Origin of the sequence: Faecalibacterium sp. Marseille-Q0746 (assembly GCF_017377595.1) — a bacterium.
In the GTDB taxonomy this organism is placed as follows: domain Bacteria; phylum Bacillota; class Clostridia; order Oscillospirales; family Ruminococcaceae; genus Faecalibacterium; species Faecalibacterium duncaniae.
In genome coordinates this window covers 227,926-275,368 of sequence record NZ_JAFREI010000001.1, presented here as the reverse complement: position 1 = coordinate 275,368, position 47,443 = coordinate 227,926, and the positions used below count along the sequence as shown (strand labels likewise).

Sequence of the window (47,443 nt, the reverse complement as noted above, 5' to 3'; positions counted from 1 at the left end):
GGCCCGTTGAAGGGAGTCAAGGGGGAACGCCTTGCCCAGTGATATGATGCTGTGCGTCATATCCTACTGGGTATTATCTGGCGCAAAACGGCGGCAGATCCAGCAGCTCCGCTGCTGCGTTCTCCCCACCAAGCTGTTGAAACGGAGGGATGTCTAGCTGAAACTGACACGACACAACGGACGAGCCGGAAGCCACGGCACCTATAACCCAAAACACAATGACCGGAGTTTCAACCTTTCCAACAGTGAGCACATTGACCCGGAACGAGCTAAAGGTAACATCTACTGGGACTGCTATCATGGCATCCGTTCGGCATCCGACAAGGATAAACAGACTGCCGCATTCAGCGATGTGGAGAAGATGTTCTATGAAATCCATTACGCTCACTTTGTGGAGAACCAGAACGCTCGCAATGCAAAGATTCGTCATACCGAGCGCAACCGAACCATAGAGGACTTGCTTGCCGGAAAGAAAACCTGCCCGGAAGGAACCATCTACCAGTTCGGAACGTTGGACGGCCTCGCTCTGGTGGAAGGCAAAGTAAACGAGAGCAAGAAGGCGAAGATCGCCCGGCCAGAGCAGGCCCCCACAGACTATACGGCCTACTGGGTCGTCCGCCCGGGGGACAAAGCGGAGCCGTCGATGCAGATCCCCGGTGCGATCTTCGGCAGCGAGGAGGAAGAACGCCTCTTTGAGGGCTGGTTCCTTGAGGACGGCACCCGCTTGGAGGATAGCCCCTACTACATGGGCCCGGGCGTGAACCATGTGGGCAACCTCGACCGGGACGTGACCTTCTATGGCCATTGGCGCACCGCCGAGAGCGACGAGGGCAGCCCAGACGGCGGAGACGGCTTCGGCACCCTTCTGGCGGTCGGCGCAGTCGTGGGCGTGGCGGGCGTCGTGGCCTATCAGGTGGGCACGGAGCTCATCCTTGACCAGCTCCTGCCTGCAGGGGTGGCCGTGCCCCATACCCGCGCCGAGCTGGCAATGCTCCTCTGGAACACCGCGGGTCGCCCGGCCCCGGCCACTCTGCCCGCCTTTGCGGACGTAGCCGACCCGGAGCTGACCCAAGCCGCCCAGTGGGCCATCGAGCAGGGCTACCTGAAAGCCCGCGCCGACGGCAGCTTTAAGCCGGACAAGGGCGTTGCCAAGTGGCGCGTCATCCGCGGCTACCGGGCAGTGACCGAACCATGACCGTGCAGGTAAAATAGCCCCACAGCACAAGGCCCCGCAGACTTTGAAAAAGGTCTGCGGGGCCGCTGTTTGTTTATTGCAGCGTCTCCTTGGTGCGCAGGCGGCGGCAGGCGTCTTCCTTCACCAGCTCCAGCACCACCGCCGTCAGCGGGATGAAGAAGAGGATGCCGAGGATGCCGAAGAGCTTGCCGCCGATCATGGCTGCCACAAGGGTGTACAGGGGCGAAAGCCCCACCGATTTGCCCACCACCCGGGGGTAGATGAACTGGTTCTCGATGAACTGCACCGCAAGGTAGACCAGCAAAGCGCGCACCGCCAGCAGGGGGTCCACCAGCAGCACCAGAAACACGCTGATGACGCAGGAGAGCAGCGCCCCCACATAGGGGATGATGGCGCAGATGGCGGTGAGCATCCCCACCAGGCTGCCGTAGGGAATGCGGAAGAGGGAGAATGCGAGGCTCATAAGCATGCCGAGGATCACAGCCTCGCTGCACTGGCCCGTGAGGAAGTTGGCGAAGGACTGGCGGAACAGGCGGCAGAACTTCAGCACCCAGGCGGCGTGGCCGGGCTTGAGGTAGGCGCGCACCAGGGTGCGGGCCTGGTGGCCCAGGCTCTGTGCCCCCAGCGAGAGGTAGACGGAGATGATCAGCGCAAAGGAGGCCGTCACCACAAGATTCACCGTGGCGGAAACGGCCCCCGCCGCGTTCACCAGCACCGTGTCGAGGCCGGAGGTCACCTTGTGCAGCAGCTGCTCCCAGTCGATGCCCTCCAACCGGCTCATCAGCCAGCCCATGTCGGGGTCCTGGGCGTGGAGGTAGGCCGTCCAGCGGGGGATGTTGGCTTCAATTTGCAGATACAGGCTGTGGAAGGACTGCACCAGCTCCGGGATCAGCAGCGTCAGGGCCAGCACCAGCACCAGCACCACCCCCAGCAGGGTGAGCAGAAAGCTCAGCAGGTGGAGCGCCTTGCCCGAGGGCTGCTTTCTCGCTTTGGCAAACAGCCGCCCCAGCCGCTTTTCCAGCCCGGCCATGGGCACGCTGAGGAACAACGCCAGAATGCCGCCCGCCAAAATGGGCAGCACCAGATCCACCAGCTGCGCGGCAAAGGCCAAAACGTCCGAAAGCCGCAGCAGCGCCACAAAAAGCGTCACGCCCACCACCGTCACCAGCAGGGCCTGTTTCGTGTTCGATCTCATCCAAATGTTCCTTTCCCGGAGCGTCTCCGAGGTTTTTTCTTTGTATTGTATCCAGAAAAAATCAGCTTGTCAAGCAGCCGGGGCGCGGCGCAGCACGCGCTTTACAGCCGCCCCCGGAGCTTCCGGCTTAAATCGGCCAGACACCATGCGATGGCCATGCCGCCCGCAATGCCCAGCGCCGCCAGAAAGGTCTGCTCCCCAAAATGCTCGGCGGCGGGCAGGTCGTTGGAGACGACGGCGTTCATGCAGTAATACAGGGTGCTGCCGGGGATGAGGGGGATGGCCGCGGTGATGAAAAACGGGGTAGAGGGGGCGTTGCGGCAACGGGCAAGCACCTCGGCGTAGAGGGCCGCGCAAAACCCGGCCAGCAGGTTGGCCAGAACCGAGAGAAGATTTCAAGACACGGTCTTGAAATGCGAGACCCGTTGCTTAGAAGAATTGTATCACTTCTGTGATTTGATCGCACGAGTGGCCGTACACAAAAAATACAGGAAAAGAGGGATGTCTATCTGAAATTAACGCGACACAACGGACGAGCCGGAACCCACGGCACCTATAACCCCAAGCACAATGACCGCAGTTTCAACCTTTCCAACAGCGAGCACATTGACCCGGAACGAGCTAAAGGCAACATCTACTGGGACTGCTTTCACGGTTTCCGTTCGGCTCTCGCTCCACAAGACCCGGACAATCTGGCGGCAACCTTCTCAGATGACGTATTCTATTTGAGAACTGTGCAACGTCTTTTCTGTACGATATCGGTGGAAATCGCATGGTCGGTATGGTATACTAAAATTAACCCCTATATGCGCTTTTCACAGAAAGGAGCTTCTAAATGCCTGAAAAGCGCAAGGATAGCAAGGGCCGTGTTCTGAAGGATGGCGAAAGCCAGAGAGCAAACGGTACCTACGACTATCGTTATACCGATATCCACAAGAAACGGCGTTGTATTTACGCTAAATCCCTGTCAGAGCTGCGGAAAAAAGAGGAAGATCTGTGGCGCGATCTGGCAGACGGCATCGACTACGCCGCCGGAGAGATGACGGTGGCTGATCTGGTTGACCGCTATATGAACCTGAAACGTGGGTTGAAACCCAATTCACTTCGGTCGTACAACACAGCGGTCAAGCGGATTCATGCTGACCCTTTCGGGCAAAAAGCCATCAAAACGGTAAAATTGTCCGATGCGAAAGGCTGGTTCGTGTTTCTGCATGACAGCGGTTTCAAGCAAAACACCATAGGAATCCTGCAAAGCGTTGTCAGACCGGCGTTTGAGATGGCGGTAGAGGATGACATTATCCGCAAGAATCCATTTAAGTTCAAGCTGTCGGACGTTGTGCCGAAGGACGCTTATGTGCGCAATGCCCTGACCAGAGAACAGCAGGAGAAATATCTGCAATTCGTTCAAGACTATGGCGGCAACTATTATGATGATATCGTCATTCTTATGGGAACCGGCTTGCGTGTGAGTGAGTTGTATGGCCTGACACGAGCAGATATCGACTTTGAACGGCACTGTATCCATGTCCGGCGGCAGCTTTGCCGGACGGCTGAAAAGCCCTACTTTGTCACACCGCCGAAAACAAAAAGCGGTATCCGCAATGTTCCCATGACAGATACCGTTTGTGCAGCGTTGCGGCGTGTAGTAAAAGCCAGAGCGTCCACGAAAGTGGAAGCGCTGGTGGATGGTTGCAGCGGATTCCTCTTTCTGGACAAGTCCGGAATGCCGAAGGTGGCAATGCACTTGGAAAACTATATGCGTGGCGTGCAGGGAAAGTTTGAGAAGGCGTACGGCAAACCTGTTCCGCGCATTACACCTCATGTGCTGCGACACACCTTCTGCACCAATGTTCAGCAGGCCGGGCTGGATGTAAAAAGCCTGCAATACCTGATGGGACACTCCAATGCCAGTGTGACGTTGGATATCTACACGCACAGCAGCTTTGAATCGGTTGAAAGAGCCTTTGAACAGATCGCCGGCAACCTGTGATTTTCGACGTATGAAGCGGAATTGCTTACGCCGAAACTTACGCCAAAACTTACGCCAATCACCCGGTAAGTGGCGTAGATTTGCGTAGAAAAGCGTGGATCGTGCAAAAACGGAGAATCTGGAAAAATCGGCTTGTGGCCTTGATAATTCTACAAAAGTCTACGTTTCCCGATATTCGTGATTCGGCTCCAAAAGTGTGGTTTGGAAGGGCGGCATGTACTAAGCCGCACCGGCTCCCCGTACCAATTCAATACGCCGCAGAAGGCAGAACTTCCCACCCGGGAGGCTCTGCCTTCTTTTTTGTTGACACCCTTTCCAAACAAGAGTACACTTAGAAAAATTGTTTTTGGGAAAGGAAACACCAATGAACACTGCCGCTTTTACCGCCTACCGCGAAAAAGTTGTGTCCAATTGTGCCCGTGTCATTGTGGGCAAGGAGGATGCTACCGAGAAAATTCTGGTCAGCTTCCTCTGCGGAGGCCATGTATTGCTGGAGGATAAGCCCGGCACCGGCAAAACCATGCTCCTGCGTGCATTTGCGCGCACGGTGGGCGGAGGCTTCAAACGGGTGCAGTTCACGCCCGACCTGCTGCCCTCCGATCTGACCGGCATCAATTTCTACAACCAGAAGTCCGGTGAGTTCGAGTTCCGGCCTGGCCCGCTCTTCACCAACTTTGTGTTGGCGGACGAGATCAACCGTGCCACGCCCCGTACCCAGTCGGCCCTGCTGGAAGCCATGGAGGAAAGGCAGATTACCGTGGACGGCGTGACCAGCCGCCTGGCTGAGCCCTTTATGGTGCTGGCCACCCAGAATCCGCTGGAATCCTTTGGCACCTTCCCGTTGCCAGATGCCCAGATGGACCGTTTTTTCATGCGGCTGTCGCTGGGCTATATGACCCGGGAGCAGGAGCTGGAGGTGCTCTCCCGCCCCTCGGCCCAGACCGTGCTGAACGAGCTGCAGCCCGTCGTCACTCCCGAGGAGACCGCATACGTCCGCACGGCTTACCGGGAGGTCAAGGTCTCCGAGGAGGTCAAGCACTACCTTATGGACATCGTGGAAGCCACCCGCACACAGAGCGGCTTTGTCAGCGGCGTATCTACCCGCGGTGCGCTGGCGCTCTATCAGGCTGCGCAGGCGTATGCCTCCTTGCAGGGCAGGGAATACGTCATCCCCGAGGACATCAAAGGGCTGGCCCCGGCGGTGCTTTCTCACCGCATTTCTCTGGGCAGCAGCATGAACGCCGAAGCCGCCGCTCTGCGGATGCGCAAGCTGTTGGCCGAGATCACTGTGCCGCTGGAGAGTGCGGAATGAGCGCCGTCATCTTCGCGCTGCTACTGGTGGCCACAGCCCTTGGGCTGGAGCGTTACAGCACAGTCCACAGCCTTGACGATGTGCAGGGGCGGCTGGAAGTGGAGGATCATCTTGTGGAAGCCGGGGAGCCCGCCGTGATCCACCTTGTTGTCCGGAACAGCGGCCCCCGTTGGAAGATGTTCCTGGCGGCAAAGCTCCACCTGAACAAGGAGTTTCTTCCCTGCACGGAGCACCACATTACGCAGGATCAGACAGGTTGGGGCCACACGGTGCGGTTCACCACCTGGCTGCGCCCGGGGCAGGAGGCGGATTTCTCCACCGCCCTCAGGCTGGAACGCCGGGGCCGCTATGTGCTGGAACCGATGCAGGTCATCGGCGGCGATTTTCTGGGTCTTGTGGAACAGTCCCGCACCGAGCGGGGCTTCCACGAGCTCATTGTTCCGCCCAGGGAGTGCGCTCTGCCGGAACTGGAAGAGATGCTGGGCGGTTTTCTGGGTGAGCTTTCGGTGAACCGCTATCTCTACGAGGATCCTATTCTCACGGCGGGTTACCGCCCCTACACCAGCGGTGACCCCATGCGCTCCATCGCCTGGAAGCAGAGCGTCCGGGGGCAGGGACTTATGGTCAAAAAGTGGGATTACACCACTGAGCCCCGGGCGGTGGTGCTAGTCCATGCGGATACCAAGGATTACGACCACCCGGAACCGGCGGAGCTCTGCTACTCCATGGCCCGCACAATCTGCCGGAGGCTGGAAGAAAAGGCGGTGTCCTACCGCTTTGCGGCAAACGCTGCCTTTGACCTGCTGCTCAATGCGGCCCTCTCCGGTGAGGAGTGGAGAAAGCCGCTGGAAACCCCGCAGGGCTACGGCCCCGAACACTACCGCAGGGTGTTGGAAATTCTGGGCCGCGCCACCGGGCAGACCGCCCTTTCGTGTGCGCGGTTCTGCGCCGAATACTACCACCCGCAGGAGCAGGTCAGCTGCATCGTGGTGACAACGGAGCCGGAAGAAGCTGTGCGTGCTGCCGTGCAGCCCCTGCCTGGCATTCCGCTGCTGGTGCTCACTCCGGAAATGGCCGCAGAGACGGCCCAGACAGGGGAGGCGGGCGCATGATGTTCTTACATACCCTGCGCCTGGCAGGTGATCTGAGCTTTTACTATGCCTTTGCGGGCTTTTTTGCTGCCAGCTTCGGTGGGACACCCATGCCGCTGGTGCTGGTCTGGCCTGCCCTCTGCTTTGGTCTGGCCTCCTGCTTTGAGGGCAGCCGTCCCCTCCGCACCACTCTTGCGGCCCTGAGCGCGGCGGCGCTGCTTTTCCTGCCTACAGGGGCGGACAAGCTCTGCTACTTCCCGGCGGCAGTCTACCCGGTGCTGCTGGCCTACACCGGCGATTTTGCCCTTTCGCCGATGCGGCAGGCCGAGCGCCTGCGCTGGCTCTGCCGGGTATGGCCCTTCTTTGCAGTGGCAATGCTGCTGTGGAACGCCAACGCGGTGCTTTCGGCGGCCCTGCCCTTTGCAACGGCGGCAGCGGTGCTTCTGGTGGGGTTCAACCGCACCACCCGGCAGGACCCGGAGATCTCCACCCGGCCGGGCTATCTGCTGCTTTCCGGCGGCGTGCTGGCGGCGGTGTGCGCAGGGCCGTTCCTGCTCAGCCGCAGTGTTGTGGTTGCCGGTGCAAAGGCGGCTGCGTCTGCCGTTTACTTTGGCGGGATCGTGCCGGTGCTGCAGCTGTTTTTGAACAACATTGTGGTGCAGGGTGTGACTTGGCTGTTCCACGGCATCCTGCAGTTCATCCACTGGCTCTTCACCCTCTTTCCGCCCAAACCGTTGGAGCGCACTGAGATCGTATCTACCGATGAGGTCATCGCCAACGCCCAAAAGGCCGCCGAGAACGCAGAACCGCTCATCGACGGGATGTTGATGCTGACCGTGCTCGGTATCCTGCTGGCGGTCCTCTGTGCGGTGCTGGCGGTGCGGCATTTCCTGCGCCAGAAGTTCCGGCACACGAACACTGCCTGCATGGACACCACTGTGCGGCGTAGCACCCACAAGCGTACCCGCCGCTGGCCCGGGCTCTTCCTCAGCCCGGTGGACAAGGTGCGGCGGGAGTATGCCATCTATCTGGACCACTGCCAGCGCCACGGCGTGACCATCCTGCGGGGCGATACCAGCCTTGACCTGACCGGCCGCGCTTTCGGTATGGACTTTGCCGCCGAGGCCGAGCTGCGCCAAATCTACCTCAAAGCCCGCTACAACGGCACCGCCACGGCCGAGGATGCCGCCCGTGCCGCTGAGCTCGTCCGAAAAATCTGCTCCTGAACGCATCAACGCCCCCTTTTCTGCCCATCCTAAGCGGGAGAGGGGGCGTTTTCATGTCCGGCAAACGGGTGCTGGCCCTGTATGGGGCCTTGCTGTTCTGCTTTGCGGCGGTTGTCTGCCGCCTGTACTGGCTCTGCTCCGACACGGACTACGGGGCCCGGGCGGCGGCGCAGAGCGTGGTCACTCTCCACCTGCCCGCCCGGCGGGGCAATTTTTATGATCACAGGGGCCAGCTCCTCACGGGGCAGACCACCCGCTGGATGGCCCTCTGCGTGCCCGGGGAGGGCAGCTATGCCCGCCTGTTCGCCTACACCGATGCCGCCGGGCAGGCGGCGCTCTACCAGAAGCGGAACGCCGCGTCCCCGTTCTTGCTGGAGGTGGACCGGGATGTTTCCGCGCTGGGCGTTTCCTGCTGGCCGGCGGCGCGGCGAAGCTCTGCCGCCCCGCTGGCAGTGCAGCTGCTGGGGTATCTCGATGGCGAGGGCCATGGTGCTGCCGGGCTGGAAGCCGCCTTTGATGATCTGCTCACCGGAAGCGGGGCGGGGGATACCCTGCTCTGCACCGTCAACGCCCAGGGAAAGCTGCGGGCCGAGCCCGTCCTCACCCCCGCCGACAGCGGGGCCGTGGGGGTGCAGCTGACCCTTTCCCGGGAGATCCAGCAGACCGCCGAAGCCGTGGCCAACGAGACGATGCAGAGCGGCTGCATCCTGGTGCTGGACACCGCCAACGCCAAGGTGCGGGCCTGTGTCAGCCGCCCCGGCTATGATCCGGAAAACATTTCGGCCAGTCTGAACGCCCCGGACAGCCCCCTGCTGGAACGGGCGTTCCAGTGCTATGCCGTGGGCTCGGTGTTCAAGCCGGTGGTGGCGGCAGCGGCGCTGGAGGCAGGGGAAAGCGGCTTTGTCTACACCTGTCCCGGCTGGTGCGCGGTGGATGGCCGGATCTTCCGCTGTGCGGGCGGCATCCCCCATGGTGAGGTGGATCTGGCCGGCGCGCTGGAAAAGAGCTGCAACGGCTACTTCATCCGGCTGGGGCAGGCGCTGGGGGCCGATGCTGTCCGCGCCATGGCAGAGCAACTGGGCTTCGGGCAGGCGATCCCGCTCACCGATGCCCTGCACACGGCGGCTGGGGTCCTGCCGGAGCGGGAGGCTCTTGCGTCCAGCGGGGCCTACGCCAATTTCTGCTTTGGGCAGGGGGAGCTGCTGGCATCCCCCCTGCAGGTCGCCGCCATGATGAACACCATTGCCTGCGGGGGAATCTGCCGCACCCCGCTGCTGCTGGAGACCACTCTGGACGAGACCACCGGCACACCCCTCACGGCGCTTTCCCATGTCCGGAGCAGGCGGGTGCTCACAAAGCGCACCGCCGCCGCCCTGCAGGCTCTGTTGGCGGGTGTAGTGGCCGGGGGCACCGGCCATGAGGCCGCCCTGCCCGGCCAGACCGCGGCAGGCAAGACCGGCACGGCCCAGACCGGCCAGTTTTCCGGCGGTACAGAGCTGAAAAATTACTGGTTTGCGGGCTTTGTCCCGGCAGAGCAGCCCCGCTATACCATCGTGGTGCTGCAGGACACGCAGGCCGAGCCTGCCTTTTCCAGCGCGGCCATCTTTGCCCGGGTGGCGGCAGGGCTGGAAATTCTGGCCCCGTAGCTCACGGTTTTTCTTGCATTTCCCGGGCTTTTGTGCTATCATACACTTGTATTTGTATGCAGTCTCTATGAAACTAAAGATAAAAGGAGCGTTCCATCCATGTCTGTCATTGAAATCGTCGGCGGTGCCATCCTGCTGGTCGTCTCGGCCGTCATCATCCTCCTCACCCTGATGCAGCACACCCACGGTCAGGGTCTGGCCGGTGCCATCAACGGTGGTGTGGGCGGTGCCAACAATGCACGCCTGACCCCTGCGGATCAGATGCTGGCCAAGGTGACCCGCATTGCAGGCATCGTGTTCTTTGTGGTGGCTATCCTGGCCTGTGTGTTCGCCAGCCGTCTGGCCTGAGCACTCGTGTACAGCCCCGTGTAAGGCGGGGCTGTTTTTCTGTCTAAACCTCTCGTGGGAAAGAAGTTGTCCGGGTTCCATTGGAGAATGCCGGAAAAGTGTTAAGGAGAAAAATATGTCATTACGCGATAAAATTGAACATGCCATCCAGAACCAGCCCTGCATGGTCAAGGACCTCAAGGCAAAGTTCGGCGGCGACCGTGCCGCAGACCGCAAGGTGATGGAGGCTCTGGACGAGCTGGTGCACGACGCTGTGGTCTGCCAGAAGTCCGGCGTGTTCTTCACTGCCCGCTCCGGCCGTGCCGAAAAGGCCCTGCCCTGCAAGGTGGTCAAGCTGGGCAAGAACTTTGCCTTTGTGATGCTGGAGGATGAATCCGGCGATATCTTCATCCCGGGCCGCTTCACCCGCGGTGCCATGCCCGGCGATTCCGTTCTGGTAGAGAAGTTTGCCCACCCCCGGGTGGAGGGCAGCGATGAGGGCGAGATCCTTGCCGTGCTCGAGCAGAAGAACGACATGGTGGGCACTGTCCGCCGCATCGAGGGCCGCCTGAAGTTCGTGCCCGATGACTGCCCGGCCATCTCCATGACCATCCAGCGCGACTGCGAGGGCGGCGCGAAGGACGGCGACAAGGTGGCTGTGGAGATCCTGCAGCGCGGGACCCGGCAGGAGGATCACCGCGTGGGCGTTTCCATGCGCTTTGGCAGCTGCGAGGAGGCCAAGCGCTGCGCCAAGGCCCTGCTCTATGCCAAGGACATCCACACCCGTTTCCCCGAGAAGGTGCGGGACGAGGCCAAGAAGTTCGAGGACATGACCGTGTCTGAGGAGGACTGCAAGGGCCGCATGGACCTGCGCGCTCTGCCCATCTTCACCATCGACAGCGCCGAGACCAAGGATATCGACGATGCCGTCAGCCTGACCCGGCTCTCCGGTGGCGGCTATGAGCTGGGCGTTCATATCGCCGATGTCTCCCACTACGTCAAGCCCGGCAGTGAGCTGAACGAGGAAGCCTTCAACCGCGCCACCTCGGTCTACTATGCGGATCAGGTCGTGCCCATGCTGCCCAAGAGCCTTTCCAACGGCATCTGCTCCCTGAACGAGAAGGAGCTGCGCCTGGCGTTCTCCTGCCTGATGCGTCTGGATCAGGACGGCAATCTGACCGACTACAAGTTCGTCAAGTCCATCGTCTGCAGCCGGGTCAAGGGCGTGTATTCTGAGATCAACGCCCTGCTGGCCGGCACTGCCGATGCCGAGACCCAGGCCAAGTACGCCGAGGTGCTGGATCAGCTGCCCGCCATGAAGGAGCTGTACGCCCACCGCGCCCGCCTGCGCAAGGAGCGCGGCTGCATCGATTTCGAGAGCGGGGAAGTCAAGCTCATCCTGGATGAGAACGGCCACTGCATCGATGTGAAAAAGCGCACCTCCGGCGAGAGCGAGGCCATGATCGAGGAATTCATGCTGCTGGCCAACCAGTGCGCCGCCCACTTTGCCCGGGTCAAGCAGATCCCCTTTGTCTACCGTGTCCACGAGGAGCCCAACGGCGAGAAGCTGGAGCGCCTGCACAGCCTGCTGCAGGCCTGCGGCATCAACGACCACTTTGCCAAGGAAGTGCCCACCCCCAAGGAGCTGAGCGCCATTCTGGAAGGTGTGCGCGGCACCCCGTTTGAGCAGATCGTCAACACCGGAATGCTCCGCTGCATGTCCAAGGCCTGCTATGAGGAAAAGCCCAAGGGCCACTATGGTCTGGTGCTCAAGGATTACGCCCACTTCACCAGCCCCATCCGCCGCTACCCGGATCTGGCCATCCACCGCATGATGACCGACCTGCTCAGCGGCACCGACAAGGAGACCATGATCGTCCGCTACACCGATTTCGCGGAGAAGGCCTCCAAGCAGTCCAGCGAGCGGGAAGTGCTGGCCGTTCAGATCGAGCGCAAGGCCGAGGATTACTACAAGGCCGAGTACGCCCGCCGCCATCTGGGTGAGTGCTACGAGGGCATCATCTCCGGCGTGACCCAGCGCGGCATCTTCGTGGAGCTGGAGAACGGCGTGGAGGGCTTTGTGCCTGCTTCCAGCCTGACCGCCACCGGCACCACCCTCACCGAGGGCATCCGCCTTTCTGACCCCGCCTCCGGCAAGACCTGGAGCCTGGGCGACAGCATGATGATCACCATCGTCCGCGCCGATATCAACCTTGGCAAGGTCGATTTTGAGGTGGCACCTGAAACAAAATAATCAATGAACGTTCAAAAGCGCCTGCTTCTTCGGAAGCGGGCGCTTTTTCGTGCGGGGTTATACACACTTTCTCCATATTTCCGACAATGGTTGTGTTTTGTATAAATTTTATACACTGTTCAGGATTTGTTTGTTGTTCTGGAAAAACCACTGGGGTATACTAAGCACAACGAAAGGGAAGACGACACAGAACCATGAACGCAGTCTTCCCAATACGATCTACAGGAGGTTCCCAGTATGTATTATTCCAGTGGCAACTACGAAGCATTTGCACACCCCAAAAAGCCTGAGGGCGTTGACAATAAATCTGCTTACCTCATCGGCTCCGGTCTGGCGGCCCTGACTGCCGCCTGCTACCTGGTCCGTGACGGCCAGATGCAGGGCGACCACATCCATGTATTTGAAAAGGACCCGCTGCCCGGCGGTGCCTGCGACGGCTACAAGTACGATATCGGCTATGTCATGCGCGGCGGCCGTGAGATGGACAACCATTTCGAGGTCATGTGGGATCTGCTCCGCTCCATCCCGTCTCTGGAGACCGAGGGAGCCAGCGTGCTGGACGAGTATTACTGGCTGAACAAGGAGGATCCCAACAAGTCCCTCTGCCGTGCCACCGTCAACCGCGGCCAGGATGCCCACACCGACGGCAAGTTCGCCATCTCCGATCAGGGTGCCATGGAGATCATGAAGCTCTTCTTCACCCCGGACGAGCAGCTGCAGGACAAAAAGATCACCGATATCTTTGATGATGAGGTGTTCTCCTCCAACTTCTGGATGTACTGGCGCACCATGTTCGCCTTTGAGAACTGGCACAGCGCGCTGGAGATGAAGCTCTACCTCAAGCGCTATATCCACCACATCGGCGGTCTGCCCGATTTCACCGCCCTGCGCTTTACCCGCTACAACCAGTACGAATCCATTATCCTGCCCATGGTCACCTATCTGAAGGACCATGGCGTGGACTTCCAGTACGAGACCAAGGTCACCGATGTCCAGTTCCGGATCGAGGGCGGCAAAAAGCAGGCCAGCAGCGTGACCGTGGACCACAAGGGTGAGAGCAGGACCATCGACCTCACCGAGAACGACCTGCTCTTCATCACCAACGGCGGCTGCGTGGAGAGCTGCACCATCGGCGCTCAGGACAAGGCCGCAGGCTTTGATCCCACCATCAAGCCGGGCAACGGCTGGGATCTGTGGAAGAAGATCGCTGCACAGGATCCCTCCTTCGGCCATCCCGAAAAGTTCTGCTCTCAGCCGGAGCTGTCCAACTGGGAAAGCGCCACCATCACCACCCTGGACGACAAGATCCCCCAGTATATCAAGAAGATCTGCAAGCGTGACCCCTTCAGCGGCCACACCGTCACCGGCGGCATCGTCACGGTCAAGGATTCCAGCTGGCTGCTCAGCTGGACCCTGAACCGCCAGCAGCAGTTCCGTGATCAGCCCAAGAACCAGCTCTGCGTCTGGGTCTACGGCCTGTTCAGCGACAAGCCCGGCGATTACGTCAAGAAGCCCATGCGCGACTGCACCGGCCGCGAGATCTGCATGGAGTGGCTGTATCACATCGGCGTGCCCGAGGAGGACATTGCTGAGCTGGCTGAGCACAGCGCCAACACCGTGCCTGTGATGATGCCCTATATCGATGCCTTCTTCATGCCCCGTGCCTTCGGCGACCGCCCCGACATCGTGCCCCAGGGCGCTGTCAACTTCGCCTTCCTGGGCCAGTTTGCCGAGACCGGCCGTGACACCATCTTTACCACCGAGTACTCCATGCGCACCGGTATGGAAGCGGTTTACACCCTGCTCAACATCGACCGCGGCGTGCCCGAGGTCTGGGGCAGCACCTATGATGTCCGCAGCCTGATCGATGCAACGGTCAAACTGCGTGACGGCAAGAAGATCACCGATATGGATCTGCCCTTCATCCAGCGGGTGGCCCTCAAGGAAGTGCTCAAGAAGATCGAGGGCACCGACCTTGAGAAGTTCCTCAAGGAATACCATGCCATTTGATGCTGTCTGAGAATCGTCCCCCGATCCTCTGACCCTCTTTTCTGAATGCGGCAAAGCCCTGCACCCTTTCCATGGGATGCGGGGCTTTGCCCTTTTTCTCGGAATTTTCAAACGTTTTACCAAAACAGTATGACTATGGTGGGATTTCTTGACACGAATTTTACAAAAATCCCTTGCGGAAACTGGGGTTCTATGTTAAGATTTAGGTAACAAACAGCCCTCTCGGTCTTGCTGAAGCCCGCCAGTTCCCCAAAAGGGAAAACGACGCTGCACAGCATTGACGAAGAGGGCTGAAAGAGCGTGTTGAATCAAAGGAGGTCTTTCCCTGTGAAACAGTTCATTACCCGCCGCAGCTTTATCAAGGCTGCCGGTGCTGCCACGGCACTGACCGCAGTTTCTGTCGGTGCACCCGCCGCCTTTGCGGAGGAGACCAATTGCTTCTTTGGTGACAAAGCGGATGTGACCATCCTCTACACCAACGATGTCCACACCTATATCGACAACAAGTCCCCCAAGCCCACCTATGCTGCCATTGCTGCCCTGAAAAAGAGCATCGAGGACACCGGCCGGGATGTGCTGCTGGTGGATGCAGGCGACCATATCCAGGGCACCGCTTACGGCTCCATGGATGACGGCGCTACCATCATCGAGCTGATGAACGAGGCCGGTTACGATCTGGCCACCCCCGGCAACCACGAGTTCGACTACGGCATGGCCCGTGCCAAGGCTGTGATCCAGGAAGCCGACTTCCCCTATGTCTCCTGCAACTGGGTCGATCTGCGCACCGGCTTCAACGTTCTGCCCAGCGTCAAGTTCTTCTTTGTGGGCGGCCGCAAGATCGCCTTTGTGGGCGTGACCACCCCCGAGACCTTCACCAAGTCTACCCCGGCCTACTTTATGAACGATGCCCAGACCAAGTACATCTACGATATTCTGGGCGGCGAGGACGGCCAGAAGCTCTACGATGCCGTTCAGAAGGCCATCGACAAGGCTGAGTTCTGGGGCGCTGACACCATCATCGGTCTGGGCCATCTGGGCGTTGACCCCTCCTCCTCTCCCTGGACCAGTGAGGAAGTCATTGCACACACCCACGGCTTTACCGCTTTCATCGACGGCCACTCCCACACCGTGATGGCCAACAAGCAGGTCACCGATGCTTCCGGCAAGGCAGTCACCCTGACCCAGACCGGTTCTTACTTCAAGAACATCGGCAAGATGACCGTGGGCGCGGACGGCACCATCACCACTGAGCTCATCGACACCTACGAGGGTCTGGATGCTGCCGTGGCCGCCACCGCCTCCAACTGGATCAGCGCAGTGGACGATATGCTGGGCGAGGAGATCGCAGTAGGCGATACCAAATTCTACATCAACGATCCCGCCACCGGCAAGCGCCGCATCCGCTCCGGCGAGACCAACCTCGGCGACTTCGTGGCCGACGGCATCTACACCTACTTCAACGAGATCGAGGAGCTCCACTGTGATGTCGCCATTATGAACGGCGGCGGCATCCGCACCGATGTGGAGGCTGGCCCCTGGAGCTTCAAGACCTGCAAGACCGTCAGCCCCTTTGGCAACGTGGCCTGCCTGATGTCCGTGACCGGCCAGCAGATCCAGGACGCTCTGGAGTTTGGTGCCCGCTTTGCCGGTGCTGAGGGCAAGGAGAACGGCGGCTTCCTGCAGGTGGCAGGTGCCAGGTACACGATCCACCCCATGATCCCCAACACCGTTCAGACCAACGACAAGAATGTCTGGACCGGCAGCGCTGCCACCCCGCGTGTCAGCAATGTGGAGATCTACGACAAGACCACCGGTACTTATAAGCCCCTTGACCCGAACGCCACCTACGCTCTGGCCGGCATGAACTACACCCTGCGCAATCTGGGTGATGGCTTTGCCATGTTCGATGGCGCGACCCTCATCAAAGACTATGTCTCTGAGGACTACCTTGTCATGTCCAGCTACGCAGCCATGTTCGGCGGCGTGGATGCCAACGGTCTGCCGCATCTGGCAAGCGCCAACAGCCCGCTGGCCGATTACCCCGGCTACATGCTCAACTACGAGGATCCGTACGGCGCAGGCCGCATCCAGATGATCTGGTAAATTAAGGATACGACCCTCTCCGTCAACGCCGCAGGCTTTGACGGAGAGGGTTATTTTTAAGCAGCATTGTCAGCAGGAATCGAACCCGGTTTGTGGATCAGGATAGGGGAAAGTTGCATAAATCCGGCAGAGCATCCTTGTATACTACGCCAAAGTTTGTGACTTTTTTATTTGTTTGCTTGCGAACGATCTGCACTGGAAGTATAATAAACGGGCAAGTAATATATCAGCTGTGCTGTTGCAGGCACAGAGACAAAGGAGAAACATTATGCAGACACGGTATACCAGCGCCGACCAGTGGGCAGAGGCCAAAGACGGCGTGATCCCTGCACCCTACGCTCTGGAAGAGGGCGAGCAGATCATTGACCAGTATCTTGAGCCGGTCATCTTCCACAACGTCAACGGCCCCGACATCGGTGTGACCACCTGCGGCGTGATCGTCAAGGACGGCCTGTACTTTAAGGATCTGGACAACAGCGGCGAGCTGGCCCCCTACAAGGATTGGCGGCTGAGCCCTGAGCAGCGCGCTGAGGATATGGTCAAGCACCTGCGGCTGGATCAGCAGGCAGGCCTTGTGCTGAACACCCTGTTCAACAGCCCTGTGGTGCCCACCCGTGCCGAGGCCACCAACGCCGAAGGCAAGCTGGAGCTGGGCAAGATCTACAAGCACCACAACCCCGGGGAAAAGCCCATGCCCGGCCCTCTGCCCGGCATGACCGTCAGCATTGATGACAGCCACGTTCTGGAAAAGCACATTGCCGCCGGTGTTTACCGCGGTGACATGCGCTGCGAGGCCGGCATGGTGGCCCTGTACCACAACGCCGGCACCCAGATGCTGGAATACGAGGCCTGCAAGGGCGGCGTGGCCATTCCGTACTCTCTCCACACCAACCCCATCAACATCGGTTACCCGGACTCTCTGGGCATCGGCGCGGCTGTCATTGGCGACGGCAACACCGACATGGTCTATGAGATGGCCCAGACCGACCGCAAGATGATGAAGGCCGAGGGCCTGAACATCATGTACGGCCCTCAGGTCGATGTGACCTCTGACCCCCGCTGGCCCCGTACCTCCGGTACTTACGGCGAGCGTCCCGATGTCACCAGCGATATTGCCGAGGCTCTGGTCAAGGGCTATCAGGATGGCGACAACGGCCTGAACGAGGGTTCCGTTGTTCTGACCATCAAGCACTTCCCCGGCGATGCCCCCTCTGAGAATGGCTTTGAGCCCCATGTGCCCATCGGCCAGTGGCGCATCTACCGCACCCCCGGCTCTATGGAAAAGTATCATCTGCCCCCGTTCCAGCGCGCCTTTGACCACAAGGTCTCTTCCATCATGCCGGACTACTCCCGTATTGCCACCGATGGCCGTGCCGTGCCCCAGACCTACCGGGGCGAGGTGACCAGCACCGAGGAAGTGCCCAGCGCTTACAGCAAGGAGCTGATCACCGATCTGGCCCGGAACAAGATGGGCTTTGACGGTTATGTCAACTCCGACTCCGGCATCACCACCGTTCAGATCTACGGCGTGGAGAACCTCACCGAGCCTGAGCGCTACGCCAAGGCCATCTCTGCCGGTACCGATGTCATCGGCGGCAACACCGACCCCGAGAACATCGTCAAGGCTGTGGAGGACGGTCTGCTGCCCAAGGCGGATCTGGACCGCGCCAGCTACAACCGTCTGCTGAGCCTGTTCCGCACCAAGCGGGTGGATAACCCCTACCTCGACCCCGACAAGGCCGATCAGGCCCGTGTGGACAACTTCGATGGTGCCAAGAAGAAGGCTTACGAGGCCAACCAGAAGGCCGTTGTTCTGGTTAAGAACCACGAGAAGCTCCTGCCTCTGGCCAAGAGCCAGAAGGTCTGCATCGTCACCTTCAAGGGTGTGGACTCCGGCTTTGCACAGATGGCACAGGCCATGGGTGCCGGTCTGGGCAACACGGACGAGGATGCCGCTCTGCGCAAGACCCTGACGGAAGCCTTTGAGAAGAAGGGCTACACCGTGGTGGCCACCCCGGAGGAGGCCGATGTGCTCTACCTGCACGTCTGGCCCATCAGCAACGGCCTGGTGTTCAACCAGTACGCAATGCCCGTCATCGAGATGGGTGAGATCGTCACTGACGAGCGCGAGCGCAACAAGAGCCAGAAAAAGACCGGCAACAAGGTCACCGTTGTCACCCTGAAGGACGTGGAGAAGATCAAGGAACTGGCCGATGCCATCCATGCCCGCGGCGGCAAGGTCGTTGGCACCTGCGTGGTCTGCAACCCCTGGCTGCTGGATAAGCTGGAGCCCTACTGCGACGCACTGACCATCCAGTACACCGTCAGCGCCGTTGCCCTGAACAACGCCCTGAACGCTCAGGTCGATGTCATCAGCGGCGACTTTGCCCCCACCGGCAAGCTGAGCCTGACCATGGTCTCTGACCCCGCCGTCATTGCCATCACCGAGCAGGAGATCGACGGTGTGGTGCGCGAGATCTGCGCCTCTCCCAACGACGTGCCCGGCTACGATAAGGATCAGTACATTGATCCTGCCATCCTCGCCAACGTCAAGGGCGGCAGCTACGCCTACTGCGATGCCGACGGCAACTACTACCGCAGCGGCTTCGGTCTGAATTACTGATTGCCGTTAACCAAAAAGAGCGATACAGCGTTTGCTGTATCGCTCTTTTTATTTACTGCTTTTCAAATTCCGCGGCGATCTCAGTCAGCAGTCTGCGGATGGGCAGGTGCTGAGGGCAGGTCTTTTCGCACCTGCCGCACTGGATGCAGTCAGATGCCCGGCGGCCTGCGCCGGTATAGACATTATTATAGTAAAAGTCGGCGTTCCAGTCGTGATAGATCTGCTTGGTGTTCATCACGGCGAACAGGTCGGGGATGGCGATCTGCCTGGGGCAGCCGTCGGTGCAGTAGCGGCAGGCGGTGCAGGGGATCAGGTTCATGCCGCGGAAGATCGACTGCACCTTCTTCACGGCTTCCAGCTCGGTCTCGTTCAGGGGCTGGAAGTCCTTCATGTAGCTGAGGTTATCTTTCATCTGCTCCATGCTGCTCATGCCGGAGAGCACCATCATTATGCCGGGGAAGCCCGCCGCAAAGCGGATGGCGTAGCTGGCTGGGCTGCCGCCGTGCAGCTCGTCCAGCACCTTCCGGGCCTCTTCGGGCAGGTTGACCAGGTTGCCACCCTTCACAGGCTCCATGACCAGCACGGGCTTGCCGTGCCTGCGGCAGACTTCATAGCACTTGCGGCTCTGCACGGCGGGGTCGTCGTAGTCCACATAGTTGAACTGGATCTGCACCACCTCGATCTCCGGGTAGTCGGTCAGGATCTGCTCCAGTACCTCGGCATGATCGTGGAAGGAGATGCCCACATGCTTGATTTTGCCCTCGGCCTTCAGCGCAAAAGCGGTCTCATAGGCCCGGCATTTTTTGAAATGCTGGTAAAACGTTGCACTCTGGGCGTGCATCAGGTAGAAATCAAAATAGTCCACACCGCAGGCTTCCAGCTGGCTCTGGAAAAAGGGACGGATGTCAGCCTCAGTTTTGAAGAAAGTGCCGGTCAGCTTGTTGGTCAGGATGTAGCTGTCGCGGGGGTGGCGGCTGGTCAGGCAGGCCTTCAGCGCCGTCTCGCTCCGGCCCTGAAGGTAGCCGTGGGCCGTGTCGAAGTAGTTGAAGCCCTGCTCCAGAAAATAATCGACCATCCGGCTGGTTTCGGCCAGATCGATCTCACCATCCTTCAAGGGCAGGCGCATACAGCCAAAACCGAAGTTTTTCTTGATGTTTTCCATGTCCAATACTCCTCTCGTGTGCAAGGGCGGAGTGCACTCCATAACTCGGATACAAAAAAAGACATCCGAAGTGTTCGGATGTCTTTTGGTTGGGGATGAGAGAATCGAACTCCCACAAGTAGAGTCAGAGTCTACCGCACTACCACTATGCAAATCCCCATCAGCTTGGGTCTGTCTTGCGGGGTGAGCCGCTCAACGTGTGCTATTATACGGAAAAAGCGCCGCTTTGTCAAGCACTTTTTTGAAATTTTTTGCAGAAACCGGAAAAAGACGCACTTTCGCAGGAGTTCTTGCGGGATTCAGTCGGCAGGTTCCGCATTGTCGGGGAGATACACAGCGACTTCTTCAATACTGCAATCGAGAATCCGGCAGAGCGTGTTGAGAGTATAAGTGCTGACATTCTCGTTTTTGCGCAGACGGCTCAACTGTCCAGCACTGAAATGATAATCCTTCAAAAGCTTGTACTGGGAGATACCGCGATTCCTCATAGTCTCCCAAAGCGGATCGTAACGAATCATAGCATATACCATCCTAATTGCTTGATAGTTACAGAATAAATAATTGGCCGCATGTTGACAATTAGCGATAATCGGGGTATTATCAATATACGGGCTATAAAATAAAAAGGATGGTGTAATGGGTGACAACTGCGGAATTGAAAGAATATCTTCAGATGATGGTAGACTTAGAAAGAGACCTATATACAGAACAGGAAATGGAAGAGTCAATCCGTAAAAAAATAGCGCAATGCTATATTTCGCCACCCGCAAGAACCTTTGAAGGATATTGCAGGAAACGCCGTTATGATGCGAGCCTTCCAACATTGCCAAGCGGAGAAGTACCCGCAAAGCCGTCTGCGCCTCAAAAAGAAAATTTTCAAGTCAAGGATTTTCGCATGTCGATTGGAGTATTTGCTCTTACCATATTTGCAGGAGTGATTTTTCCACCATGTGTAATTATCGTTCCACTTGTCGTAAAGCATTATCGAGCAAAAAAAAGCGAAGCGCTATATAACAGCGCCCTTGAAGAATATGTAAAACAAAGAAGCGAGTATAATAAATATGCTCAAGCATACGTAGAGGCTCAGCGAGCATACAGAAAAAAACAAGAACGAAATGAACAATACTATGAGGCGTGGAAAAAAGAAAAAGAAGAGTATGAGATGCGTAGCCCACAGAATGCACTGAAAAGAGAGTCGTATTCGGTGCTGCTTCAGAAAATTCGAGATCAAGAGAGACGCACATCCGATAGTTTGCATAAATTATATGTAGAGTGTAATGTCTATTATAAATACAGGAATCTGTCTGCTGTGTGTGCCTTTTACGATTATATTGCGGCAGGCATATGCACAAAACTGGAAGGGATGGATGGTGCATATAATAAGTATGATACTGAAATGAGACTGAATCATATTGTGACTCAGCTCGATATCGTAATCGAGAATCTTGAAGAAATTCGAAACAATCAAAACAAACTATATTCTGAAATGCTCAAAGCAAATAATACACTTAGAAGTATGAGGGCAAGTATGGGAAGAATGGAAGGAAAGATAAGTGGTATCTTGGCAGGAATGGGGGCAATCTATATGCAAGGAGAGTTTCAAAACGCACAGCTTTCTGCGATTCGATTTCAAACAGAAAAGCTGCTGGAAAGTTCAGAATTGAACGCATATCTCAATGGTTGCAACAACCGTCAGTTGAGTTACATGAACCGCATGAATTACCTTGCGGGCCACTACGATAATCCTTACGGTAACTACACCCCGGTGTGATGCCTTGTTTTGTCATCCTTCTCGTGCTCTTTGCATATACTGGAAATCAGAAGAAGCAAAGACGCACAAAGAGGAGGAACTGCCATGACCCAGACCACGCAAAAGGAAAAGACCCTGCTTTCGCCCCGCATTCCGCGGGACACCGAACACGAGCGCTACCACCCGGAGCTGGAGGAGGAGCTGAAAGAGTGCCTGTTCTGCCTGCACCGGAACGAGATGATGTTCGACCTTGAGGTGGACACCGACCTCATCGAACAGCACATCTATGAGCGGCAGGCCCTTCTGGCCCGCTACCGGTACTTGCTGGGAAAAGCCCGGGAGCTGGGGCTGCATACAATATTGGAAAAGTATCAGCCGGTGGGGTAAGGCTTCGTCTTTGTACAACCTACAAAATACTGCCCACAGAAGATGCGACAAAAATCTTGACAGAATCCCTGAACCGTGCTATCCTATATCAAGATAACAATGCGCAGGTGGTTCTGCGTATCAACTATTTGGAGCTAGAGAGGTTTTTAATTATGGAACGTATTAAGACGATCGCTACTCGTGACCTGACCAAGAGCGTTGTGACCGGTGGCTGCGGCGAGTGCCAGACTTCCTGCCAGTCTGCCTGCAAGACTTCCTGCGGCGTGGCTAACCAGAAGTGCGAGAACAGCAACAAGTAATTTCTGCAAATCGGATGCCGCCTTTGCCGGGCGGCATTTTTTTATGTTACAATGGAATGGAGAATAAAATGGTACATCAGTATCAATTGAACGGCTATAACATCGTGCTGGATACCTGCAGCGGCTCGGTGCATGTGGTGGATGAGGTGGCGTATGATGTCATTGCCATGTACCCCGACCACACCGCCGACGAGATCGTTGCCGCCATGATGGCAAAGTACGGCGACCGTGAGGACGTGACCGAGGCCGACCTGCGCCAGTGCATTGATGACGTGGCAAGCCTGAAGGAATCCGGCAAGCTGTGGAGCCCCGATACCTATGAGAACCTCGCGTTCGATTTCAAGAACCGCAACACCGTGGTCAAGGCCCTCTGCCTGCATGTGGCCCACACCTGCAACCTGAACTGCTCCTACTGCTTCGCCTCGCAGGGCCGCTATCAGGGCGAGCGTGCCCTGATGAGCTTTGAGGTGGGCAAGCGGGCAATGGATTTCCTCATTGAGAATTCCGGCAGCCGCCGCAACCTCGAGGTGGACTTCTTCGGCGGCGAGCCTCTGATGAACTTTGATATGGTCAAGAAGCTGGTGGCCTACTGCCGTGAGCAGGAGAAGATCCACAATAAGAACTTCCGCTTCACCATGACCACCAACGGCATGCTCATTGACGATGATGTCATCGACTTCTGCAACAAGGAGTGCCACAACGTGGTCCTGAGCCTGGACGGCCGCAAGGAAGTCCACGACCGCTTCCGCAAGGACTACGCCGGCCATGGCAGCTACGATGCCATCGTGCCCAAGTTCCAGGAGTTCGTGAAGAAGCGCGGCGATAAGGGCTACTACATGCGCGGCACCTTTACCCACTACAACACCGACTTCACCAACGATATCTTCCACATGGCAGATCTGGGCTTTACCGAGCTGAGCATGGAGCCCGTGGTCTGCGACCCCAGTGACCCCAGCGCTCTGACCGAGGCAGATCTGCCCATCCTGAAGGAGCAGTATGAGATCCTGGCCAAGGAGATGATCAAGCGGAACCGTGAGGGCCGCGGCTTCACCTTCTACCACTACATGATCGACCTGACCGGCGGCCCCTGCATCTACAAGCGCATTTCGGGCTGCGGCTCCGGCACCGAGTACATGGCTGTGACCCCCTGGGGCGATCTGTATCCCTGCCATCAGTTCGTGGGCGATCCCAAGTATCTGATGGGCGATATCTGGAAGGGTGTCACCAACACGGCAGTCCGGGACGAGTTCAAGCACTGCAACGCCTACGCCCGCAAGGAGTGCCAGGACTGCTGGGCAAAGCTCTACTGCTCCGGCGGCTGTGCAGCCAACTCCTACCACGCAACCGGCAGCATTACCGGCGTGTACGAGTACGGCTGTGAGCTGTTCCGCAAGCGGATGGAGTGCGCCATTATGATCCAGGTGGCTCAGAATCAGGAGCTGGCTGCACAGGGCATCGAAGTGCCCATCCAGCTGGGCTCCACCTGCAATGCCTGCGCCGACGGCGAGGCCTGTGAATAAATGACCACCCCCATCGTCGATTTTGTGCGGCGGTACGCCCAGTCCGGCACTGCCCGGCTCCACATGCCGGGGCATAAGGGGCAGAGCCTGCTGGGCTGTGAGCCGTGGGATATCACCGAGATCCGGGGGGCCGATGAGCTCTACGAGGCCGAGGGCATCATCGCGCAGAGCGAGGCCAACGCCACCCGGCTGTTCGGCACGGCCCACACCTATTACAGCACCGAGGGTTCCTCCCAGTGCATCCGGGCCATGCTCTGCCTTACTATGCAGGGTGCGCCCCGCACCGGCAAGCGTCCGGTGCTGCTGGCGGCCCGCAATGCCCACAAAGCCCTGCTCTATGCAGCGGCTCTGCTGGACTTCGACATCCGGTGGCTCTGGCCTGCACCGGAGGATACCGGCGCGCTGTGCAGCTGCCCGGTAACGGTGCAGGCCCTTTCCGCCGCCCTTGAGGAGCTGGCAGGGCAGGGGAGAGCACCCTTTGGCGTTTACCTGACCAGCCCGGATTATCTGGGCGGGATGCAGGACATCGCGGCCCTCTCTGCCGTCTGCGATGCTCACGGCGTGCCCCTGCTGGTGGATAACGCCCACGGGGCCTACCTGCGCTTTCTGCCCGGCGGGAGCCGCCACCCCATCGACCTGGGCGCGGCGGCCTGCTGTGACTCCGGCCACAAGACCCTGCCGGTGCTCACCGGGGGAGCCTACCTGCATCTGGGCCCCAAGGCCCCCGTGCAGGAGGAAAGTACCGTGCGCAACGCGCTGGCGCTGTTCGGCTCCACCAGCCCGTCTTATCTGATCCTGCAGTCTCTCGATGCCTGCAACCGGCTGCTTTCCACCGATTACCCGGCACGCCTGCAGGACTGCTGTGACCGGCTGGCCGCTCTGCGTGTCCGCCTGAACGCGCTGGCTGCCGTACAGGGCACGGCTCTGCAGCTGGCACTGGACGGCCCCGCCCGGGAACCCATGAAGCTGACGCTGGATGCAGCGGCGCTGGGCCTGACCGGGCAGGCACTGGCCGACCATCTGCGGCAAAACGGGATGGAGTGCGAATATGCCGATCCCCGCTACCTTGTACTGATGTTCACCCCGGAAAACCCGGCGGAGGACATGGCCCGGCTGGAGGCGGCTCTGGCAGAACTCTGTGCGCGGGGCATCCCCCCGGTAGAACCCCCTGCCGAGCACCGGGAGGCTTTTTGTGCGCTGGCCCGGCAGGCGGAGCCGCGCCTGACCGTGCGGCAGGCCGTGTTTGCCCCGCAGGAGACCATCCCGGCAGGGTCTGCGCTGGGCAGGGTCTGCGCTCTGCCCACTGTGTCCTGCCCGCCCGCCATCCCCATTGTCGTCAGCGGCGAGGTGATCGGCCCGGCGGCGCTGGAGCTTTTCGCAGCCTACGGCGTGGAGACGGTCTCGGTGGTGAAACCGGAAAAATTTTGAAAAATCAGGGCGGATCTGCAAGATTCTGCGGCTCTGAAACGTTCTAAGGATAGAACAGAGAACATAACCCCTATTCTATGCGGTAATCTGAGGTGTTCCAATGAAAATTCTTCTTGCATCAGATACATGGTCCCCAATGGTCAACGGTGTGGTGCGCTCGGTGGAGCTGCTGTACCACCAGCTGCTGGCACTGGGCCATGACGTGCGGGTGGTGACCCTTGCCCAGAATGGCCATTCCCATGAGGAAAACGGCATCCTGTATGTGGGCAGCATCAGCGCGGAGCGGGTCTACCCGGGCGTGCGGATCAGTGCGGCGGGCGCTCTGCCCACCGCGGCCCGCTACTCGGCAGAGCATTTCGCTCAGCAGGTGCTGGATGCTTACCAGCAGGCCATTGCGCTGAAGCAGTACGAGTCTGAACACAAAAGCATCCTCAGCTGGGTGTGATCCCAATCCCCAAAAAATCCAGAAAAAGCAGCAGCGCCCTGTCTCCCGCAATGGGAAACAGGGCGCTGTTTTTTGCGCATCCGTTATTCGATGCCGGTCACCTTGTAATCCTGATCCTCAACAGCTTTCTTCAGGTCTGCGTCGGAAACTTCGGCGTTCAGGGTGACGATGGCGGTACCGGCCTCGTGGCTGACCACGGCCTCGTCCACGGCGGGCAGGGCTTCCAGCGCCTTTTTCACGCGGGCTTCGCAGTGGCAGCACATCATACCTTCAACATGCAGGGTCTTTTTCATGGCATTGTCCTCCTTGACAACGGGAGCCGAAACGGGTTCGGCAGTATTTTCAGCCGCTGCAGGCTGCACGGGGGCAGCGGGCAGGGCGGCAGACTTGGGTTTGCGGTCGTGTTTGGTGCTGTGCAGGTCGAACAGGTTCAGCCGCAGGGCATTGCTCACGACACAGAAGCTGGAAAGGCTCATGGCCGCAGCCCCGAACATGGGGTTCAGGGTCAGGCCGAAGGGGATGAACACACCGGCGGCCAGCGGGATGCCGATGATGTTGTAGATGAACGCCCAGAACAGGTTTTCGTGGATGTTGCGCAGGGTGGCGCGGCTCAGCCGGATGGCGGCGGGCACATCGGAGAGCCGGGAGTTCATCAGGACCACATCGGCTGCGTCAATGGCAACATCAGTGCCGGCACCGATGGCGATGCCGGTGTCCGCGCGGGTCAGGGCGGGGGCATCGTTGATGCCGTCGCCCACCATGGCCACCTTGCCGCTCTCCTGCAGCCTGCGGATCACGGCCTCCTTGCCGTCGGGCAGAACGCCTGCAATGACCTCGTCCACGCCCGCCTGCCGGCCAATGGCATCGGCGGTGCGCTGGTTGTCACCGGTCAGCATGACCACCCGGATGCCCATGTTCTGCAGCTCCCGGATGGCACGGGGGCTGTCCTCCTTGAGGATGTCCGCCACGGCGATCACGCCCATCAGGCGGCCTGCACCGCCAAAGAAGAGGGGCGTTTTGCCCTCAGCGGCCAGCCGGGCGGCTTCGGCCCGGAGTTCGGCGGGTACGGATGCCTTGGTGGCGATGAACTCCGCATTGCCGCCGTAGATCTCCATGCCGTCCAGCCGGGCGGAAAGGCCATTGCCGGGCAGGGCGGCAAAATCGGTCACATCGGGGCAGGCGATGGTCTCGGTCTCGGCATAGGCCAGCACTGCCTTGGCCAGCGGGTGCTCGCTCTTCTGCTCCAGCGAGGCCGCCAGCGTCAGCAGCTCGCTCTCGGAAACGCCCCCCGCGGGCAGGATGTCAGTGACCCGGGGCTCGCCGCTGGTGATGGTGCCGGTTTTGTCCAGCGCCACGATCTGGGTACGGCCTGCGGCTTCCAGCGAGGCGGCAGTTTTGAACAGGATGCCGTTCCTGGCCCCCAGACCGTTGCCCACCATGATGGCCACAGGCGTTGCCAGACCCAGCGCACAGGGGCAGCTGATGACCAGCACCGAGATGCCCCGGGCCAGCGCATAGCCGAACTCCCGGCCCAGCAGCAGCCAGACAAGGGTGGTCAGCACCGAAATGGAGATGACTGCGGGCACGAAGAAGCCGGAAACGGTATCGGCGATCTTGGCAATGGGGGCCTTGGTGGCGGCGGCATCGCTGACCATCCGGATGATCTGGGCCAGCGTGGTATCCTCGCCCACACGGGTGGCTTCGCACTTCAGGAAACCGGACTGGTTGGTGGTGGCGGCACTGACCTTGTCTCCCGCAGTCTTGTCCACCGGGATGCTCTCGCCGGTCAGGGCGCTCTCATTCACGGCGCTGGAACCTTCCAGCACAAGGCCGTCCACCGGGATGTTCTCACCGGGGCGCACCACAAAGAGGTCGCCCTTTTTCACCTGTGCAATGGGCACAGTCACTTCGGCCCCTTCCTGCAGCAGGGTGGCGGTCTGGGGGGCCAGCTTCATCAGGCTCTTGAGCGCGTCGGTGGTCTTGCCCTTGGAGCGGGCCTCCAGCATTTTGCCCACGGTGATCAGGGTCAGGATCATGGCGGCAGATTCAAAGTAGAGCTCCATCATGTAGTGCATGACGAGCACGTCGTTGCCGTCTACCTGAGCGCGGGTCATGGCGAACAGGGCGTAGGTGCTCCAGAGAAAGCTGGCCGAGGAACCCAGCGCCACCAGTGTATCCATGTTGGGGGCACGGTGGAGCAGGCCCTTGAAGCCGCTGATGAAGAACTTCTGGTTGATGACCATTACGATGCCCGCCAGCAGCAGCTGGACCAGACCCATGGCGACGTGGTTGCCGTCGAACCAGTGGGGGAGCGGCCAGCCCCACATCATGTGGCCCATCGAAAAATACATCAGCACCGCCAGAAAGACCAGTGATGCGATGAGCCGTTTCTTCAGTCTGGGTGTTTCGTGGTCAGCCAGTGCATCCAGCTCGGCGCTGGGGGTCTCGGCGGCAGCATCCTTGGGGCTTGCGCCGTAGCCTGCCTCCTGCACTGCCTTGACGATGGCTGATGCGCTGGCGGTGCCCTCCACTCCCATGGAGTTGGTCAGCAGGCTCACCGAGCAGCCGGTCACGCCGGGCACAGCTTTTACGGCCTTTTCCACCCGGGCAGAGCAGGCCGCGCAGCTCATGCCCGTAACAGTATACTGTTCCATTGTTTCCCTCCGATAAAAACGCTGCGTGAATGGGATCAAACGAGCTTGTTCAGGATCCACAAAAACTCCTGCAGCTTCTCCTCACCGCCGTTTTTCAGGTCCTCAGCCACGCAGGTGCTCAGGTGCTGGTCGATCAGCTCCCGGGTAAAACCGTTCAGGGCGCTTCTGGCGGCAGCGGCCTGCACCAGGATATCCGTGCAGTACACGTCCTTTTCTACCATGCTCCGGATGCCCCGGATCTGGCCCTCGATGCGGTTCAGCCGGGTGATGAGGTGCTTGTACTCCTCCTCGGTGCGCTGCTTGTGGCGGCAGCCGCAGCCGGTGCTTCCCTCAGCCGGGGCACAGCAGGGTGCTTCTGCCGGGGCGGGGGAGCAGTGGGGGCAGCTTCCCTCCGGGATCTTGTTCACATCGCTCATGTCTATTCTCCTTTCATTACCCCTTGGGGGTATCTTGCTCCATAGCTGCATTATAGCACGGCGGTCCTGTTTCTGCAAGTAGGGCTGGGGGGTATTATTGTGAATTTTTTATGAACACAGAAGATAAAACAAAAGGCTCTGCGCCCCAAACGGGGAACAGAGCCTTTGAAGCATCCAAAACGATCAGTAGGCAAATCTGCGCATAAAGGCAAGGTCGCTTGCGGCGCGGGCGGGCACAGCTTCCTCCCGCAGCACGGGCAGGGAAGCCTGCGGCATCTGCCGCAGCATCTCAAAGCCGCCGGCGTAGTCCACGCAGGAATCCTCCAGGCTGGTGGAATAGAGCGTTCCATCCGGCTGGAAGTTCTGGCCCTTGAAATGGACCGCCGTGATCTTGTCGCCGTACCAGCTGCCCACCTTATCCCAGATGCGGCGCTGTGCATCCACAGACGCGGCCTCCGGGCCCACATAGTTGGCAAAATCGCAGATGACGCGCAGGTTGGGGCTTGCCATAGTGTCCAGCACCATCCGTACCGCCTCGGGGGTATTCATGGCGTGGTAGTAGACGCACTCCACGGCAAAGAGCACTCCCTGCTCCTCGCAGGCGGGCAGGATCTCACCCAGACTGCGCAGGAGCGCTTCCTGCGCCTCCTTCCGGGTCACACCGGGCTGCTTGGCCATGTTGGTGGTCTCGCTGCCCATGCAGCCTGCCCCCAGTGCCTTGGCAACAGGGATCTGGCTCAGCACCTTTGCCACCTCGGCACGGCGCTTGTCCTCGTCGGCATAACTCAGCTCCACATAGGTGCCGTCCACGGCAATGCCCACGCCGGACGCTGCCGCAGCTGCTCTTGCCCGCTCCACCAGCGCAGGGGTCACATCGGCATAGCTCTTTACGCCCTCCACCGCCTTGGGAAAGGCCAGCTGGGTGCAGGCAAAGCCTGCCTGCCCGATGGAGGAAAAGAGGGTCTCGGGGTCATGGCGGCCAAAATCGTGGCCGCGTGCACCAAGAATGAATTCAGGCATCCTGCACCTCCATCAGCCGAACACACGGGCGGCAAAGAGATTCAGCTCCTTGCCCCACCAGTACCAGTCGTGGGAGACATCGCTGCCCCACACCTCCAGATGCACGGGCAAGCCGCAGTCGGTCAGTGCATCGGCCATGGCCTGGGTGTCCACCAGTGCGTCGCCCTCGTAGCTGCCCTGACCGGCACAGAGGAGAAGGGCATTCTCCTCAGCCTTTGCCAGCAGCTTTTTGTCCACAAGGCCCTCCTCTGCCAGATAGGCCAGGGGGGCATTGCGCAGGACCAGGTCATCTGCTGCATTGCCCAGGAAACGGCGTACATCATACAGGCCGGAAAGGCCGATGGCACCCGCGAACGCTTCGGGGCGGCGCAGGCGGCAGTTCACTGCCTGATACGCACCGGTGTCCACGCCCACCGCCCAGAGCAGGGTGTCCTTTTTGGCACCGTTCAGGGTCAGGATGCGGGGAGCCAGCTCGCTTGTCAGGTAATTGAAATACTTTTCCTGCATCTCGGCCCGGCGGCGGGGAGCCGTGTCCCCAGCCAGCAGGCTCTCGGCATCGATGCTGTCGGCGCAGAACAGCTGCACCTTGCCCTCATTCAACAGCGGGGCAATGGCATCGGGCATCCCGTTGTTTTCCCAGTCGTAAAAGCGGCCGCCCCGCGCGGGCAGAGCCAGCACCGGCGTACCGGCATGGCCGTAGACCTTGAACTCCATGTCGCGGCCCAGCATCCGGCTCCATTCCTTATAATACGTCCCTTGGATCATGGCAGCATCCTCCTGTTGTCACACAAATTGATTGCGCTGGGGGTCATAGGTGTACCCCACAGCGGAAAGCCTGGCACACAGCGCGGCCTTGTCCTCGTCCAGATCCTCGCACAGCGCGTCCAGAGTGGGGTAGAAGTCCCGCAGCTTCAGGTTGATCATGCTCAGCAGCATGATCGGGTCATTTGGCAGAGCCATCGTCGATCCCTCCAGAAGATAACAAAAAAGCCGGCCACTCGACAAAGTGACCGGCAGATGCAGCTACTTAGACAGCGCGGGTAACCTTGCCAGCGCGCAGGCAGCGAGAGCATGCGTAGATATACTTGGGAGAGCCTTCCACGACCGCCTTGACACGACGGACATTCGGCTTCCAGGTACGGTTGGAACGGCGATGAGAGTGGGAAACCTTGATACCAAAGGTAACACCCTTGCCGCAGCATTCACACTTAGCCATGGTACTTGCACCTCCTACAGTGAAGTATGGAATTCAAAATAATCAGCTTGACTATTTTACCAGAGATGCGGAGAAAAAGCAAGAGCAAATTTGATTTTTCTGCAACTTTTTTCTTGCAGGGCCAAACCCTTGCCCCAAAAGCGAAAAAATAGTACAATAGGATAAAATCCAACCGAGGGAGAAACGAATGACCGCACAAGGAATGTATTATCTCATCCGGGCACTGGTGACCCTGATCGCCATCCCGTTCCATGAGGCGGGCCACGCGCTGGCCGCCTGGCTGCTGGGCGACCCCACCGCAAAGCGGGAGGGCCGCATCAGCCTGAACCCGTTCCGCCACTTTGACCTCGTGGGCACCCTTTGCATGATCTTTGCCGGGGTGGGCTGGGCAAAGCCTGTTTCCACCGACCCCCGCAATTTCAAAAACCCCAAGTGGGGCATGGCCCTCACCGCGCTGGCAGGCCCGGCGGCCAACCTGCTGCTGGCCTACCTCGGCATGGTGGCGTGGAAGATCCTGTATTATTGGGCCCCCACCACCATGATCACGATTTTCGCAGCCCGTTTCCTCCAATACTTCGTGATGATGGATGTGGGCCTTGCGGTGTTCAACCTCATCCCCATTCCGCCGCTGGACGGCAGCCGCATCCTGCTGGTGGTGCTTCCCCAGCGCATCTACTTCCAGATCATGCGGTACGAGCGCGTCATCTTCGTCATCCTGCTGGCAGCTGTCTGGGCCGGTGTGCTGGATGGCGTGCTGGGCACCTTCAATGATGTGGTCTGGGATCTGCTGGATCTCGGCACCGGCTACATCGACCAGATCGCCTATTCTGCGTACTATGCAGCCATCGGGACGGTGATCTGAGTGGCAGAAGAACTGACCTTCCGTCTGGAGGATTTTGAGGGCCCGCTGGAGCTGCTGCTCACGCTGGTGCAGAAGCACAAGATGGACCTGCACAACATCCCCATTCTGGAGCTTATCGACCAGTACACCCGCGCGGTGGAATCGGCCGAGAGCACCGACCCTGAAATTTCCAGCGCCTTTATCGAGATGGCCGCCCACCTGGTGGAGATGAAGAGCTATCTGCTGCTGCCCCGCAGTGAAGAGGGCGAGCGGATGAAGCAGGAGCTCACCGGCCAGCTCATTGAATATGACCAGTGCCGCCGGATGGCCGCCCGTCTGCGGGAGCGGGGAGAGGAATATACCGTGTTCGTGCGCACCCCGGCCCGGCTGGAATGGGACAACACCTATGATCTCTTCCATTCGCCGCAGGTGCTGGCAGACTGCTGGCAGGCCCTGATGGGGCGCACCACCGTCCGCAAAGTGCCCACCCAGCAGCAGTTCGAGCCGCTGGTGTCGGCCCCGCAGGTCTCGGTGAGCAGCCGGGTGGTCTACATCCTGCGCCAGCTCATTGCAGGCGGTGCAAAAAAGATGGACCAGCTGTTTTCCCGCCGCCAGACCCGGGGGGCCAACGTGGCCACCTTTCTGGCACTGCTGGAGCTGGTGCGCGGCGGCCGTGTGACGCTTGGCCCGGAGGGCGAGCTGAAGATGCGCCGGGGCCGCATTGACCGCACAAAGGAGGAGCAATGAATCAGAAACAAATTCGTGCCGCAGTGGAAGCAATGCTCTTTGCCTACGCGGAGCCCATCGGGGCCGACAAGCTGGCCCAGGCGCTGCAGCTGCCCACCGCCAGCGTGGAATCTGCGCTGGAAGCACTGCACGAGCGCTGCCAGAAAGAGGACAGCGGCCTGTGCCTGCTCCACCTGAACACCCATTGGCAGCTGGCCACCAAAACGGAATTTGCGGAGTGCGTCCGCCGTGTGCTGGACACCCGCCGCTCCATCCCACTGGGCCCGGCGGCCATGGAGACCCTGACCGTCATCGCCTACAACCAGCCCGTCTCCCGCGCCTTCATTGAACAGGTGCGCGGCGTGGATTCCTCCTCCAGTGTGTCGGGCCTGCTGGAAAAGGGGCTCATTGAAGAGGCAGGCCGTCTCGATCTGCCCGGCAGACCGGTGGCTTTCCGCACCACGGACGTGTTCCTGCGGTGCTTCGGCCTGTCCAGTCTGGAAGATCTGCCCCCGGTGCGGGGCACGGAAAGTGAGGCGGCCCAATGAGCGTCCTGTGGAGTGTTCTCGCTGGTATCGGCACGGTGCTGCTGTTCCTCTTAAAAGGGGTGGGCATCCTGCTGCTGGTGGTGCTGGTGTTGGGTGTGCTGCTCATGTTCTGCCCCTTCTGCGCCGATGTGCAGTGGGCGGAGGGCATCTTTCAGGTAAAGGCTGGTGCACTGGGCATCACCTTCCCGGTGTTCCGGTATCCCGCGCCGGAAAAGCCGGAGAAAAAGAAAAAAGAAAAAAAGAAGAAAGCGTCCGGCGGGCAGAAGCCAAAAAAGGAAGCCCCGCCCCGCCAGAAGGCGAAGCTGACCTTGCAGATCGTCTGCACCATCTTAAAAGGGGCGGGAAAGCTTACCCAGGCCATCATCGGCTCCCTGCGCTTCACCCGGATCGATGTTGTTCTCGGTGTCCGGGGCGAAGACCCTGCCGAGGCTGCCCGCAGCTATGGCAGGCTGAACGCCTGGCTCTACCCGACGCTGGGTTTCCTGGACCGGTTCCTCTATCTGGACTTCGAGCAGCTCCGGCTCCTGCCGGATTTCGGCAGCGCAGAGCCCACCGTAAAGGATCACGTCTCCTTCCGGGTCACGGCCCGGGCCTACGCCATCGTTTTCACGCTTCTGCGCGTTCTGTATGCGTTCTGGCGCGAAAAGGTACTGGACGTTTTTATCTAGCTCGGGTATAATATTTTTGTATGGTGCGTCCGCGTCCCGGCCCGGACAGGGCAGGGAAGTGGTTCCGTGGGAGCGGCGTTCCGCTCCCTGATATAGAAGTAAGGAGGCCGAATTTATGGCTGAGCATCCCATTCAGAACCTGATGAACGTTACAATGGACAAGATCCGTCAGATGGTGGATTCCAACACCATCGTCGGCAAGCCCATCACCACCGATGACGGCACCACCATCCTGCCGGTGTCCAAGGTGAGCTTCGGCTTTGCCTCTGCCGGCACCGATTTCGACGGCAAGAACGCCGCCAACAAGGATCTGTTCGGCGGCGGCTCCGGCGCGGGTGTCAACATCCAGCCCGTGGCATTCCTGGTGGTCAAGGATGGCTGCGTCCGCACCATCCAGCTCTCTGACGGCAGCAACACCGTGGACCGCGCCCTGACCATGATCCCCGAGCTGGTGGAAAAAGTCAGCGCACTCATTAAAAAGGACGAGCCTGCTGCGCCTAAAAGTGAGCAGTGACGGCCAGCGGGCAGCTTTCCCTCGCAAGTGAAACGGGCCATTCCATCGCCCGCCCTACTGCCTGCGGCAGCAGGGTCCCACCCCAGCGGACACTTGCTCAGGAAACTGCCCGCCGTCCTCCGAACACCGCCGTAACTGCAAGCTTCCAACTTGCAGTTTTTTCAGCGCATGCTCCGGCGTGCGCTTTTGAGCGCCGGGAGGCGCACAAGGAGTTTTATTATGGCAGAAGAACGTATTCAGAAGATCATGGCCGAGCAGGGCCTGTGCTCCCGCCGCGCGGCCGAGCAGATCATTGCCGAGGGCCGCGTCAAGGTCAACGGCCACCCCGTCAAAGTGGGCGACAAGATGGACCCCAACCGGGATGTGCTGCATGTGGATGACGAGCGCATCTACATCCAGAAGAACCAGCAGCTCTACTATCTGGCCCTGTACAAGCCCCGCGGCTATGTGACCACCGCCAGCGATGAGCTGGGCCGCAAGACCGTTATGGAGCTGGTCAGCGATATCCCCGCCCGCCTGTACCCGGTGGGCCGCCTGGACAAGGACAGCGAGGGCCTGCTGCTGATGACCAACGACGGTGCCTTTGCGCAGGCTGTCACCCATCCGTCGGGCGGCATCTCCAAGCTGTACCGCGTCACCGTGCAGCCCCGGGCCGATGAGAGCCAGATCCTGAAGATGAGCTCCGGCGTTGTGCTGGACGATGGCACCAAGACCATGCCCTGCGCCATCAACGTTGTCACCGATGAGCCCGGCCGCACCGTGATGGAGATGACCCTGAAAGAGGGCAAGAACCGCGAGATCCGCCGCATGTGCGAGGCCGTTGGTCTGGAGGTTGTCCGCCTGAAGCGCAACGCCGAGGGTGTGGTCAAGCTGGGAATGCTCAAGCCCGGCACCTACCGTGAACTGACCAAGGCAGAGGTCAACGGTCTGCGTGCCGCCGCCGCCAAGGGCCGCGCCCAGACCCGCAGCGCATCGCTGCAGTCCAAGGCTGCCGCCCGCCGCCCCAAGGGCCCTGTGGGCAGCGGCAATGCCCCCGCAAAACGGAGAAAGTGATCGTTCTTTCAGCTTTCACGGCGCAAAAACCGTCTGATTCTGGAAAAGATTGTGAAATTTTTCCGCAAAATGGGCCTTTCAGCCCTTGTGAACGCTCTCAAAATAAGGTATAATGATACTAATTTTGAAAGCTCAAAATAAAAAGCTCAAAATAGAAAAGCAGGAGGTCTTACCATGGCTTCAAAGAGTAACAAAGGAGAAATCCTCGCCAAGTTTTTCGATGACGGGGAGTATACCGCACTGTTTGCGGACGGCGCAGTGAGTGCTGCCTGCGGCTATGCGGCTGGTCAGCAGGCTTATGCTGTTTACCAGAACGGCGAGGCTGTCTCTGTCAAGGACGTTGAGAAGAACATCAAGGTCCTGGAGATGGCTGCTCAGACCGGCTGCCCGGTGGTCACGTTCTACAACTCTGTCGGCGCTAAGCTGGCTGAGGGTCTGGACGTTCTGACCGCCAGCGCCAAGCTGAACGCCACCATCGCCAAGGTTTCCGGTGTCATCCCCCAGATCGCAGTCGTCACCGGCGTGTGCGGCGGCACCAGCGCACTGAGCGCTGCCAATGCTGACGTGTGCGTCATGGCTGAGGATGCAGAGCTGTTCTTCACCGCTCCGTTCACCTCCGCCGCCAAGGGCGACAAGGTCCCCGGCGCAGGCACTGCCGAGGCTGCTGCCAAGGCTGGTGTGGCTGCCATCGTGGCTGCCAATGCTGAGGAAGCTGCCGAGAAGGCTGCCCACATCGTGGGTCTGCTGCCCGCCAACAACCTGACCGGCCCCGCCATCTTCGAGTTCGAGCAGCCCACCAGCGTTCTGAGCGCCGGTGCTGCCCCCGAGAAGGCTGCCGCTGCCCTGATCGACAAGGACAGCGCTGTGGAGCTGTACGCAGGCTTCGGCAAGCACGTCTACACCGCATTCGCAACCATCGGCGGCAACGCTGTGGGTATTGTGGCCACCGGCGAGACCCTGTGCCACAACTGCGTGGCCAAGGCTTCCCGCTTTGTCCGCCTGTGCGATGCTTTCAGCGTGCCCGTGCTGACCATCGTCAACACCAACGGCTTTGCACCCAGCGCCACCGATGACATCGCAGGCGGCATCCGTGAGGCTGCCCGTCTGGCTGCTACCTATGCCGATGCTACCACTGCCAAGGTGGCTCTGCTGTCCGGCAAGGCTGTGGGCCCTGTCTACACCGCTCTGGCCAACGCTGACCTGAAGATTGCCGTCAACGGCTGCACCGTCAGCGCTCTGGAGCCCAACGCTGCCGTCTCCGTCCTGTACAAGGCCGAGATCGACGCTTCCGACAACATCATTGCCGCCACCAACGCCAAGGCTGCCCAGTACACCGCTGAGGTGTGCAGCGCTGCCAACGCCGTTGCCGCCGGTGCCGCTGATATGACCTGCGACGCGGCCAACGCCCGTGCAAGCGTGGTTGCCGCCTTTGAGCTGCTGAGCACCAAGCGTGCCGCCCGCCTGCCCAAGAAGCACGGCAACATGGCTCTGTAAGCGGTTCCGGAACGTAAACCGTACATCGAATCCATACATTGATTTTGTTCAGGAGGATCCTTCCATGAAGTACTACAATATTACCGTCAATGGCGTTGCTTACAGCGTTTCCGTTGAGGAGACCGCCGCAGGCGCTGCTCCCGTTGCAGCTCCCGCTGCTCCCGCCGCACCCAAGGCTCCGGCTGCTCCTGCTGCCGCTCCCAAGGCTGCTGCTCCCGCCGGTGCTGCCGGTGCCGTTACCGTCAAGGCTCCCATGCCCGGCAACATCCTGGATGTCAAGGTCGCAGCCGGTGCTTCCGTTAAGGCCGGTGACGTGCTGGTCATCCTCGAGGCCATGAAGATGGAGAACGAGATCGTTGCTCCTCAGGATGGCACTGTGGCCTCCGTCAACGTCAACAAGGGCGACACCGTCAACTCCGGTGACGTTCTGGTTTCCATGAACTGAGAACTGAGGAAGAGGTGACAACCATGGCCAAAAAGCCGATCAAGATTACGGAAGTCGTCCTGCGTGATGCTCACCAGTCTCTGCTGGCCACCCGTATGACGATGGATGAGATGCGTCCCATCCTGCCCGAAATGGATAAGATCCCTTACTTCTCTGTCGAGTGCTGGGGCGGCGCTACCTTTGATAGCTGCATCCGCTTCCTCGATGAGGACCCCTGGGAGCGTCTGCGTATCCTGCGCAAGGAGCTGCCCCACCAGAAGCTGCAGATGCTGTTCCGCGGCCAGAACATGCTGGGCTACCGCCCCTACGCCGATGATGCTGTCGAGTACTTTGTGCAGAAGTCTGTTGCAAACGGCATCGATGTCATCCGCATCTTCGACGCACTGAACGATCCCCGCAACCTGCAGACCGCCATCAAGTCTGCCAACAAGGAAGGCGCACATGTTCAGGGCTGCATCAGCTACACCCTGAGCCCCGTGCACAACAACGAGTACTACGTCAAGTATGCCAAGACCTTGGAGGAAATGGGCGCAAACTCCATCTGCATCAAGGACATGGCTGGCCTGCTGACTCCCTACACCTGCTATGATCTGGTCAAGGAGCTGAAGAACACCCTGTCCATCCCGGTCGATATCCACAGCCACTACACCGCCGGTCTGGCTTCCATGTCCCTGCTGAAGGGCATTGAGGCAGGTGCCGACATCGTTGATACCGCCATGAGCCCCCTGAGCGGCGGCACCAGCCACATGGCCACCGAGAGCCTGGTCGCTGCCCTGCAGGGCACCGATTACGACACCGGTCTGGATCTGAAGCAGCTGAACGTTGTCCGCGCTTACTTTGCAAAGCTGCGCGAGAAGTACATCGCCAACGGCCAGATCAGCCCCAAGAGCTTGGGCGTGGATGCCAACACCCTGCTGTATCAGGTGCCCGGCGGCATGTTCTCCAACATGCTCAAGCAGCTGAAGGATGCAGGCAAGGAAGATAAGCTGGACGAAGTGCTGGCTGAGATCCCCCGCGTTCGTGAGGACGCAGGCTATCCTCCGCTGGTCACCCCCACCAGCCAGATCGTTGGCACGCAGGCTGTGTTCAACGTCATCCTGGGCGAGCGCTACAAGATGGTCACCAAGGAGTTCAAGGGCCTGGTCCACGGCGATTACGGCAAGACTCCCGCTCCCATCAGCCCCGAGTTCACCAAGAAGATCCTGGGCGACGAGCAGCCCATCACCTGCCGCTTTGCCGACACCCTGGCTCCCGAGATGGACAAGCTGAAGGCTGAGGCCGCCAAGTGGGCAACGCAGGAAGAGGATGTTCTGACCTACGCAATGTTCCCGCAGGTCGCACCCAAGTTCTTCGAGAAGCGCAATGCCAAGAAGCAGGGCGTGGACGCTGACCACGCTGATTACACCAATCAGTCTCACCCTGTCTAAATCATAATACCAGAAGGGGCTGCTGCACCGTTTGATGCAGCAGCCCCTTCTTTTTGTTTTTATTTGTGCTCCCGCAGGTCTCAGTTGTTCCTGCCATTCTCGGCCTTCATGGCGTTGTAGCCGATCAGCACGGTCCAGACATAGGCGCAGGTCTTGGGGATCATCAGCATACCGATCATGGGGTTGACATCTGCCCACAGCACCACCGGGATATAGAAACCGAAGCTCAGCACGATGGTCAGCCACATCCAGCGGAAAGCCTGATCCTTGTGTTCCCTGGCACTGTGGTAGAACAGCACGATGATCAGCAGGCCCAGCAGTGCAAAGGGGATGTTGCGCAGGATGCCCCAGGTCAGCGGAGTGTGGTTGGTCAGCCACTGGTTCTGCGGCATCATGCACAGCACGATGCGCACAGCGGAAAGGGCGTACACGGCAATGGTCAGATCCTTCTGGCCCTCGATCTGGTAGCGCTTGCGCCAGACGTAGTACAGCAGTACATAGAACACAGTCATGGTCACGGAGGTGATCCACTTGCCAAGGCCCAGAGGCACAGCGTAGTTCTCCAGGCCGGTGGTGCACAGTGCCAGAGCACGGGGCACCAGATGGAAGGAGTCACCTGCGCCCAGCACCACGGCCATCAGGCCGAACAGGCGGAACTGGGTGCCAGCCTTGCTGCTGCGGATCATGCGGATGCCCAAGGTCAGCACGGTGACCAGATAGAAGATGTCGAAAACGGTCTCAATGATTGCTCTCATAAAAATGTTGCTCCTTTATGGTTGGTTTGCTGCTCTATCGCGATCCGGTCAGCGATTGCCGGCCGGACTGCATCGTTGTGATGTGCAGGCTGCCGTGGGTGGCCTGCTGGGGGAGATACTCCGCAGTAATCAATATGAACACCGTTCACTTTTGGCCGTAAAAAACTCCCACAAGGCTGTGGGATGTTTTTTACACTTCATAAATGGTCCTGCGGATGATCTCCAATACCGCTGTGGGGTCAAAATCCTGCTGCACCACGGCAGAAAGCATGAGGGAGAACAGGATGCCCGCAAATTTCTGGCGGGTAAACTCCTCAGTAAATGCGTCTGGCCGGATCTTTTTGTCCCTGGTCAGCACCATGGTCAGCGCATCCAGGATGTGCTGCCAGGTCTGGCGCATCTGCTGCTTGCCATCGGCGGTATCCTGCCGCACAAAGCCAAGCGCGTGGTGGGTGAAGAAACCGGGGTATTGCTCAGAGCCGTACTCCATCTGCCGGTACATCCAGCGGATGCAGGAGAGAGTATCCTCAAACACCGCCGGGTCGTCCGGGTGGCGAAAGATATCGCTCCAGATGCTTTCCACCGCCGCGCTCACCAGTTCGGTCTTGGAACCGAAGTAGTTGTAGATGCACCCCACGGATACCCCGCAGGCTGCTGCAACGGCACGGATGTTGACCGCTTCCCATCCATTCTGCTGGATGAGGACCCGGCTCGTTTTCAGGATCTCCTCCTTGGACGTTGCCATCGGATTCGTGTGACCACCCCCTCAACATGAACGCTGTTCACGATGCATAGTATAGCGCTGCTCCTGCCCCTTGTCAAGGGGGTTAAATAGATTTTTTTCGCCGCATTGCTTGCAAAAAAAGGGGCGGCAGAGTAAAATATATAGTATATGTATCGTAACATGGGTTTGTGTGCCCCAAAGCGGATACATATACGAAGAATGTCCGCAGAAAACCCTTTGGAATACGAGGAAAAAAGCATGATTTTGAGCATGACCGGTTTTGGCCGGGGAACTGCTGTGCGCAATGGCCGCGAGATCACGGTGGAGCTGCGCAGCGTCAATTCCCGGTACTTTGAGTATTCTTCCCGGATGCCCCGCACCTGCAGCTATCTGGACAGCCGCCTGAAAAAGCAGCTGAACGAGCGGGTGACCCGCGGCAAGGTAGAACTGAGCCTGACGGTGCAGACCGTGGATGCCGCCGATACCGTGGTGGCTGTGAATCAGGAGCTGGCCAAGAGCTACCAGCAGGCCCTGCGGGATCTGTCTGAGACGCTGGAGGTCAAGAACGATGTGACCGCCGGGATGATCGCCCGCTTTCCCGATGTGCTGACTACCCGCCACGCCGATGTGGATGAGGAGCAGCTGTGGGAGGATGTTTCCGCTGTCACTGCCCAGGCGCTGGACCGCTTTGTGGAGATGCGCGCCGCTGAGGGTGCCAAGATGAAGGCTGACGTGGAGAACCGCCTGCGTTTTCTGGAAGAATGCGTGGGCCGGGTGGAGACCTTGAGTGCCGGCCGGGTGGAGAACTACACCAACCGCCTGTACGAAAAACTCAAGGTCATTCTGGAGGACCGGAACATCGATGATGCCCGTGTCCTGACCGAGGCCGCCATCTTTGGCGACAAGACCGCCGTGGATGAGGAGACCGTCCGCCTGCGCAGCCATATCGCCCAGTACCGTTCCATTCTGGAGCTGGACGAGCCCGTGGGCCGCAAGCTGGATTTCCTGACCCAGGAGCTGAACCGTGAGACCAATACCATTGGTTCCAAGTGTCAGGATCTGGATATCACCCGCATCGTGGTGGATATGAAGGCGGAGATCGAGAAGATCCGTGAGCAGATCCAGAATCTGGAGTAAACCCTGAGATTCAGATGGTTCGGAGGAAAAGATGAAACTGATCAACATCGGCTTTGGCAATCTGGTCAGCGCGGGCCGGGTGGTGGCTGTGGTCAGCCCCGATTCTGCCCCGGTCAAGCGTCTGGTCAAGGAAGCGCGGGAGCGGGGGATGCTCATTGATGCGTCCTATGGCCGCAGCACCCGCGCCGTCCTCATCATGGACTCCGACCACGTTGTCCTTTCAGCCCTTCAGCCCGAAACGGTAGCCAGCCGTGCCGCCGGTCAGGCCGAGGGCAAAACAGTGACAGAAGAGGAGCAGTAAGACCATGGAAAATGAAAAATATCTGTTTGTCGTTTCCGGTGCCGCCGGTACCGGAAAGGACAGTGTGGTGAGCGCTTTGCGCAAGGCCCACCCCGAGATCGAAAAAACGGTTTCTGCAACCACCCGTTCTCCCCGCCCCGGGGAGCAGGAAGGGGTAGACTACTACTACCGCACCAAGGAGCAGTTCCAGCAGCTCATCGATCAGGATGAGGTCGTGGAACACAACTTCTTCAACGGCAACTACTACGGCACCCTGAAGGAAGAGGTCAACAAGCGGCTGAACGCGGGCAAGCTGGTGGTCATGGTCATCGATGTGCATGGCGCGGCCAATATCCGCCGCATGTATCCCGGTGCCACCACCATCTTCCTGCTGCCTCCCTCCACTCAGGAGCTGGAGCGCCGCCTGCGCGGCCGCGGCACCGAGACCGAGGAGAGCATCCGGGAGCGCCTGGAGATCGCCCGCAATGAGCTGGCCCAGCAGGATAAATTCACCCTCAAGCTGGTCAACGACGAGGTGGATGCCTGCGCCGCCAGACTCTATGATGTCATCTGCCAGCGTGCAGGCCTGACCCGCTAAAACGCTTTGAAGGAGCTGCCTGAATGCCCAAAACGGTAGGCGTTGCAGTGAGCAACGCGACCTTTCATTTCGACAAACTCTATACCTATGCCGTCATGCCCGACCAGCAGGATACTGTCCGGCTGGGCAGCATGGTGCTGGTGCCCTTCGGGCGGGGGAGCCGTGCCCGGATGGGTGTGGTTCTGGCCTGCGATGCCGAACCGGAGAGCGCAAAGCTCAAGTTCCTGTTCGATGTGGCCCCGGCCTCTGCCTGCCTCACCCCGGAGCTGCTGCGGCTGGTGCACTTTTTGAAGGAGCGCACCTTCTGCACTTATTACGAGGCCGTCAAGGCGGTCATCCCCTACGGCGCGCAGTACAAGCCCACCGTGGCGGAGGACGGCGTGACCCCGGTGCTTCAAAAGCAGCTCGTCCGCCACACGGAAAATGCCTACAAGCTGGTGGGCACGCTGCCTCCAAAGCCCAGGCCGACCGCCAAGCAGCTGGCCGCAGTGGCCCTGCTGACCGGGGGAGAGCGCACTCTGTCTGCATTGGAGGAAAAGGGCATCAGCCGGGCAGTGCTGGACAACCTCTGCGCCAAGGGCGTGCTGGAATGCAGCAAGGTGAACAAATCCATCGACCTGTATTCTTCCATCCCGCTGAAGAACGAGCCCATCCTTCTCACGGAGGAGCAGCAGGCTGCCTATGACGCGCTGCTGCCCGGGCTGGAGGATGCAGCCCCGCACTCGGCCTTGCTCTACGGCGTGACCGGCAGCGGCAAAACGCTGGTGTTCCTGAAACTCATCGAGCACTGCCTGCAGATGGGCCGCCGGGCGCTGGTGCTGGTGCCTGAGATCAGCCTGACCCCCCAGATGATCCTGCGGCTGAAAAGCCAATTTGGCAAGCGGGTGGCCGTGCAGCATTCCGCCCTCAACCATACCGAGCGCCTGCTCCAATGGCAGATGATCCAGGACGGCGGCGCGGATATCGTGGTGGGCACCCGCAGCGCGATCTTCTCCCCGCTGGAAAACATCGGCCTTGTCATCATTGATGAGGAGCAGGAACACACCTACCGCTCCGAATCCGCGCCCCGCTACTCAGCCCACGAGGTGGCCCGGCAGCGCGCGGCGGAGAACGGGGCCCTGCTCCTGCTGGCCAGTGCCACCCCCAGCACCGAGAGCTATTATGCCGCCCAGCATGGCCGCACCCAGCTGGTGCGCCTGACCAAACGCTATGGCGGCAACCCGCTGCCCAAAGTCCAGATCGTGGATATGCGGGCCGAGCTTGCCTCCGGCAACCCCCGGGAGATCAGCCTTGCCATGGAGGATGCCATCCGGCACAACCTTGAGGCAGGCAAGCAGACCATCCTGCTGCTCAACCGCCGGGGTTACCAGACCGTGGCCCAGTGCGAGGATTGCCGCGAGGTGCTCAAATGCCAGAAGTGCAGCGTGCCCATGGTCTACCACAAATCGGCCCACAAGCTGCTCTGCCATTACTGCGGCAGCCAGCTGGACCCGCCCCCTGCCAGGTGCCCCGCCTGCGGCGGAAAACTGCAGTACCGGGGCTTTGGCACCCAGAAGGCCGAGGAGGAGCTGGCAAAGCTCTTTCCGGAGGCCCGCATCCTGCGGATGGATCAGGATACCACCGCCGCCAAGGATGCCCATGAAAAGCTGCTGGCAAAGTTTGCCCGGCATGAATATGACATTATGGTGGGCACCCAGATGGTGGCAAAGGGGCTGGATTTCGAGGATGTGACGCTGGTGGGCGTGCTGGGCATCGATTCGCTCCTGTTCGCCCAGGGCTTCCGGGCCTATGAGACCGTGTTCAGCCTCGTCACGCAGGTGGTGGGCCGGAGCGGCCGGGCAAAAGACCCCGGCTTTGCCATCATCCAGACCACCGACCCGGACAACCCGGTGCTCAACCTTGCCGCCGCGCAGGACTACGACGCGTTCTTCGAGCAGGAGATCGCCTACCGGAAGCTGGGGCTTTATCCGCCCTTCTGCGGGCTCTGCGTTGTGGGCTTTGCCGGGCCAAAGGAGAGCGAGGTGGCCCGGGCTTCCGCCCGCTTTGCGGCCCTGCTGGGCCGACAGGCGGCCAAACAGCCCGACCTGCCCCTGCGGGTGCTGGGCCCCACCCCCGGCAGCATTGAAAAGATCAACGATTCCTACCGCTATAAACTCACCGTCAAGTGCCGCAACGACCGCCGTTTCCGGGACCTTATCCGGGAAACGCTGACCCTCTACGAGCAGGAAAAACTGCCCGGCAAGGCCACCGTTGTGGTCGATCTGCACTCGGACGGGGATATCTGATACAACACAACAATACAACACAACAAATTTTGGAGGTACCACTATGGCTATCCGCAATATCGTAAAAGAGGGCGACCCCATCCTGAACAAGGTCTGCCGCCCCGTGACCAACTTTGATGACCGTCTTGCCACCCTGCTGGATGACATGCGGGAGACGATGATCGCCGCCGACGGCGTGGGTCTGGCAGGCCCTCAGGTGGGCATGCTGCGCCGCGTGTTCGTGGTGTGGGACACCACCGATGCCCCCGAGGAGATCCCCGAGGATTATGAGTACAAGTTCATCGATTTCGTCAACCCCGAGATCCTGGCTGTTTCTGAGGATGAGGAGACCGCCTACGAGGGCTGCCTGTCCTTCCCCGGTCACAACGGTGCTGTGACCCGTCCCGTTGCCGTCAAGGTGCGTGCACAGGACCGCAACGGCAACTGGTTCGAGCTGGAGGCCGAGGATCTGCTGGCCCGCTGCATCCAGCACGAGAATGACCATCTGGACGGCATTACCATCATGGAGTCCAGCGAGTATTTCTACGAGGACACCGAGGAGGGCAAAAAGGCTGCCCGTGAAGCGAAAGGAAACAACTGATGCGCATTCTGTTCATGGGAACCCCGGATATTGCCGCGGAGTGCCTGAAGGCCCTGTATGCCGCCGGTCACGAGATCTGCGGCGTGTACACCCGGCGGGATAAGCCGGTGGGCCGCAAGCAGGTGCTCACCGCGCCCCCGGTCAAGGAAGTTGCTCTGGAGCATGGGACTCCCGTGTTCCAGCCCCGCACCCTGCGGGACGGCAGCGAGGATGCCAACATCCGGGCGCTGGCCCCTGACCTCATCGTGGTGGTGGCCTACGGCTGCATCCTGCCCAAGTCTGTGCTGGAAGCCCCGAAGCATGGCTGCATCAATCTGCATGTGTCCCTGCTGCCCAAGTACCGCGGCAGTGCCCCCGTGCAGTGGGCTGTTCTGAACGGCGACACCGAGACCGGCGTTTCCATCATGCAGATGGACGAGGGGCTGGACACCGGCGATGTGCTGGTCTGCGAGAAGATCGCCATCGGCCCGGAGGAGACCAGCGGCGAGCTGTTCGACCGGGTCACCGCCGTAGGTGCCCGCGTCCTCTGTGAGGCGGTGCCCGCCATGGAAGCTGGCACCCTCAAGCCCCAGCCCCAGCAGCATGAGAATGCCACCCTGGCCCCCATGCTGGACAAGGAGCTGGCAGAGTTCAGGCTGACCGATACTGCTGCGCACATCCACAACTGGGTGCGCGGCATGAACCCCTGGCCCATGGCCTGGTTCGTGACCGCAGGCGGCAAAAAGGTCAAGGTAACCGAGTGCCGCGTGGCTGCTTCCAACGGTGAGGCTCCCGGCACGGTGCTTTCCACAAAGCCCCTGACGGTGGCCTGTGCCGATGGCGCGGTCCAGCTGCTTCATGTGGTGCCTGAGGGGAAAAAGCCGATGGATGGCACCTCCTTTGCGGCCGGTCTGCGCCTCAAAGCGGGGGATACCCTCTGATGGCGGCCAATCCGCGGGCAGCGGCAGTGGCTGCACTGGTCCGGCAGGAGCAGGACGGCTTCTCAAACCTTGTGCTGGATGCCGAACTCCGCCGCCAGAAACTGGAGGGCCGGGATAAGGCCTTTGCCGGTGCCATCTTCTACACCGTGCTGGAACATCAGGGCACGCTGGATTTCATTCTGGAACAGTTCCTGCCCAAGGGCCTTGCCAGGCTGGACCCGCAGGTGCGCGAGATCCTGCGGGCCGCGCTGGCGCAGGCCCGCTATATGCAGGTGCCGGTGTCGGCGGCGGTGAACGAGGCTGTCAAGCTGACCCGCACTTTCAAAAAGGCGAGTGCGTCCGGGCTGGTCAATGCCGTCCTGCGCAAGGCCTGCAATTATGATCTGGAAACTGCCCGCTTCCGGAACGAGACCCAGCGCCTCATGGTGCTGGGCTCTGCGGGGCAGGATGTGGCAGAGTTCCTGCGCACCCATTACCCCGAGGAAGCGCTGGGCATCCTGACCCACACCGCCGATGGCGGCTGCACCAGCCTGCGGGCCAACTGCCTGAAAATGGATGCCGCGGCCCTCTGTGAAAAACTGCTGGAAAGCGGCGTGAAGAGCGCGCAGCCCGGCCTTGTGCCCGGCAGTGTGCTGGCAAAGTTCGAGGGCAGCCCGGCGGAGCACCCGCTCTTCAAGGAGGGCTGTTTCCATGTGGAGGGGCAGGCCAGCCAGCTGGCAGCCCTCTGTGTGGAGGCAAAGCCCGGCGATACCGTGATCGACCTCTGTGCGGCACCCGGCGGCAAAACGCTGCTGCTGGCCGAGGAGATGCAGGGGCAGGGCGCACTGTACAGCTGCGATGTGGCAGAGCACCGGGTCGGGCTCATCCGGAGCGCTGTGGAACGGATGGGCTTTGCCCATGTCACCGCCCTCTGCAATGATGCCACCCGCCCCAACCCAAAGCTGCCCGCCGCAGACCGCATTCTGGTGGATGCCCCCTGCAGCGGCCTGGGCATTCTGGCAAAAAAGCCGGATATCCGCTATAAGACGCTGGAAAAAGCACGCCACGATGAATTATTGGCCACCCAGTCGTCCATTCTGGACACAGCAGCCGCTCTGCTGAAAGCGGGCGGGCGGCTGGTCTACTCCACCTGTACCATCGACCCCGCCGAGAACGAGGAGCAGGTGGCGGCGTTCCTTG

At 59.9% G+C, this 47,443-nt stretch carries 45 protein-coding genes and 1 tRNA gene (1 of these 46 cut by a window edge); 33 read left to right on the top strand and 13 right to left on the bottom strand.

Annotated features, from left to right (window positions below; genetic code table 11):
• Window positions 1-361: 361 nt before the first annotated feature.
• Complete coding sequence (locus J3351_RS14045) at window positions 362-1,195, top strand: hypothetical protein (RefSeq protein ID WP_242699254.1); 834 nt, start codon at window positions 362-364, stop codon at window positions 1,193-1,195.
• A gap of 73 nt (window positions 1,196-1,268) precedes the next feature.
• On the opposite strand, the gene J3351_RS01355 is transcribed toward J3351_RS14045, so the two are convergent.
• Both J3351_RS01355 and J3351_RS01350 read right to left on the bottom strand, forming a co-directional pair.
• A complete protein-coding gene (locus J3351_RS01355; RefSeq protein ID WP_207696942.1) occupies window positions 1,269-2,390 on the bottom strand; it encodes an AI-2E family transporter in 1,122 nt (373 codons plus the stop codon).
• Window positions 2,391-2,491: 101 nt separating this feature from the next.
• Window positions 2,492-2,770, bottom strand: a complete 279-nt coding sequence (locus tag J3351_RS01350; protein WP_374222227.1) for a threonine/serine exporter family protein — start codon at window positions 2,768-2,770, stop codon at window positions 2,492-2,494.
• A 455-nt stretch (window positions 2,771-3,225) separates the two neighbouring features.
• Between J3351_RS01350 and J3351_RS01345 the strand changes: the two genes are divergently transcribed.
• The 10 genes from J3351_RS01345 (at window position 3,226) to J3351_RS01300 (ending at window position 18,972) form a co-directional block, all read left to right on the top strand.
• Window positions 3,226-4,380, top strand: coding sequence for a site-specific integrase (locus J3351_RS01345; protein ID WP_207696941.1), 1,155 nt, complete (start codon window positions 3,226-3,228; stop codon window positions 4,378-4,380).
• A 364-nt stretch (window positions 4,381-4,744) separates the two neighbouring features.
• The gene (locus tag J3351_RS01340) at window positions 4,745-5,692 is read left to right on the top strand and encodes a MoxR family ATPase (protein ID WP_207696940.1); all 948 of its coding nucleotides are present in this window, start codon (window positions 4,745-4,747) and stop codon (window positions 5,690-5,692) included.
• On the top strand, window positions 5,689-6,804 hold the full coding sequence (locus J3351_RS01335) for a DUF58 domain-containing protein (protein WP_207696939.1): 1,116 nt from the start codon (window positions 5,689-5,691) through the stop codon (window positions 6,802-6,804). Before J3351_RS01340 ends, J3351_RS01335 begins: the two co-directional genes overlap by 4 nt.
• A complete protein-coding gene (locus J3351_RS01330) occupies window positions 6,801-8,009 on the top strand; it encodes a hypothetical protein (RefSeq protein ID WP_207696938.1) in 1,209 nt (402 codons plus the stop codon). Before J3351_RS01335 ends, J3351_RS01330 begins: the two co-directional genes overlap by 4 nt.
• Before the next feature lie 53 nt (window positions 8,010-8,062).
• Window positions 8,063-9,655, top strand: a complete 1,593-nt coding sequence (locus J3351_RS01325) for a penicillin-binding protein 2 (protein ID WP_207696937.1) — start codon at window positions 8,063-8,065, stop codon at window positions 9,653-9,655.
• A 99-nt stretch (window positions 9,656-9,754) separates the two neighbouring features.
• A complete protein-coding gene (gene secG, locus J3351_RS01320; protein ID WP_005932601.1) occupies window positions 9,755-10,003 on the top strand; it encodes a preprotein translocase subunit SecG in 249 nt (82 codons plus the stop codon).
• A 115-nt stretch (window positions 10,004-10,118) separates the two neighbouring features.
• Window positions 10,119-12,236 carry a ribonuclease R gene (rnr, locus tag J3351_RS01315; RefSeq protein WP_207696936.1) on the top strand — a complete coding sequence of 706 codons (2,118 nt, stop codon included), beginning with the start codon at window positions 10,119-10,121 and terminating at the stop codon, window positions 12,234-12,236.
• Between the two features lie 237 nt (window positions 12,237-12,473).
• Window positions 12,474-14,246, top strand: a complete 1,773-nt coding sequence (locus J3351_RS01310; RefSeq protein WP_097772249.1) for an oleate hydratase — start codon at window positions 12,474-12,476, stop codon at window positions 14,244-14,246.
• A 327-nt stretch (window positions 14,247-14,573) separates the two neighbouring features.
• Window positions 14,574-16,349 (top strand): bifunctional UDP-sugar hydrolase/5'-nucleotidase, encoded by a 1,776-nt coding sequence (locus J3351_RS01305; protein WP_207696935.1) that lies wholly within the window; start codon window positions 14,574-14,576, stop codon window positions 16,347-16,349.
• Between the two features lie 268 nt (window positions 16,350-16,617).
• Window positions 16,618-18,972, top strand: a complete 2,355-nt coding sequence (locus J3351_RS01300) for a glycoside hydrolase family 3 protein (RefSeq protein WP_207696934.1) — start codon at window positions 16,618-16,620, stop codon at window positions 18,970-18,972.
• Window positions 18,973-19,024: 52 nt separating this feature from the next.
• Here J3351_RS01300 and J3351_RS01295 read toward each other — a convergent pair whose 3' ends face one another.
• From J3351_RS01295 to J3351_RS01285, 3 genes are all read right to left on the bottom strand, one after another.
• A complete protein-coding gene (locus tag J3351_RS01295; RefSeq protein ID WP_207696933.1) occupies window positions 19,025-20,134 on the bottom strand; it encodes an aldo/keto reductase in 1,110 nt (369 codons plus the stop codon).
• An 86-nt stretch (window positions 20,135-20,220) separates the two neighbouring features.
• Window positions 20,221-20,294, bottom strand: a tRNA-Gln gene (locus J3351_RS01290).
• Window positions 20,295-20,433: 139 nt separating this feature from the next.
• Complete coding sequence (locus tag J3351_RS01285) at window positions 20,434-20,652, bottom strand: helix-turn-helix transcriptional regulator (RefSeq protein ID WP_207696932.1); 219 nt, start codon at window positions 20,650-20,652, stop codon at window positions 20,434-20,436.
• Between the two features lie 122 nt (window positions 20,653-20,774).
• On the opposite strand from J3351_RS01285, the gene J3351_RS01280 reads away from it, so the two are divergent.
• The 6 genes from J3351_RS01280 to J3351_RS01255 all read left to right on the top strand — a co-directional run bounded on the left by J3351_RS01280 (window position 20,775) and on the right by J3351_RS01255 (window position 25,963).
• On the top strand, window positions 20,775-21,905 hold the full coding sequence (locus J3351_RS01280) for a hypothetical protein (protein ID WP_207696931.1): 1,131 nt from the start codon (window positions 20,775-20,777) through the stop codon (window positions 21,903-21,905).
• An 84-nt stretch (window positions 21,906-21,989) separates the two neighbouring features.
• Entirely contained in the window at window positions 21,990-22,271 is a 282-nt protein-coding gene (locus tag J3351_RS01275; protein WP_005932624.1) for a DUF2508 family protein, read from the top strand.
• Between the two features lie 152 nt (window positions 22,272-22,423).
• Window positions 22,424-22,570: a six-cysteine ranthipeptide SCIFF gene (gene scfA / locus J3351_RS01270; RefSeq protein ID WP_015563834.1), complete on the top strand. Its 147-nt coding sequence runs from the start codon at window positions 22,424-22,426 to the stop codon at window positions 22,568-22,570.
• Window positions 22,571-22,638: 68 nt separating this feature from the next.
• Window positions 22,639-24,090 carry a thioether cross-link-forming SCIFF peptide maturase gene (gene scfB / locus J3351_RS01265; protein WP_197036594.1) on the top strand — a complete coding sequence of 484 codons (1,452 nt, stop codon included), beginning with the start codon at window positions 22,639-22,641 and terminating at the stop codon, window positions 24,088-24,090.
• The gene (locus J3351_RS01260) at window positions 24,091-25,518 is read left to right on the top strand and encodes an amino acid decarboxylase (protein ID WP_207696930.1); all 1,428 of its coding nucleotides are present in this window, start codon (window positions 24,091-24,093) and stop codon (window positions 25,516-25,518) included.
• Between the two features lie 100 nt (window positions 25,519-25,618).
• Window positions 25,619-25,963 carry a hypothetical protein gene (locus J3351_RS01255; protein WP_207696929.1) on the top strand — a complete coding sequence of 115 codons (345 nt, stop codon included), beginning with the start codon at window positions 25,619-25,621 and terminating at the stop codon, window positions 25,961-25,963.
• Window positions 25,964-26,046: 83 nt separating this feature from the next.
• Here the strand turns inward: J3351_RS01255 and J3351_RS01250 are convergent, their stop codons facing one another.
• The 6 genes from J3351_RS01250 to rpmB form a co-directional block, all read right to left on the bottom strand.
• A complete protein-coding gene (locus J3351_RS01250; protein WP_207696928.1) occupies window positions 26,047-28,617 on the bottom strand; it encodes a heavy metal translocating P-type ATPase in 2,571 nt (856 codons plus the stop codon).
• 35 nt (window positions 28,618-28,652) lie between these two features.
• Window positions 28,653-29,033 carry a metal-sensing transcriptional repressor gene (locus tag J3351_RS01245; RefSeq protein WP_097770768.1) on the bottom strand — a complete coding sequence of 127 codons (381 nt, stop codon included), beginning with the start codon at window positions 29,031-29,033 and terminating at the stop codon, window positions 28,653-28,655.
• A 183-nt stretch (window positions 29,034-29,216) separates the two neighbouring features.
• Window positions 29,217-30,053: a sugar phosphate isomerase/epimerase gene (locus tag J3351_RS01240; protein WP_154276300.1), complete on the bottom strand. Its 837-nt coding sequence runs from the start codon at window positions 30,051-30,053 to the stop codon at window positions 29,217-29,219.
• A 12-nt stretch (window positions 30,054-30,065) separates the two neighbouring features.
• Window positions 30,066-30,818, bottom strand: a complete 753-nt coding sequence (locus tag J3351_RS01235) for an esterase family protein (protein ID WP_207696927.1) — start codon at window positions 30,816-30,818, stop codon at window positions 30,066-30,068.
• Window positions 30,819-30,836: 18 nt separating this feature from the next.
• Window positions 30,837-31,013: a DUF4250 domain-containing protein gene (locus tag J3351_RS01230; protein WP_207696926.1), complete on the bottom strand. Its 177-nt coding sequence runs from the start codon at window positions 31,011-31,013 to the stop codon at window positions 30,837-30,839.
• 67 nt (window positions 31,014-31,080) lie between these two features.
• Complete coding sequence (gene rpmB, locus J3351_RS01225; RefSeq protein WP_005932647.1) at window positions 31,081-31,269, bottom strand: 50S ribosomal protein L28; 189 nt, start codon at window positions 31,267-31,269, stop codon at window positions 31,081-31,083.
• 187 nt (window positions 31,270-31,456) lie between these two features.
• On the opposite strand from rpmB, the gene J3351_RS01220 reads away from it, so the two are divergent.
• The 9 genes from J3351_RS01220 to J3351_RS01180 all read left to right on the top strand — a co-directional run bounded on the left by J3351_RS01220 (window position 31,457) and on the right by J3351_RS01180 (window position 38,985).
• Complete coding sequence (locus J3351_RS01220) at window positions 31,457-32,131, top strand: site-2 protease family protein (RefSeq protein WP_156064811.1); 675 nt, start codon at window positions 31,457-31,459, stop codon at window positions 32,129-32,131.
• Window positions 32,132-32,857, top strand: a complete 726-nt coding sequence (locus tag J3351_RS01215; RefSeq protein WP_207684687.1) for a ScpA family protein — start codon at window positions 32,132-32,134, stop codon at window positions 32,855-32,857.
• The gene (scpB, locus tag J3351_RS01210) at window positions 32,854-33,384 is read left to right on the top strand and encodes an SMC-Scp complex subunit ScpB (RefSeq protein WP_005932660.1); all 531 of its coding nucleotides are present in this window, start codon (window positions 32,854-32,856) and stop codon (window positions 33,382-33,384) included. The genes J3351_RS01215 and scpB overlap by 4 nt, the downstream gene beginning before the upstream one ends.
• A complete protein-coding gene (locus tag J3351_RS01205; protein ID WP_207696925.1) occupies window positions 33,381-34,052 on the top strand; it encodes a DUF2953 domain-containing protein in 672 nt (223 codons plus the stop codon). The genes scpB and J3351_RS01205 overlap by 4 nt, the downstream gene beginning before the upstream one ends.
• Before the next feature lie 115 nt (window positions 34,053-34,167).
• Window positions 34,168-34,566, top strand: a complete 399-nt coding sequence (ytfJ, locus tag J3351_RS01200) for a GerW family sporulation protein (RefSeq protein ID WP_117476826.1) — start codon at window positions 34,168-34,170, stop codon at window positions 34,564-34,566.
• Between the two features lie 219 nt (window positions 34,567-34,785).
• On the top strand, window positions 34,786-35,619 hold the full coding sequence (locus J3351_RS01195) for a pseudouridine synthase (protein WP_097770775.1): 834 nt from the start codon (window positions 34,786-34,788) through the stop codon (window positions 35,617-35,619).
• Window positions 35,620-35,793: 174 nt separating this feature from the next.
• Window positions 35,794-37,113, top strand: coding sequence for a carboxyl transferase domain-containing protein (locus J3351_RS01190; protein ID WP_098922528.1), 1,320 nt, complete (start codon window positions 35,794-35,796; stop codon window positions 37,111-37,113).
• A gap of 64 nt (window positions 37,114-37,177) precedes the next feature.
• Window positions 37,178-37,558 (top strand): biotin/lipoyl-containing protein, encoded by a 381-nt coding sequence (locus tag J3351_RS01185; RefSeq protein ID WP_005932671.1) that lies wholly within the window; start codon window positions 37,178-37,180, stop codon window positions 37,556-37,558.
• A 23-nt stretch (window positions 37,559-37,581) separates the two neighbouring features.
• Window positions 37,582-38,985, top strand: coding sequence for an oxaloacetate decarboxylase subunit alpha (locus J3351_RS01180; RefSeq protein ID WP_005932672.1), 1,404 nt, complete (start codon window positions 37,582-37,584; stop codon window positions 38,983-38,985).
• Between the two features lie 80 nt (window positions 38,986-39,065).
• Here the strand turns inward: J3351_RS01180 and J3351_RS01175 are convergent, their stop codons facing one another.
• Together J3351_RS01175 and J3351_RS01170 are read right to left on the bottom strand one after the other, a co-directional pair.
• A complete protein-coding gene (locus J3351_RS01175) occupies window positions 39,066-39,740 on the bottom strand; it encodes a hypothetical protein (RefSeq protein ID WP_207696924.1) in 675 nt (224 codons plus the stop codon).
• Window positions 39,741-39,930: 190 nt separating this feature from the next.
• Window positions 39,931-40,485, bottom strand: coding sequence for a TetR/AcrR family transcriptional regulator (locus tag J3351_RS01170; protein ID WP_156071827.1), 555 nt, complete (start codon window positions 40,483-40,485; stop codon window positions 39,931-39,933).
• A gap of 237 nt (window positions 40,486-40,722) precedes the next feature.
• Between J3351_RS01170 and J3351_RS01165 the strand changes: the two genes are divergently transcribed.
• The 7 genes in view from J3351_RS01165 to rsmB are tightly spaced (at most 43 nt apart) and all read left to right on the top strand, a layout consistent with a single transcriptional unit that may run on beyond the window.
• Complete coding sequence (locus tag J3351_RS01165; RefSeq protein WP_098925172.1) at window positions 40,723-41,601, top strand: YicC/YloC family endoribonuclease; 879 nt, start codon at window positions 40,723-40,725, stop codon at window positions 41,599-41,601.
• Window positions 41,602-41,632: 31 nt separating this feature from the next.
• A complete protein-coding gene (locus J3351_RS01160) occupies window positions 41,633-41,902 on the top strand; it encodes a DUF370 domain-containing protein (RefSeq protein WP_005932684.1) in 270 nt (89 codons plus the stop codon).
• A gap of 4 nt (window positions 41,903-41,906) precedes the next feature.
• On the top strand, window positions 41,907-42,479 hold the full coding sequence (gmk, locus tag J3351_RS01155; RefSeq protein WP_005932687.1) for a guanylate kinase: 573 nt from the start codon (window positions 41,907-41,909) through the stop codon (window positions 42,477-42,479).
• Window positions 42,480-42,502: 23 nt separating this feature from the next.
• Complete coding sequence (priA, locus tag J3351_RS01150) at window positions 42,503-44,764, top strand: primosomal protein N' (protein ID WP_207696923.1); 2,262 nt, start codon at window positions 42,503-42,505, stop codon at window positions 44,762-44,764.
• Window positions 44,765-44,807: 43 nt separating this feature from the next.
• The gene (def, locus tag J3351_RS01145) at window positions 44,808-45,344 is read left to right on the top strand and encodes a peptide deformylase (RefSeq protein WP_097772231.1); all 537 of its coding nucleotides are present in this window, start codon (window positions 44,808-44,810) and stop codon (window positions 45,342-45,344) included.
• Window positions 45,344-46,264: a methionyl-tRNA formyltransferase gene (gene fmt, locus J3351_RS01140; protein ID WP_207696922.1), complete on the top strand. Its 921-nt coding sequence runs from the start codon at window positions 45,344-45,346 to the stop codon at window positions 46,262-46,264. Before def ends, fmt begins: the two co-directional genes overlap by 1 nt.
• A protein-coding gene (gene rsmB / locus J3351_RS01135) for a 16S rRNA (cytosine(967)-C(5))-methyltransferase RsmB (RefSeq protein WP_207696921.1) crosses the window boundary here: on the top strand, window positions 46,264-47,443 show its 5' portion. The gene runs 143 nt beyond the window's last position; only the first 1,180 of its 1,323 coding nucleotides appear in the window; its start codon is at window positions 46,264-46,266; its stop codon lies beyond the right edge, outside the window. The genes fmt and rsmB overlap by 1 nt, the downstream gene beginning before the upstream one ends.

Excerpts from the sequence above, each read along its gene's own strand:
- J3351_RS14045 (WP_242699254.1), top strand. The coding sequence starts at position 362 with ATGTTCTATGAAATCCATTACGCTCACTTTGTGGAGAACCAGAACGCT.
- J3351_RS01355 (WP_207696942.1), bottom strand. The coding sequence starts at position 2,390 with ATGAGATCGAACACGAAACAGGCCCTGCTGGTGACGGTGGTGGGCGTG.
- J3351_RS01345 (WP_207696941.1), top strand. The coding sequence starts at position 3,226 with ATGCCTGAAAAGCGCAAGGATAGCAAGGGCCGTGTTCTGAAGGATGGC.
- J3351_RS01340 (WP_207696940.1), top strand. The coding sequence starts at position 4,745 with ATGAACACTGCCGCTTTTACCGCCTACCGCGAAAAAGTTGTGTCCAAT.
- J3351_RS01335 (WP_207696939.1), top strand. The coding sequence starts at position 5,689 with ATGAGCGCCGTCATCTTCGCGCTGCTACTGGTGGCCACAGCCCTTGGG.
- J3351_RS01330 (WP_207696938.1), top strand. The coding sequence starts at position 6,801 with ATGATGTTCTTACATACCCTGCGCCTGGCAGGTGATCTGAGCTTTTAC.
- J3351_RS01325 (WP_207696937.1), top strand. The coding sequence starts at position 8,063 with ATGTCCGGCAAACGGGTGCTGGCCCTGTATGGGGCCTTGCTGTTCTGC.
- secG (WP_005932601.1), top strand. The coding sequence starts at position 9,755 with ATGTCTGTCATTGAAATCGTCGGCGGTGCCATCCTGCTGGTCGTCTCG.
- rnr (WP_207696936.1), top strand. The coding sequence starts at position 10,119 with ATGTCATTACGCGATAAAATTGAACATGCCATCCAGAACCAGCCCTGC.
- J3351_RS01310 (WP_097772249.1), top strand. The coding sequence starts at position 12,474 with ATGTATTATTCCAGTGGCAACTACGAAGCATTTGCACACCCCAAAAAG.
- J3351_RS01300 (WP_207696934.1), top strand. The coding sequence starts at position 16,618 with ATGCAGACACGGTATACCAGCGCCGACCAGTGGGCAGAGGCCAAAGAC.
- J3351_RS01295 (WP_207696933.1), bottom strand. The coding sequence starts at position 20,134 with ATGGAAAACATCAAGAAAAACTTCGGTTTTGGCTGTATGCGCCTGCCC.
- J3351_RS01285 (WP_207696932.1), bottom strand. The coding sequence starts at position 20,652 with ATGATTCGTTACGATCCGCTTTGGGAGACTATGAGGAATCGCGGTATC.
- J3351_RS01275 (WP_005932624.1), top strand. The coding sequence starts at position 21,990 with ATGACCCAGACCACGCAAAAGGAAAAGACCCTGCTTTCGCCCCGCATT.
- scfA (WP_015563834.1), top strand. The coding sequence starts at position 22,424 with ATGGAACGTATTAAGACGATCGCTACTCGTGACCTGACCAAGAGCGTT.
- scfB (WP_197036594.1), top strand. The coding sequence starts at position 22,639 with ATGGTACATCAGTATCAATTGAACGGCTATAACATCGTGCTGGATACC.
- J3351_RS01260 (WP_207696930.1), top strand. The coding sequence starts at position 24,091 with ATGACCACCCCCATCGTCGATTTTGTGCGGCGGTACGCCCAGTCCGGC.
- J3351_RS01255 (WP_207696929.1), top strand. The coding sequence starts at position 25,619 with ATGAAAATTCTTCTTGCATCAGATACATGGTCCCCAATGGTCAACGGT.
- J3351_RS01250 (WP_207696928.1), bottom strand. The coding sequence starts at position 28,617 with ATGGAACAGTATACTGTTACGGGCATGAGCTGCGCGGCCTGCTCTGCC.
- J3351_RS01245 (WP_097770768.1), bottom strand. The coding sequence starts at position 29,033 with ATGAGCGATGTGAACAAGATCCCGGAGGGAAGCTGCCCCCACTGCTCC.
- J3351_RS01240 (WP_154276300.1), bottom strand. The coding sequence starts at position 30,053 with ATGCCTGAATTCATTCTTGGTGCACGCGGCCACGATTTTGGCCGCCAT.
- J3351_RS01235 (WP_207696927.1), bottom strand. The coding sequence starts at position 30,818 with ATGATCCAAGGGACGTATTATAAGGAATGGAGCCGGATGCTGGGCCGC.
- J3351_RS01230 (WP_207696926.1), bottom strand. The coding sequence starts at position 31,013 with ATGGCTCTGCCAAATGACCCGATCATGCTGCTGAGCATGATCAACCTG.
- rpmB (WP_005932647.1), bottom strand. The coding sequence starts at position 31,269 with ATGGCTAAGTGTGAATGCTGCGGCAAGGGTGTTACCTTTGGTATCAAG.
- J3351_RS01220 (WP_156064811.1), top strand. The coding sequence starts at position 31,457 with ATGACCGCACAAGGAATGTATTATCTCATCCGGGCACTGGTGACCCTG.
- scpB (WP_005932660.1), top strand. The coding sequence starts at position 32,854 with ATGAATCAGAAACAAATTCGTGCCGCAGTGGAAGCAATGCTCTTTGCC.
- J3351_RS01205 (WP_207696925.1), top strand. The coding sequence starts at position 33,381 with ATGAGCGTCCTGTGGAGTGTTCTCGCTGGTATCGGCACGGTGCTGCTG.
- ytfJ (WP_117476826.1), top strand. The coding sequence starts at position 34,168 with ATGGCTGAGCATCCCATTCAGAACCTGATGAACGTTACAATGGACAAG.
- J3351_RS01195 (WP_097770775.1), top strand. The coding sequence starts at position 34,786 with ATGGCAGAAGAACGTATTCAGAAGATCATGGCCGAGCAGGGCCTGTGC.
- J3351_RS01190 (WP_098922528.1), top strand. The coding sequence starts at position 35,794 with ATGGCTTCAAAGAGTAACAAAGGAGAAATCCTCGCCAAGTTTTTCGAT.
- J3351_RS01185 (WP_005932671.1), top strand. The coding sequence starts at position 37,178 with ATGAAGTACTACAATATTACCGTCAATGGCGTTGCTTACAGCGTTTCC.
- J3351_RS01180 (WP_005932672.1), top strand. The coding sequence starts at position 37,582 with ATGGCCAAAAAGCCGATCAAGATTACGGAAGTCGTCCTGCGTGATGCT.
- J3351_RS01175 (WP_207696924.1), bottom strand. The coding sequence starts at position 39,740 with ATGAGAGCAATCATTGAGACCGTTTTCGACATCTTCTATCTGGTCACC.
- J3351_RS01170 (WP_156071827.1), bottom strand. The coding sequence starts at position 40,485 with ATGGCAACGTCCAAGGAGGAGATCCTGAAAACGAGCCGGGTCCTCATC.
- J3351_RS01165 (WP_098925172.1), top strand. The coding sequence starts at position 40,723 with ATGATTTTGAGCATGACCGGTTTTGGCCGGGGAACTGCTGTGCGCAAT.
- J3351_RS01160 (WP_005932684.1), top strand. The coding sequence starts at position 41,633 with ATGAAACTGATCAACATCGGCTTTGGCAATCTGGTCAGCGCGGGCCGG.
- gmk (WP_005932687.1), top strand. The coding sequence starts at position 41,907 with ATGGAAAATGAAAAATATCTGTTTGTCGTTTCCGGTGCCGCCGGTACC.
- priA (WP_207696923.1), top strand. The coding sequence starts at position 42,503 with ATGCCCAAAACGGTAGGCGTTGCAGTGAGCAACGCGACCTTTCATTTC.
- def (WP_097772231.1), top strand. The coding sequence starts at position 44,808 with ATGGCTATCCGCAATATCGTAAAAGAGGGCGACCCCATCCTGAACAAG.
- fmt (WP_207696922.1), top strand. The coding sequence starts at position 45,344 with ATGCGCATTCTGTTCATGGGAACCCCGGATATTGCCGCGGAGTGCCTG.